The organism is Planosporangium mesophilum, assembly GCF_016863255.1.
GTDB lineage: Bacteria > Actinomycetota > Actinomycetes > Mycobacteriales > Micromonosporaceae > Planosporangium > Planosporangium mesophilum.
The window spans coordinates 1-57,671 of sequence record NZ_BOON01000057.1 but is presented as its reverse complement, the minus strand read 5'-3'; the positions used below and the strand labels follow the sequence as shown (position 1 = coordinate 57,671).

The following is a 57,671-nucleotide window of genomic DNA, read 5'->3' as shown; positions in this document are numbered from 1 at the left end:
CGGGGACACCGTGCCCGTCCGGGCCCGTGGCATCGAGTTGCTGGGTGAGCAGCCCGGTTCGGGATACCGGCAACCTGCGGCGCTCGTGCGGCGCGCCGACGGGCAGACCATCCAGCTGACCCGGCTGCTGTACCTGATCCTGGAGGAGGTCGACGGGCGGCGGGACTTCACGCAGCTCGCGGCGGCGGTCGGTCCCAGGGTCGGGCGCCTGGTGAGCGCGGACGACGCACGCCTGCTCGCCGAGTCCAAGCTGCGCCCGCTGGGCCTGCTCGCCGCGGCGGACGGTACGCAACCGGCGGTGAAGCCGCTGAATCCGCTGCTGGCGCTGCGGCTGCGGTACGTGGTGTCCGATCCGGCGGTGACGCGTCGTGTCACCGGTCCGTTCGCCACGCTGTTCCGCGCCCCGATCCTGGTACCGGTCGTCGCCTTGTTCCTCGCCGTCAGCGGCTGGGTCCTGTTCCACAAGGGGCTGGCGTCCGGTACCCGGCAGGCGTTCGACAATCCCGGCCTACTGCTGCTCGTGCTGGCCCTCACGGTCCTGTCCGCCGGCTTCCACGAGTTCGGGCACGCCGCCGCGTGCCGCTACGGCGGTGCCACGCCGGGCGCGATGGGCGCCGGCCTCTACCTCGTCTGGCCCGCCTTCTACACCGACGTCAGCGACAGCTACCGGCTGGGGCGCGCCGGACGGGTCCGCGTCGACCTGGGCGGCCTGTACTTCGACGCGATCCTCGCCGTCGGGATTTTCGCCGTCTGGGCCGTCACCGGTTGGGACGCGATCCTCCTGGTCGTCGCCGCCCAGGTACTGCAGATGCTGCGACAGCTGGCGCCCTTCGTGCGCTTCGACGGGTACCACATCCTCGCCGACCTCACCGGCGTGCCCGACCTGTACTCCCGCATCAAGCCCACCCTGCTCGGTCTGCTGCCCACCCGCTGGGGCAAGCCGGAGTCCACGGTGCTCAAGCCGTGGGCGCGGCTGGTCGTGACGCTGTGGGTGCTCGTCGTCGTGCCGCTGCTGCTGCTGAGCACCGTACTGATGGCGTTGTCGCTGCCGCGGGTCGCCGCCACCGCCTGGGAGAGCCTGGGTCGCCAGTGGCGGACCCTGGGGGTCGACGTCGACCAGGGTGATGTCGCCGCCATCGGGGTGCGTCTGTTGTCGGTACTCGCGATCGTGCTGCCGCTGCTCGGCATGTGCCTGATGGCCGCGCGGCTGGTCCGGCGGATGACCGGGAAGGTATGGCGGGCCACCGAGGGCCGGCCGGGGCGGCGGGCGCTCGCCACCGCCCTCGCCGTCGCCGTCGTGGCGCTGCTGGGCTGGGCCTGGTGGCCCCGCGAGGGCAGGTACACGCCGCTGCGCGGAGACGAGCGGGGAACGGTGTTCGACGCGCTCCCCGCCACCCACCACGCGCCGCTCGGCCTGCGCAACGGTCAGGTCCGCACGGCCGGTACCAGCGTCTGGGCCGCCACCTCCGCACCGCCCACAAAGGACCACCCGCGCCTGGCGCTGGTGATGGCCCCGCGCGAGCAGGGCGCCGGTCCGACGTGGGTCTTCCCCTTCAACCCGCCGAAGGCACCCGGGGCGGGTGACAACCAGGCCCTCGCGGTCAACACCACGGACGGATCGACCCTCTACGACGTCGCGTTCGCGATGGTCTGGGTCACCGACGGCAGTGCGCTCAACCGCAACGAGGCGTACGCGCTGGCGAGCTGCCGGGACTGCACGACGGTGGCCGTGGCCTTCCAGGTGGTCCTGGTCGTCGGCCAGGCGGATGTGGTCGTCCCGCAGAACATCTCGGCGGCGGTCAACTACTCCTGCATCTCGTGCGTGACGTTCGCGCTCGCCCAGCAGTTGGTGGTGACGATCCCGCACGCGCTCAGCCCCGACGCCATGGCCCGGCTGAACGCGCTGTGGGCGCAGATCCAGGCGTTCGCCGACACCATCGAGAACGTACCGCTCGCACAGATCCAGGCCGAGCTCCAGAAGTTCCAGTCGGCCATTCTCGCGATCGTCACGGCGGACCTCGGGTTGAGCCCCTCGGGCAGCGCCGGCCCGTCCGCCACTGCCTCCCCTGGGTCGCCGAACCCGTCGGGTACGGCCTCGCCCGACTCCTCCCCGGTGCCGGGACAGGCCACCGAACCAACGGCGGGACCAGCGGCGGGACCGCCAACGCAACCGACCGCGGGGCCGGCGGCAACTGCGGAGCCGACGGGAACTCCCGACCCACCGTCGGCGTCACCCAGCGCGAATCTTCCGTGATCACCCGGGGTTCGGGGCACTGTCACGCCCCGAACCCCCCGGGTGATCAGGGACAGGCGACCGTCAGGTCGGCCTCGAAGGCCTCGGTCACGGCTGGTCGTGGTCGGGGTGGGACAGCAGCCACTGCCAGACCTCGATCGGGTCGTCGGCGTCGCGCTCGGCGCCGCAGTGGCACACGCCCACGAGCGTGTCCGAGCCGGGCTGCCAGACCACCCGGTAGACGGTGGCGTCGGTGGTGGCGGGTGACGTCATGACGCCTCGGCGAGCCGCTTCAGGATCCGGCGCGCGGCCAGCCCGCCGGTGTCGATGTTGATGCTCAGCTCCTGGTAGCCGTCCGGCTCGGTGGCGATGACCTTCTCCAGGGCGTTGAGGGCCACCACGTCCTGGAGCACCACCGTACGGTTGCTCTCGGCCAGGAAGCGGGAGACCTCCTCGTCGTCGACGGCGAAGTCGCGGGCCACCATCCAGAAGTCGTGCGTGCTGGACTCGGTCTCCGGGGTGATCGCGTACACGATCTCGGCGTGCGCGGCGCGGCTGTCGTCGCCGTCCGGGCCCGGCTCCACGCCGGTCGGGGCGATCCGGCTGTGCAGCGTGTACAGGCACGGCGGGTAGTACTCGATGTCCTGCCAGCGGTCGATGCGGCCGGTGATGCCGGTCGACTTCGCGTAGAACGGCGGGCACTCGGCGTCCTTCATGCGCCGGCTGACCCGGACGATCCCGGCTTCCTCGTCGACCTCGGTGGTGATCGGGGTCTCGGCCACCTCGGGCGTGCCGATGTAGCCGCCGTGCAGGTAGGTCTCGTGGGACAGGTCGAGCAGGTTGTCGACCAGCAGGCTGTACCGGGCGGCGAGGGGCTCCATGCCGCGGACCGTGGTCCAGCCCTCGGCGGCCAGGTACGGTACGCGCGGGATGCGGGTCGCGTCGGCCTTGGCGGCGTCGCCGATCCAGATCCAGACCAGCGAGTCCTGCTCCACGATCGGGTAGCTGGGCACCCGGGCCGTGCGAGGTACGCGGGTCTGGCCGGGCACGTACACGCAGGCGCCGGTGGGCTCGTAGGTGAAGCCGTGGTAGCCGCAGACGATCCGGTCACCGTCGCGGTGGCTCAGTGAGAGCGGGTACCGGCGGTGAACGCACCGGTCGGCCAGCCCGACGGCCTGGCCGTCCCCGGTCCGGTAGAAGACGATCGGTTCACCGCAGATGGTGCGCGCCATCAGGTCCTCGCCGACCTCCTGCGAGTAAGCGGCGACGTACCACTGGTTGCGGGCGAAGGCCGTAGTCATGTGACGCTCCTTACGTGAAGCCGTGTCCACCGACGATCGGGGTCGGCGTCTCCCCGGCGCTACGGCCCTTCCGCTGAATGGAAGGATCCGAGGTCAGCCAGCGTGCCTGGTGACCCTGGTCGCGCCGTCAGCTCGCCTGTTTGATCGCCCTGGAGATGCCGCGCGCGGCGGTCAGCACGGCCGGTACGAGGGTCGGCGGCTCGATCGTGCCGGCCCGTACCACGATCGACAGCGCGGCCACCACCTGCCCCGCCGGGCCCCGCACCGGGGCGGCCACCGACACGGCGTCCAGCGTCACCTGCCCGTCGCTGACGGCGACACCGGTACGGCGGACCTCCGCCAGTACCCGCCGCAGCCGCGCCGGGTCGACGATGGTCTTGCGGGTGAACGCCGCCAGCGGCGAGGTCAGGAAGCTCTCCTGCACCTCGGTCGGGGCGTGGGCCAGCAGCACCAGGCCGACTCCGGTGGCGTGCGCCGGCCACCGGCCGCCGACGCGGCTGAGCACGCCGACCGCGTGGCGTCCGGAGATCCGTTCGACGTAGACGACCTCCGCGCCGTCCAGCACCGCGAGCTGGACGTTCTCGTGCGTGGCCTCGTACAGGTCCTCCAGGAACGGCAGGGCGAGCTCGCGCAGGCCCAGCCCGCGCGGGGCCAGCGCGGCGACCTCCCACAGCCGCAGGCCGACCCGGTAGCGCCCCTGGTCGTCGCGCTCCAGGGCGCCCCAGGCGGCCAGCTCGCCGACCAGGCGGTGGGCGGTGGCCAGCGGCAGGCCGGTGCGGCGGCTGATGTCGGACAGCGACAGGTGGGTACGGTCCGCGGAAAACGACTCGAGCACCGCGAGGACGCGACCGGTCACCGATCGGCCCTTCATCGGGTCGTGCCGCACGGTCACCCTCCCTACGTGGGGAAACGGTACGCAGCGGTGCCGCCTCGCGGTAGATAATCGCAGCTATGGGTGACAGCCCCGTCGAGGCCGTCGTCTTCGACGTCAACGAGACGATGTTCGCCCTCGACGGGCTGTGCCCGACGTTCGCCGACCTCGACCTGGACCCGGAGCTGATACCGCTGTGGTTCGCCACGGTGCTGCGTGACGGGTTCGCGTTGACCGCCCTCGGCCGCTTCCAGCCGTTTCCCGCCGTGGCCGCCGAGGCGCTGCGCGCGCTCGACGAGCGGGTCGACGATGCCGCCGTGGCCGCCGTGCTCGCGGCGTTCCGCACGCTGGACGCGTACGCCGACGTGGAGCCGGCCCTGCGCATCCTGCGGGAGGCAGGCATTCCGGCGGCGACGCTGAGCAACGGCACCGCCGACGTCGTGCAGGGCCTGCTGAGCCGTGCCGGCCTGGCCGGGTACGTGACCCGCAACCTCTCGGTCGACGCGGTGCGCCGCTGGAAGCCCGCTGCCGAGCCGTACCGGTACGCCGCCGCCGAACTCGGCGTCGACGTCCACCGGCTGGCGCTGGTCGCGGTGCACCCGTGGGACTGCGCCGGCGCCGCCGCGGCCGGGCTGCGGACGGGATGGGTACGGCGCACGCCGGCGCACTGGCCGGCGGTGTTCGACGTGCCGCACGTCAGCGGGGCGACCCTGGCCGCCGTCGTCGGCGCCCTGCTGACGGATCAGCGGCCGGCGCGCGGTGTTTAGCGTTCTCCGTACCGGCAAGTCCTGACCGGGCGGGCGTACCGGCGCCGCTGACCGGCGACGGTCGACCGTGCCGATGGTTCGTGCTGTGCGGATGTGAGTTGTCCCTGCTGGCTGTGCCCTGCCGACCGCCCGTGACCGGCTGGATCGTGTTGCCCCGGGGACGCCCGGGGAGACCCGCGCGTCTTCGAGGAGTGACCCGCCATGCCGGTTCCCGCAGACCGCCGACGCCCGACAGCCACCCGAACGATCCGCGGCCCGGCGGTACTGTCGGTCGGAGTCGCCGTGCTCGCCGCCGCCGCAGCGGCGACCATCACGCTGGCCCCGGCACCGCGGTCGAACCGTACCCTTACGGTCTCCCCGGTCGGCGGCACCGGCACCGGCCCCGCCATGATGGTCTCCGCCAGCCCCGCCGGAAACCCGAACCTGCTCGTACCCGGTGCCGCCGGCGCGAAGGCGCCCGCCCCGCCGCCGGTGACGCCGTCCCTGTCGCCGCTCTCGTCGCCGACCCCGACGCCGTCGGCCACTCCGTCCGGCGACGAGCCCGAAACCGCGGATGCGGCCACGGAACCATCCGAGTGATGTCCATTATGGAGCGCCGCTACCACTACGGCCGGGAGTTTCAGCGATCCCGGTACGGGCAGGTGCCGCGCTGATGCGACGCGTTGTCGGAGTTCGTCTCTACCGGATGTGACCGGCCGACCCGTATCCGATCGGCCGGACCGGAAGTGCCCCGGACGCCGGGGCCACCCCACACCAACGGTGAGGAGACCCACCGCGATGCCCAATCCCCTGACCACCCGCTCCCCCGAGCGGATGCTGATCAGATCTGTGCTGCTCGCCGCCATCGCGGCGGTGAGCGCCGTGATGGCCCAGTCGCCGTCGCAACGCACCACCACGGTGCCGGGTACCGGGCCGGACGTCATGCTGGCGTCGGGACCGCTGTCCGCTGAATCCGCGTCCCGAGCGGCTCCGCCGCAGGCGACCGTACAGCCCGCCGCCGGGCCGGTCGTGGGCCCGCGACTCGCGTCCGGCGACCCGTGGGCGGCCATCGCGTTCGCGAAGCAGCAGCTCGGCAAGCCGTACCAGTGGGGCGGCACCGGCAACCCCGGCTTCGACTGCTCCGGCCTGGTCATGAAGGCGTGGCAGGCCGGCGGCGTCTACCTGCCGCGCACCACCTACCAGATGGCCGGCGTCGGTACCCGGATCGGCCGTGACCAGCTCGAGCCCGGCGACCTGGTCTTCAGCAACGACTTCGGCCATGTCCAGCTCTACCTCGGGGGCGGGTACATCATCGAGGCCGCCCGTCCCGGCACGGTCGTACGCATCTCGGGGCTGCCCTCCGCCGGCAGTGTGAACGCGTACACCAGGGTCCGGTCCTGACCCGCAGTGGGATGTCCCACAGCCGGGCACGGTTTCCGGATCGAGTGGGCGCCGGGCTGGACGGACACCGAAGACGGCGAGCCGGTGAACTGACGCCGGCTCGCGGCACGGTCACACCGCGTCGGCCACGACCCGGTTGCGCCCGGCGCGCTTGGCCGCGTAGAGGTTGCGGTCGGCGTGAGCCAGCAGCGCCGACGGTGTGCTGCGACCGCCCGTGACGGTGGTGACGCCGATGCTGGTGGCCACCGGTATCCCGCCGGTGACCGGCCACCAGTCGTGGCCGCTGATGGCCTGGCGTAGCTGCTCGCAGCGGCGCGCCGCCTCGTCGGCACCGGTGTCGGGCAGGATGAGCACGAACTCCTCGCCGCCCAGCCGGGCGGCGACGCCCGCGCCGGTCGCGGCCTCGGCGATCAGCCCGGCGACCTGCTGGAGCACGACATCGCCGGTGGCGTGCGACAGGGTGTCGTTGATGCGCTTGAAGTGGTCGAGGTCGATCAGGGCCGCCGACAGCGGGGTTCCGTACTCGGCCGCCCGCTCGATCAGCGTGGCCAGTCGCTCGTCGACGAAGCGACGGTTGTGCAGGCCGGTGAGCGCGTCCCGCTGGGCCATCTCGCGGAACCGTACGCTCTCCCGGCGGGCCTCCTCGGCCTCGTAGAAGGCCTGCAGCGCCCGGGCGCGGGCCTCGCGCTGGGCCGACTGCAGCGCCTGCGTCTCGGCGTGGAAGCGCCGGTGCTCCTCGTACGCCTCCCGGTAACGGCCCGACACCGCGAACAGTTGCGCCTGCTCCTCACGTACCCGGGCCCGGTACGACGCCAGGCCGCGCTCCTCGCACACCTGTGCCGCGCGGTCCAGGGTGGCCTGGGCGCCGGTGAGGTCGCCGCGCAGGCGCTTGGCCTCCGCGACCGTACGCAGGCACTCGGCCAGCGCGTTCCCCTCCGTCAGGAGGTGCGCCGCCGATCCGTCCAGGACGGGGCGCAGGGTCTCCTCGGCGGCGGCGTACCGGCCCCGCATCATCTCGATGCGGGCGATCGTGTCCAGGTAGTGGGCGCGGAGCGGGACGCCGTACCGCGTCTCGAACGCCCGCATCTCGTCGATGAGCGTCTCGGCGTCCTCACCGTTGTCGGTCTGGTACGCCGTGTACGCCATGTTGTTGAGGACCTGGAGCGCCAACTCGAGGTCGCCGGCGGCGGTGGCGAGGTCGAGCGCCTCCTGGAAGCGCCGGCGGGCCTCGTCCGAGGAGTCGTTCTGGTGCAGCGCTATCGCCAGGGTCGACAGGTGCCTTGCCCGGATCCGGGCAGGCACCTCGTCCCCAATCTTCGCCACGCACTGCACGCCGTGCGCCAGCGCGTCCGCCACGTCGCCGACGTGGTGGAAGAAGACCGAGAGCAGGTGATGGCTTCGGGCCAGCAGGTAGGCGTTGCCGTGCTCGTCGGCCCAGGCGTTCACCTGCTGGGCCATGCGGCCGGACTCGGCGGTGTCGCCCTCCCGCAGGAGGACGTCGGCCCGGATCAGCCGCGCCCGCATCTGCAGGTCGGGGCGGCCCAGCTCGACGGCGAGCCGCTCGGCCCGGTCGGCCGGCAGGACGACGGTACGGAAATCGGCGGCCGGAACCATCTCCATCGCGTCGAGTACCGCGGCCAGCCGGGCGCCGGCCTCCGGGTTCGACGCGGACAGTGCCGCGAGGGCGTCCGCGAAACCGATCGGAGCAGCCGAGTCGTCGACACCCGGTACCGGTAGGCCGCCAGCCTCCGCCACCGTTCCCGACACCGTATCCATGGCTCCTCGTATCCGAGTCCGTCACGCCGTGCGAATGATCAGGTTATGCCGAGCGGGTTGCGGGCCAGCGTGCGGGCCGGTTGCGGCGCGGGTGCGCGCAGCCACGGACGGATGTGTCCTGCGTCACGGTCGCGACCGGGACCGGAGGCGGCGGCCGGCGTTGTCACAGGCCCGTCGTAAACTTCCGGCGCGCGATCGGAAAGGACCGGCGGCCGGTACAGCGGGCCGCCAGCGGCGCGCGTGGCACCACGGAGAGACAGTTGCGAAGACGACGGATCAGCCTGCTCGACATCGGGCTGGACGCCAACTTCGACGCCGCCATGTCCTTCATCCAGTCGACGCTGGTCAACATCAACATCCACTACGGGGAACCGGTCGTCGACATCGACTTCGTGCGGTCCCGCGACCCGGACACCGTACTGACCGCCTTCACCGCCTCCTGTGACGTACTGCACGTCATGGCCCATGGTGACTACGTTGCCGCCTCCCCGACGTTCAGCAGCAGCGACGAGAAGACCCACGTCTCGCTCGAACAGCTCGGCGAGGCCGCCGCCGACCGTGGCCGGGGCATCTCGACCGGCGCGATCCTGGCCGACGGCTGCAAGACCGGTACCGGAGCCTGGCAGAAGGCGGTACGCGACTGCCTCCACGGCGACGTGACCTACATCGGCACCTCCGCGCAGGTCGGCTGGTACGAGAGCACGGTCTTCTGCTCGGCCTTCTACAGCGCGCTGCTGCGCAACAAGGGCAAGGGCCTCACCCCCGCCGGGCAGGCCCAGGACGCGGCCAAGCGCGCGCAGGAGGCGTACACGCTGCTGACCGACCGCAACTGCCCGTACAAGGTCATGACCTTGAGCCCCAGCCGGTGGGCGAAGCAGGCTTTCCAGTAGTCCCCAGTGGACACCGGCCCGCGGTCAGGCCGGGTCGGCGACGACCCGGTTCCGGCCGGTGCGCTTGGCCGCGTACAGATTGCGGTCGGCCTGCGCCAGCAGCGCGGACGGCGTACTGCGACCGTCCACAATGGTGGTGACGCCGAGGCTGGCGGTCACCGGGATCCCACCCGTGACGGGCCGCCACGGGTGGCCGGCGATCGTCCGGCGTAGCTGCTCGCAGCGGCGCACCGCTTCGTCGGCGCCGGTGTCGGGCAGGATGAGCAGGAACTCCTCGCCGCCGAGCCGGGCGGCGACGGCCGCCCCGGTCGCGGCCTCCGTGAGCAGCCCGGCGATCTGCTGAAGCACGACGTCGCCGGTCGCGTGCGACAGTGTGTCGTTGACCCGCTTGAAGTGGTCGAGGTCGATCAGGGCCGCCGACAACGGGGTACGGCGCTCAGCCGCCTCCTGCAGCAGCAGGGCGAGCCGCTCGTCCACGTACCGGCGGTTGTGCAGGCCGGTGAGCGCGTCCCGCTGGGCCAGCTCGCGGAACCGGAGACTCTCCCGGCGCGCCTCCTCGGTCTCGAAGACCGCCTGCAGGGCCCGGGCCCGAGCCTCGCGCTGGGCCGACTGAAGCGCCTGCATATCGGCGTAGAAGCGCCGGTGCTCCTCGTACGCCTCCCGAAAGCGGCCGGTCATGGCATACAACTGGGCCTGCTCCTCGCGTACCCGGGCCCGGGCCGATGCCAGCGTCCGCTCCTCGCACACCCTGGCGGTCCGGTCGAGCGTGGCCTGGGCGGCGTCGACGGCGCCGCGCAGCCGCTGCGCCTCGGCCACGGTCAGCAGACACTCGGCGATCAGGTCTCCGTCGGTGAGCAGGTGTTCGGCCGTACCGTCCAGGACAGGGCGCAGGGCGGCCTCGGCCTCGGCGTAGCGACCCTGCATCATCTCGATCCGGGCCACCGTGTCGAGGACGCTGGAGTCCAGCCGAGCGCCGTTGCGGACGCTGATGGCCCGGATGTCCTCGATGAGCTGCCGCGCATGGTCGGGTTCGCCGAGCTTGTACGCCATGTACGCCAGGTTGTTGAGGATCTGCAGCGACATCTCGTCGTCGCCGGCGGGGGCGGCGATCTCCAGCGCCTGCTGGGCCCGGCGGCGGGCCTCGTCCGGCGAGCCGTTCTCGTAGAGCACCATCGACAGTACCGACAGGTGCCTGGCGCGGATGCGGGCCGGCAGCTCGTCGCTGGTGTTCGCCACGGCCGAAACGGCGTGGGTCAGCGCGTCGGCCAGGTCGCCGACGTGGCGGAAGAAGACCGCCAGGTGCAGATGGCTGCGCGCCAGCAGGTAGGCGTCGCGACGCTCGGTGGCCCAGGCGTTCACCTGCTGGGCGATCCGGCCCGACTCGATCGCCTCGCCCTGGCGGCGCAGCACGTCGGCGCGGACCAGCCTGGCCCGCATCTGCAGGTCGTCGCGGCCCAGTTCGGCCGCCAGCCGCTCCGCGGCCCGGGCCGGTTCGACGACGTTGCGGAAATCCGTGATGGCGACCGTCTCCATCGCCTGTAGCGCAGCCGCCAGCCTTGCTTCGGCGTGCGGTGTCAGGGTCGACAGGTTGGTGAGCTCGTAGATCGCGGGGGTGGTGGCATCGTCTGCCGGTACCGTTTGTAACGCCGCATCCATTGCTGTATCCATCTTCGTCGACCCCCGGTCAAGCAAACGCTACGCCGGGACGGTTGCGGCCCGCTGACCTGTCGAGTTGCCGTGCGGGTGCCGCCGCCCTGCCTTTAGTACATCTCTACGTCTCGAACGGCGCCTCCGGTTCGTTGGCGCCTTTTCGCCGCGCCGCCCCGGTGCCCTGACCGCGCCGCCGCGTGGCGTCCGGCCCTTTTGTCGGTTGTCTGCGGTAGCTTCTCTCCCTGCTTGGGACGGTTGAGGGGCGGTGCGGGGTGGATCTCGAGGAAGCACGGGTACTCGCGCTCGGGCTGATGACCCAGCACGGCCTTACCGGCTGGCGGCTGGTGTTCGACAACGCGAAGACCCGCGCCGGGGTGTGCCGGTCGGACCGCAAGGAGATCGGCCTGTCCCGCGTACTGACCCGCCTGTACTCGCAGGCCGAGGTGACCGACACCGTGCTGCACGAGATCGCACACGCCCTGGTCGGCACCCGGCACGGGCACGACAAGATATGGCGGGCGACCGCGCTGCGGATCGGCTGCTCGGGTACGCGGTGCGTCCCGGAGGAATCGCCGAAGGTCGAGGGGGCCTGGGTCGGGATGTGCCCGGCGGGGCACCGCAGCACCGTGCACCGCCGGCCGGTACGGGTCCGGTCGTGCCGCCAGTGCTCACCGGCGTTCGACACCTCGGCGCTGTTCGAATGGACGTACCGAGGGCAGCCGGCGCCGATGGACCCCCGGTACGTAGCGGAGCTGGCCCGGATTCAGGGCCGGGTGGTGGTTCCCGCTGTTGTGCCGCTGCGGGTCGGTGATCGGGTACGGGTCACGGGCGGGGGCAAGTACGGCGGCCTGGTCGGCACGATCGCGAAGCGCGGCCGGAGCCGGTACCAGGTGCAGACGAAGGCCGGGGTGCTGAGTACGCCGTTTGCGCTGGTGGAGCCGGTCGAAACCCGGTGAGCCGGACGGCGGATCGGGTGATCGATGGACCCCTCAGTGCCGGCACGCATTACCCAAAATCATTCGGTCACTTCTTCGGTGACGACAATGGCCTCGTCACCCAGCCATGGATCAGGCGCGATCAGCTCGACGTTGGGAACAACCGCACGGCGCTCGGCATCACTCGATCCGAATGTCAGCATCTCCACATCCGGATGAATCGCGACACGGCAGAGATGGATACCACGCAGGCAGAGGTCGCACCACGCAATGGCGTAGCCGACTCTGCGCTCCGGATCACCGGTATAGGTGATCCTTACCTTGCCCTTACCGCAGCTCGGACAGGCGACATCGATATCAGCGGGAGCAGCCTCGTGGACGAGCGAGAAGGCGTCCAGCCAGGCGTCCCATACCCGCTGCTGCTCGGTCACCCCTGTCATCAACCGACCCCCTACGGCTCCATCAGCGCCTGCGGACGTGGGCGACCCTGACCTGGCGTCAGCGGCACCATCGCGATCGTCCGGCCCTCATCATCGGCGAACTCGACCTTGCAGGCGAGATCTGGCTCGTGGAAAGCGTGCACCACGGTGCCCACCGAACCCGGCAGTCAGACTTTCAGCGGGAAGGTCCACGGCAAGTTCGACGAGGTCATGCGGTCGCAGGTGGCCATTATCGAGCAAGCGTCTCAGCTTATCTGGTGGGTTCGACCGTCGCGGCCGTCGAATACTCGACGACGTAACGGCGGGTCAGTTCAACGGCGAGTCGCCTGGCTAACAGCACACCCTCGGCGTAGAAGTCGTCTTCGGTCAGGGGCTCGGGGAATCTGGAGGTGGCCGCGTCGCTGCGGTTAAGGACACCTCTGCGCCGACCTGTGGCCCATAGTCGTCGAAGCCCAGCCAACCAAGGTTCTCGGGGACTATTTCACGCAGATCGGCGGCAACCTCAGGGTGAGTCACAGTGTCCGCCAAAAACTCGATTACCCAGTCGAACAGCCATCCGGCGGCCGACCAACGGACCTCACGCGAGATGGCGATCGTTCCCGACATCACGACTGCCACTGATGGACTATCACCCGTTGCCCGTCGGCAGTAGCGCCATGAGCGGCCCAGACTTTCCTTCGCTCCACGCGCCTGGGTCGTCGATCACCTGCGGAGACAGTGGACCCTCGACTACCTCGAAAGTAGGCCACTGGACCGCAAAGATCTCAACTTGGCCGCTGTCGATGACCGGCGCCAAGCCCTACCAAAAAGCGAACCGACGTTAAACGCGAAGCTGAGACGTCGTTCATCGAGAGCCGCCGTGTCGGGCTAACCGAAGTACGTGTGCGCGGTCTGCGGCGCTTGCCCACTCTTGAGAATCGACTTGAGGATGGCGGCCGCGATTTTGGTAAAGGCTGCCCGACTGACCCCGGCCGCATCGCCAGTCAAGCTCCCACTGTCCACATCCAGGACGAGGTCACCGAGAAGCGCGCCGTCTTCGGCACACGGTCGAACAGCCCGAGCAGCCGTCTCCAGGAGAACGAAGCCGGTGCCGCAATCGCCGCCGCCGGCTTCCCAGCGGTAAATCACACCGCGCGGTACCTGCGCGTATGCCCAGATGCCGATCGAGTAGTTCACCATGCTCCTTCCGTCAGGTTGCCAGCATCCGCGGTGAAGTCCCGGTTGACCAGGTCCGGCGCCGGCGTGGCCCGGGATCCTGGCGGGTGGAGCCGCCGCGCCAGCCCCGGCGCGGGAACGCTCCCTGCCAGCCCTGGGCGGCCATCAGACGCTCGACCAGTACGCCGCCGCCCAGGTCGCGTGCCACGAACGGGTCCTCGCGCTGCACGAACTCGACGGCACAGGTTGCTGCCGGTTCTGTAGGCGGACCTGGCCGTGCGACGAGGCGGAGCACAGCCGCCGGATGGTCGAACACTTCAACCAGTGGGCTCTGACCGACGAGTGGGCTGCGCCAGATCCGAGTCTCGTCCGCCCGTACCTGAGAAGGTCTTGCTCTTAGCTTAGTTCCTGAGGTTGTAGGTCAGGCCGACCAGTTCCTGAAGGTCGGATGGCACCCGCCTTGTGCCCGCTGTCCGGCGCTCCTGCTCAGCAGGCGGATAACAGTCCGCCCGCGCGTCTTACACCTGGGGGTGCGCGTCCTCAATTCGGTCGCAACGGAGGTAGTCGAGCAGATCCCGCTGCTCGGATTCGGCCAACGCAGCGAACGACCGATACGCCACTTGCCGGGCGTGTGGCGTCTTCGCCGCGAGCAGGGCGATAATCGCTGCCCAGGCCAAGGACACGAGGTGAAGGCGGTCGTTGCGGAGCACAGGCAGCATCGTCAGCTCGCCGAGGACGGTTGCCGCCCTGTCGTCGGTCGCGGCCCTGTCGGCGAGCTCGAAGACGGCCTTGCCGCGGTACGGGCCACCTGCACGGACAAGTTCCGCCAACTCGGTGTTGCTCATCTCCCGGACCGGCGGTTCAGAACGTTGCGGTGGTACGGGAATGGTCATGGCGTCTCTCCGAAAATCTTGCGGTACTCCTCGCGTATCAGGTCCGTGAGCTTCGCAGCTGATTCATGGTCTCCAATCGACTCGGCGTACCGGATCTCCTGCTCGTACGCTCGCACCTCGTTGGCGTACCGTACGTGCGGATCCTCGAACCAGCCTCGCATGCCCGCCCACCCAGCGGCTCGGTCGTCGCGCATGTGTTGCATCTCATGTAGCAACGCGCCATAGGACGCGTCCGGGTCGAGTATCAGCACGCCGGGGTGACCGGGGGAAGGGCTCGGGCCGTAGGCGAGGCCGCCCTGACGGAAGATCACTTCCACTCCCGCGTCCTCTGCCTCCCGGATGGCGTTGTCCCACTCCTGCAGATGGGTCTCACGGGCCGATCCCCACCGCGCCAGCGGATCAGCCTCTGAATGGTGAAAGTACAAGCGCCTGTCCGCCTCGCCGGCGAGCGACTCCGCTGACCTGCCACCGCCACGAAGCCGGTTGATGATCTTCTTCAGCTCTTCGATGAGTTCGCCCAGGCGGCGGGTAAGTGATCCCAGTTCCCGCAGGCTGGACAGCAGCCCCTTGAGCCAGCGGGCGATCTTCGCCGCCCAGGAGGCGACGAGGGTGGTGACCTGTTCGACGACCAGCGGGGTGGCGACGCCGAGCGAGCCGACCACCTCGGCGGCGTACACGACCAGCCGCGACACGCAGGTGGCGATCGCGTCGCGAACCAGGATCCGGACGGCAGCGATCAGCGCACCGGCACCTTCGGCAAGTACTGCCATGGTGTCGGCGGCCTTGGCCAGCCCACCGATCGCCTGGGACTGCTGGGCAGCCCAGGTGCGGTAGGCGTTACCGGCGGTCCCCGTCCAGTCGGTGACGTCCCAGCGCACCGCCCGGTCGAGGTCGGCGGCGTCATCACGCAGCGAGGCGGCGACGTTGCGCCAGGTCTGGGCGTGCCCGGCGATCTGGCCGGGGTCGCCGGCCAGCCAGTCCAGCGCTTCGCTGAGCGGCTTGACGTGTTCGATGATCCAGGCGACGCCGTACTGCAGCAGCGCACCGATGGGGTCGGACACGATCGCGAGCGCGTCCAGGCCGGCACCGACCACGCCGAGACTGGTGTCGATCCAGCTGCCGTTCTTGACGCCCTGGGCGATCAGCTCGATGTCTTCGGCGATCCACACCCCCGACCAGGCGTCGGGCGGGCTGTCCAGCCGGCCGGCGACGAGCGGGTTGACCGTCACTGCGGGCCCCGTACCCGCTGGTGGCGGGCCTGGGCGTGGTCATCGGCCGACTGGTAACCATCGGCCGCGGTGCGCAACCGCTGGCCGGAGTCGTGCAGCGAATGCGCGGCGGCGTCAATGCCGTCGACCACCATGTCCTGCAGGCCGGCGAGCAGCGTCGGCACGATCGTGCACAGCTTGCCGTACGCGGTCATGCTCGGCCGCACCGCGGCGCCGGCCTGCCTGGCGGTGGCGACCCGGTCGCCGATCGCCTCCACGTGCCCGGCGTGCGCGATCAGATCCGACGGCGTGACGCCGATGCCGTCACCGGACGACATGGGCACCCGATCCCGCGCCGTGACTCCGTACGCCGCGCAAATCTCCCCGTATCACCGCGCCCCTCCCCCGTAGCCGCGTGGAGCCTGCCAGTGGTCACGTACCGGTCGCTGAGCGTGTCGCGGCGCCACTCTATCGAGCAGCGTCCAGGTCCGAGAACCCTCGACAGGAAGCTCGCGCGCCCAGGACGAAGGTCAGGGGTCGGTCCTGTCGTTCGCTTCCTGCGCCGCACACGGCTGGGATTGCAGAACCGGGTACAGGCGGCGATTCTCGCGTACGAAGCCGGCCTCAGCAGGGAGTGACCGTTCCGCAGCCGGGGTACCCGCGAGAGCCCTCCCCGCCGCTGAGGATTCGGCCCCGGCCCACCCGCTAGCGACCGGTCCCGGCCACCGAGCTCTGGAACAGACTGAGCCGTGGGCCATTCAGCGGGAACGCGACAGTGCCGTGTTGGCCCGACCGCTCCAGCGTCCACTGCTCTCGCGCCCGGATGACCGTGATCGTGGTGTGGGTGTCTTTCGCCTGCCACACGGACGCGGACAGTGGCTTTCCGACGCGCCTGCGCTCGAGCATGCCGAGCTTGCGGAAGTCGACACAGGCGATGCAACGGCCGTCCGCCGCGGCGATGCAGCGCCCGCAGACGGTACGGACACACAGGCTGCATCGCTGTACCCGGTCGGGGCACACCGCACACGTCGGCTCATCGCACGACGCGCATCGGTCCGGCCGCTCGACCACGTGACGGGACCGGCAGAGCCGAGCGACCCGCAGCGGCTTTCCGGTCACCGCGTCCGTCAGATAGCCGTCGACCTGCCCGGGGAGCAGCCGGTAGGTGACCGTGACGATCTCATCCACGGGCAGCCACCACTGCTCTTCGACGTGCAGTCCGAGGTCGCGCGTCAGCCGCTCCAGCGGACGGGCCGCGACCCGCTCGCGCAGGCGGGCAGCCAGCGGAGCGGGCAGGCTCCCCTGGCCGTACGGCGCCCGCGGCTCGTCGCCTGGGGAATGGTCGGCGAGCGCTTGGTGCATCGCGGTCACCGTTTCCGCAGCCCGCGAATCGGTACCCTCGACGAGCTGCGGCGCGGTACGCCTGTTCCGCAGCTCCGCTCCAATGATCCTCGGTCCACGCACGTGACCGGGTCGGGTGCTCCGACCCATCGAGAGAAGTGCCGGCCGGCCTAGGAGCACCTGCCCCAGGGCGGCTCGGACCAGATCCAACCGTCCGTCGTCGGCGAGCATCGACCACCGGGGTGACTCGTCGGCCTTCCGCACCCCCAGCAGCCCGTACTCACCGACAGCGGCGATGACCGCGGTGTACTCGTCGAGTTCGGCCATGGCGACAAGCTCGGGCGCGGGGAACCAGCCGGCGACGGCCCATTCCGGTGCGATGTCGGCCGTCTCCCAGCTCGCGACCTCTTCGCTCAGGTCCGAGCCCGTGACGGTACGCCGGACAAGACCGCGTTCGTCGATGACGAACGACTTCTCCACCGGTTCCAGGCACGCGGTGACCGCGGCGGTTCCTTCAGCGATGGACAACTCCCGGGCGCGTCGCTGGATGTTCATGACCCGGGAACCGGAAGCGGGGACGGGAACACGATCGAGCGGACTGTCGCCGGTCAGGGTGCGGGCCAACTGCGCGACGAGGTCGGTCGACGGCTTCTGCGGATCCCGTACGCCGGCCGGCGAAGTGGCGCTTCCCGCACGCCGCTCTCCGTCGGACTCCACCGCCCACAACAGCTTCTCGTCGGTGTGCCGTTCCAGGACGAGCACGTCCGGGTCGGTTCGCACCGGCGGCACCGTCAGCGTGCGCAGGTCGACGTCGCCTGAGCCGGCCAGCCGCGCGGCCGCGAGCCGTACCTCGACGACCTCCGCGGGCTCTTCGCGTACGGTCTCCCAGCGGTGCAGCCCCGACGCGGAGAACACGGCGAGTTCGGTGCGGTGCGCGCCGACGAGCAGTGCGACGGAGCCGCCGTCGTCGTGCCCGATGGCCACCGTGAGCCCGTCAGCGAGCAGTTCCGCAGGAAGGGCGGCGGGGTCGCCAGCGGTGGCCGGGGCGAGAGCCCAGCAGGTACGGCACAGCCTGCCATCGACGCAGGCGGCGCAGACGCTGCGGGCGCACAGCTCACACGCCACGGTCGACAGGTACCGGCCGCAGTCGTGGCAGGAGGTGTCGCCGCACCGCTCGCAGTCCTCGGCAGTCCGCTGCGGTTCGCCCCCGAAGCAGGACCGGCACCGGCCGCAGGCCGGCCGCTCGCAGGTGCGACAGCCCGCGATCATGCCTTCCTCACCGCAGGCGGGACAGTAGGTCTCGGCGCATACCGGGCACTCGACCGCCCGCTCCGGCGCGTACAGGTGCCCGTGACCGTCCATGCCGACCAGGCTCTCGACCGGGCCGCCGTCGTTGAGCCGGCCGAGGACCGACTCCTCGGGGTGCACGAGAGAGCGGCCGGCGAGCAGAGCGGCATCAACCGGTGCGGCCGGAGCCACCAGGTATGCCCGGGTCGCTTCGCCATGGTCGGACCGCCACCGTTCGTCGACCGTGACACAGGGGGCCACCGACACGGGGACCACCGGTCCGGCGAGCTCGCAGAGGGCACCGGCCAGGCTGTCGTTGGTCCACAGCTCGGCGCCGGTGAACTCTCCGCTCGGGGCAGCGTCACTGACCGGATCGGTCATCGGGTCACCGGCGTCGGTCGTGAGCAGCGCCCACGCGGTCGCCACCGTACGACTGACCGTGGTTCCCGCAGCCGCCTTGACGTACCGGGGGCCGCTCGTACCCGTCCCCGGGTGACGGACCACGACCCGGTCCGCGGGCAGCTCGGCGTCGGCGAGCATTCTGGCCAACTGCTCCTCGACGTGGAGGGCGGCACCCGCCCCTCCGGGGACGAACCTCGTCGAGGTGTGCGAGCCGTCCGTGAGGAGTACCACGTAGGAACGGTGGAGCCGGTCGATCTCCACCGTGACCGGGCCGATTCTGGTCGCCGCCACCGGCTGGCAGAACGGCAGCACGTCGTGGGCGCTCACCGTGAGCGCCTGACTGTCCCGTGCCGCCTCCACCGGCTCCCGGTCGCCGTCGTGCCACAGCTCCCGGTAGACGAACTGACCCTCCTGCCAGTCCACCCGGCGGACCACGGTGAACGGTATCGCCGCCACGGCCGGCGGTGCCGGTACCTCACCGCTACGGCGCAGCATCGCCAGCAGGGAAGCCAGGCCCAGGCTGCTCTCCCCCACCGCGTCCGGGCCGGACAGCTCGGGCAGCAGGTCCGCCACCTCGGCGCTGACGGTGCCGTCGGCGTCGGGGGTCCAGGTCCACCAGACAGACTCCTCCGCGTCCGCCCAGGCCGAACCGGCGACCAGGTCGGCAACGGGCGGGCGGGCGGCGGAGGCTACCAGGCCGGTACCGGCCGGCAGGTTCAGCCGGCCGGCGAGGCCGCGGAGCCGGGCGCGTACCGGATCGGTCAGGTCGTCGTCGGGCACGATGTCGACCTTGGCGCCGTCCTCCCGGACCAGGACGGCGTGGCAGGCTCCGACGAGGAGCTGCGCACCGCTGCCCAGCCGCCAGCCGCGCTCCCAGGCGCTGTCGAGGTCGGGTGCCCGCTCCGGCTTCAGGCACTGCGTGCACAGGATGCCGTGCGGCCGGCACCCGCCACACGCGCGCCGCTGGCAGCCGGGGCAGGCGGCCACGCCCCTGGCCGGCCCACACGCGGCACACCGGTCCAGGTCACAGATCTCGCACCGGTCGAGCGCCGACGCATCGACGACGTGGGCGTCAGCGCACAGCGCGAAGGTGCCGACGGTGACGCCGGAGGCCTCGCACGTGAAAAAGTGGTCGGCAAGGTCTCCGGTCCACGGGTACCGGATCTCCCGGACCGCGCCGTTGACGTGCTCCCAGCGCTCGACCACCCGCAGCTCGTCCGAACCGTGGAACTCAACGGCGAGGAGCTCGGCTCGAATCTCGATGTTCCCGCCGATCGCGACCGGCCTGCGCGCCTGCTCGATCGCCCGCCGCAGCTGGTTGCGGCGTTCGGTCAGCTCCTGGGTGCCGTTGCCCCAGCTGAACGGCAGCGCCGCGTCGATCTCCGCGGCCTGGGCGCGGAGGTTCTCGACCATCCGCTCCCGGGCCTCGTCCTCGCGCTGCTGCTCGGCGCTTCGCGCCTGGTCGAGCTTGACGCCGAGGTCGACCAGTGCTCGGCGATCGACCTCGCGCAGCACGTCCGCAGCGGTCAGCTCGGCCGGCAGGCCTGCGCCGTCGACGAGCGGCTCGCGCTCGTGACCGCTGGTGACCGGTGGGCCGACCTGGACCGTGACGAGCTCCTGGGTACCGCTCGACGAGCTGTCCTGTACCCGGTACGTGACCCGGGCCGACCAGTCGCCGGTCGGCCCGACCCGCCGGTCCGCCAGCCGCACCGTGGGCGCGTGCGGCGTGACCGGGTCGGCGTGGACCGCCGGCAGGGTACGTACCGAGCCGGTGAGGTCGCCGCGCTCCCGCAGTACCCGTAGCAGCTCGTCAAAGACCTCCGAGCCAACCACGCACAGCTCCGCCTCGGGGTGGTGTTCGAGCGCCGCGTTCGTGAACGCCAGGTGCAGCTCTTCGCGGTCGTCCAGCGCGGTGGCGAGGTCCGCTGGGAGTTTGACGGTGACGAAGCCGTCTGCGGCGTAGGTCTCCTCACCGCCAGCGAGCTTCAGAAACCGGCGGACGAACCGCTCCACGTCCTGCTGCCGGCGGCGGGCCCGTTTGGCGGGGTCCGGCAGCAGCTCGCGGGCTTCGCCCTGCGCGGCCCGTTCCCTGCGCTCCTGGTTGCGCTGGGCGATCCAGTCGTTGAGGCCGTTGTCGGCCCGCATCATGTGCATGGCCCGGCTGCGCGCCTGTTCGAGCTGGCTGCCGAGCTCGTCGAGACGGCGCTGCATGGTGGCGTCGCTCTTGGCGTACAGCGCCTCCAGCACCCGGTTCTCCATGCTGGCGTCCTGCTTGCCCTCCAGCTCCCCCAGCACCGTGACCACCTGCCCGAAGAGCAGCTCGAACATGGCGAGCTTGTCGTGCAGCAGGCGGTAGACGGACTCGTCGACGGTGTCGCGGGCGAACAGGTTGGCGATGTAGACGTCGCGGGTCTGGGTGAGCCGGTGCACACGTCCGATGCGCTGCTCGATCCGCATCGGATTCCAAGGCAGGTCGTAGTTGAGCACGCAGTTGGCGACCTGCAGGTTCACGCCCTCCGCGCCGGCGTCGGTGGAGACCAGTACCTTCGCCGCTCCGGCCCGGAAGTCGGCCACCGATTTGCCCTTGGCGGCATGCGCCATCCCGCCGTGGAACGGCACGGCCGGGATGCCCTCGGCGGCCAGCAGCCGGAGCAGCCCGTCGAGGGTGTCGGTGTGCTGGGTGAACAGCAGCACCCGCCCGTGCTCGTCCAGCCACTGGTGCAGTACCTGCAGCGCGGCCTGCTCGCGGGCGGTGTGGTGGATGTCGCCGGCGAGGTGCCCGATCTCGGTCATGACCTGCCGGACCGCCGGATCCGGGTGCTTGCCGGCGATCCGCAGCGCGCTCTTGAGGACGGCGCGCGGGGACGCGGTCAACCGCAGCGCGAGCTGGCGGCGGCGCATCGCGTCGCCCGGCTGCGTCATCTTGTGCCGGAGCGCGTCGACGAGCAGGTCGTACAGCTGCCGCTCAGGGGCGCTCAGCTCGATGGCGAGGTCCAGCGGCGGCATCCGCCGTACCTTGTCCAGGCCCGCCTGCTGCCGGGTGGTACGCACGACGACGCTGCTGACCAGCTTGCGCAACTCGGGCGCGTTGACTGGGCGGCGCGGGTCGGACGCGTCCATGAAGCGCCGGGTGAAGTCCCGCTCGGACCGGAACGTGCCGGGACGCAGCAGCTCGACGAGGCGGTACAGCTCGAGCAGGTTGTTCTGCACCGGCGTGGCGGTGAGGAACAGCGCCCGGGACGCCTCGGCCACCAGTTTGCCGAGCTTTTCCCGGGTGACGTGGGCGCCCGCTCCGGACAGCCGGTGCGCCTCATCGATGATCACCAGGTCGAACGGCTTTTTGAACTGGTCCGCGTTGGTACGGGCCAGCTGGTGCGTCATGATCAGCCGGTCCCGCGTGAAGTCCGGGCTCTGGCCCGACATGATGACCAGGAAGTCCTCGCCGAACTTGTCGCGCAGTTCGTCACGCCACTGGTCGCGCAGCGGCGCTGGGCAGATGATGAGTACCCGCTCGGCGAGCCCCCGCAGCAGCAGTTCCTTGAGGACCAGGCCACCCTCGACGGTCTTGCCCAGACCGACCTCGTCGGCGAGGATGCCGCGCCCGTTCATCCGGGTCAGCACGGTACGGGCGGCGGCCTCCTGGTGCGGCATGTGCTCGATGTTCGCCACGTCGATGGCGAGCAGCTCGTCGAACTGGTCGAGGGTGGCCAGCCGCTCGCCTTCCAGGCGTGCCTCCACCGCCTCGGCCGGGTCCCAGCCGCCGGTCCTGAGCGCGTCGAGCAGGTGCGCCCGGGCCTCCTTGAGGAAACCGATGCCGCCTTCCCAGCCGTACTCGTCGCGCTGCCGCAGGCGGTACCGCTCGCTCCGATTGGTGCGCCGGGTGCGCCTGGCCGGCGCGGCCGCCCGCTGTGGCGCGACGGCCGGCGGGGCGGCCCAGTGGAATCCCGTCGACAGGGTGCTGCCGCGGTTGGCCAGTACCACCAGTTCGATCTGCCCGCCGTCGCGCCGTTCCAGCCGGACGAGGCCGCCGATCCGGCCGGTGTCCTGGAGGTACTCCAGCAGCGGCTCCCCGGTCAACCGGCGGCGGCCGCCCGCCCAGGAAACGGACAGCTCGTCCCCGTCCGCGACCAGGGTGAGCGCGGTCGAGCGGTCGGGAATGCCGAGTCTCTGCTGTTCGACCGGCCCGAGCTGGATCTCACCGCTGTCGAGCATCTCCTCGGTGATGGTGCGCTCGACGCTGGTCCGCTCAGCCATGTCGACCTCCGAGTATCTGCCTGCCGGCGGGGGTGAGGGTGAGGGTCGTGTACTGGCCGGTCTGCCGCTGGACGTCCTCGCGGGTGATCCGGCCGGCCTTGATGAGGCCACGGACCGCCTCGTCCCAGCGCCGGTCGTTGGCGCGCACGTAGCGCAGCGCACCGAACTGGGGGCAGCGCTGCAGGCCGGCGCCCAGGGGACGGCCGCCGGGCATGGTCTCGGCGCCGAGGACCGCCTGCTTCAGGCCGAACTCCCCGTACCGTCCCTTGGTCAGGGTTCCGGCCCACGCCACCGCCTGGAGGACGACCAGGTCGACGTTGACCAGCAGCTCCGGGTCGGGTACCGCCGACGCCGGCAGGTCGAGCCAGGGCGAGCGGCCGCCGCAGCCGTCGCACGCCTCGTCGTCCGGCTCGCAGTCCCGCGGCGGGAACCCGAAGTAGCTGACGATCGCCGCGCGCCGGCAGCCACCGTCGCGGGCGTAAGAGACCATTGCATCGAGTTGCCGGCGTTGCCAGGCGGTCCACCGGCTCACCTCGCGGTGCAGCGCCACCTCATCGACCCGTTGCGACAGCAGCCGGACCCGGCGGTACCGCTGCGACGAGGAGAAGGTGACCAGCCGGTCGAGCGACCAGGCGACCAGGTCGCGTTCGAGCGCGTCGGGGTCGAGCCCATGCTCCTCGCGCAGCCGCTCGAAGTCGATGCGGCTGCCGACCTGCGGCCGGAACTTCAGCAGTACCGACAGCTCGCGGAACCGGCGCCGCTCCTCGGCGTCCTCCGGTTCACGCAGTCCGACGTGGACAGTCCCCCGGGCCGAGCAGTCGGGCTGCTGCTCCAGCGCGCCGGTACGTTCCAGCCAGGCGAGGAGCACGTTCAACTCGTCAACGTCGACCCCGATGGCGTCGGCCAGTTCTTCCGGGTCGAAGACGACGTCGGCGCCGCGGCTGTGCTGGCCGGCGAGCTGGCCGAGCAGCGCGGTGACGTGGGCCAGCCGCTTGCCTCCGGCGTCGTCGGTCAGGTGCGACCGGCGGCGCCGCACGTCGGCGCCGCTGTAGAGCAGGACGCACTCCCCCTGCAAATCCGCGGCGCGCGCCGCCCGCCCGGCCTCCTGGACGTACGCGTCGAGCGACTCCGGCAGGTCGTAGTGCACCACCCAGCCGATGTCGGGCTTGTTCACGCCCATCCCGAACGCCTTGGTCGCCACGACGACCTGGGTGGTACCGGCGAAGAAGTCGTCCTGCACGGCTTCGCGCTGCTCGGGGACCATGCCGGCGTGGTAGTGCCGGGACTTGAGACCCGCCCGCCGCAGCAGCGCCGCGACCTCTTCGGTGACCGCGCGTCGGGACGCGTACACGATCCCGGGCGTCTCCCCCATCGCGGTGGCGATGCGCAGGAGCTCCCGGGCGCGCTCCCGTTCGCCGGACACCTGGACGACGCGGAACCGGAGGTTGGGGCGGTCGGACGGCTGGACGACCCGGACCGGCGCGTCGAGTTCGAGGGTCCTGCTGATGTCGTCAGCCACCGGCCGGGTGGCGGTGGCGGTCAAAGCCATCCGCGGCGCCCGTCCCAGATCCGCGACCGCCGCAGCCACCTGCCGGAACTCCGGCCGGAAGTCGTGGCCCCAGTCGCTGATGCAGTGCGCCTCGTCGACCACCAGCGCCGCCAGCTCCTGCCGTTCCAGGGCACGGCGCAGGACCGGGTCGCGGACGAGCCGCTCCGGGGACACGTACAGCAAACGCACCTTTCCCGCCGCCACGTCCCGCAGGATCTCTGTACGCAGGGCGGTGGACGTATTCGCGGTGATGCCCTGGACGCGGGAGATGCCGTGGCGACCGCGCAGGTCGTCGAGCTGGTCCTTGATAAGCGCGACGAGCGGGCTGACCACGACCGTCGCCCGGTCGTCGGGCCGAATCAGTGCCGGCAGTTGGAAGCACAGCGACTTCCCGCTGCCGGTGGGCAGCAGACCCAGGGTGTCCTCGCCGCGCAGGTGGGCGATCATGAGTTCGAGCTGGGCGTCGCGCAGGTGCTCTATGCCGAACAGCAGGCGGGCCGCCTCGCGCAGTTTGGCTTCGGGATCCTCACCGTCGACCAGGCGCAACCGGTCGAGAATCGCGTCGACCTCGCTACCGGCCAGCGCCAGGGCGTCCGACAGGTCGGGATCCTCGCCGGTGACGAAGCGCAGCGCGTACCGCCAGGCGTCGTCCCGGTCGAGCGCGTAGTGCACCTCCGGGCCGGGCAGGGTCGACAGCAGCAGCCGGTTGGCGGTGCTGGGCGACTGCATCCGCCGGTCGCAGACCAGGGCGACGCCGCGGTCGTTCTCGGTTCGGATGAGCCGGCCGAAGCCCTGGGTGAACAGAATCGCCGTCTTGGGTACCACATACTCGAGGAACGGGTCTCCCCCACGGTCGGCGATGGCGCGTACCCGCGCGGCGACCACCGGGTCGTCCGGATGCGGGTAGGGCGGCTTCTCGATGACCAGGTAGCTCAGCGTCTCCCCGGGAGCGTCGAAGCCCTGCCAGTACGAGCGCAGCCCGTAGACCACGGTCCCCGGCTCGGTCCGGAACCGCTCGGAGATCTCCGTGCGGCCCGCCTCGCCCTGCAGTAGCACCTGCACGCCACGCTGCTCCAGGTCGGCGGCCCGTTGGCGGACGAGGTCGGCGACAGCCTCCATGCGTTTGCGGGCGGCGAAGAGCGTGAGCGCCTTCCCGCCGGTCAGCGACAGGAACCCGACCTGGTCGCGGGCGAACTCCTCGACGAACTCCTGTTCCTGGCTCGGCACCGGTACCGGGAGGTGGCTGGTGAGGACGACGGCGGACTGCCGGTCGTGGTGGAACGGGCTCTCCAGGAGCTTGCCCTGGAAGACCCCGGGTTCGCTGCTGCCGGCCTCGACCCGTACACCCAGTCGGGACTGGAGGAAGTCGAACGTCCCGCCGGTGGTGAGCGTGGCGCTGGTCAGGCTGACGCTGCGGGCGGGAGCGACGATACCGTTGGCGAACGCGGTGCTGACGTCGATCGGAATGCACTCGAAGGCCCAGTCGACCGGCCCCTCCGGATTTTCGGGGTCTTTCCGACTCTCCCGCTTCTCCCGGCTCTCCGGGTCCTCCGACAGCCGGTACACCCACAGGTGCTCGTCGCCTAGGTTCCTGAGATGGCCGAGTATCTCGCGGGTCTTCTCAACCACCCGCGAGGCGCCGGTGGCGCGTACGACGACGCTGCGCAGTAGGCGGCGGACCCGGTGTGGCGCCGTCGCCAACACGTCGCGGCCCGCCTCGGCGACGGCGGTCAGCGCCAGGAGCGCCTGCTGAAGGGTCCGGTCGAGATCGATCGTGGCGTCCCAGACCTGCCGGTACTCCGGTCGGCCCCGGACGATCCCGGCACGCAGGACCGCCGAGCGGGCGCTCCCGCCGTACTCGTGCAGGTACTCGTCGACCGTGTCGGTGAGCTTCTTCGTACCCGCGAGCAGGTGCCGGCCGAGGAGGGGAAGCCTGTGCTCGCCGCGCAGGTCGACGCCGCGCTTGGCCAGCCTGCGCAACTGCCGGTCGAGCCCGGTCCGCCCATCGAGGCGGGCGGCGAGCGCGACCATCTCGACGCGGCCCACCGACTCGGTCCAGGCGCTGGTCAGTGAGTCCTCGAGTTCGTGCGCCTCGTCGAAGATCAGGTCGGTGACCCCGGCCGCCAGGACGTCACCAGGGCTCGGCACGCCCTCCCGTGCCAGCTTGGCCCAGGCCGCGACCAGCGCATGGTTGACGGCGACGACCCCGGGACGCTCGGCCATCCCGGCGAGACGGGTGAACAGCGGGCACTTCGCGGCCCATTCGCACTCGGCGCGCTCGCAGGAGTCGGAGTCGGTGCGCAGGATCGACCGGGTGGCCGCATAGCCCGGCCGGTCGCGGGCCACGTCGGCGTCGGCCACCTCGTCCCACACCCCGGTGGCCCCGGTGGCCAGCGCGCGGACGGCCACCGCGAGGGCCAGCCAGTGCTCCGGCCCGGCGTCGGGCTGCGACGAGTGCAGGCCGTTGGCCAGCTCCCGCGGGCAGATGTAGTTGGCGACGCCGAACAGCTGCCGGAACGGTACCCGGAACAGCTGCTGTTGCTGCAGCCTGGCGACGTCGCGCCGGAGCTGCTGCTGCAGCACCTTGGTCGCGGTCGCGACGACCACAGGTCGGCGGGGGCGCGCCGCCCGGCCGGACGCGGGCACGAGGTAGGCGAGGGACTTCCCGGTGCCGGTGGGTGCCTCGACCGCGAGCAGGCCACCGGAGTCGAGAACACCGGCGACCGTGTCGGCCATCTCCCGCTGCGAGCGGCGCGGCGCGTACCCGAAGTCCCCCAGCCTGGCGAACGCGTCGCGTACCGCCTCGTACGCCGTGCCCGGCGCGTGCGTGGCCGTCTCGGGCAGGGCGAGCAGCGGGTCCACGGCGCACTCGATGCCGTCCGTCGCCTCCCGCGGCAACGGCACGGCCGGCAGCACCCGGACCAGGTCCGAGCCGCCGGCGACGAGACAGGCCGCGGCCAGCCGCCACGAGACGTCCGACAGGTCGGACTTTTCGACCAGGATCCGAAGGCACTCGGCGGTGGCCCGCGCCGCCTCGACGAGACCGTCGCGCAGCTCGACGCCAAGGGCGGCGCACAGCTCCGACAGCCGCCGGCACGGCCGGTCGGGCTTGTCGAGCAGCGCGAGCAGCCGCAGGTCGATCAGCGCGCCGGGCAGGTCCGCCAGCACGGTGGACCCGTCGGGTACCGCCCCGTAACAGACGACGCCGTCAGCCCCGTCCGCGAACTCCCGAACCTTGGCGGCCTGGGCGGGGCCGCCGGGGATCAGCACCGCACGCCCGTCGCGCAGTCGCAGCGCGGCGACGTCAGCCGCGGGCTGGCGGGTGGCGATGAAGACCAGGTCCTCGATGGAGATCGCCGGCGGTCGCTCGACCCTCAGCCAGGCAGGTCCCTCGGAGTCCTCGGCACCGGCTGACTCGTCCGCGTGATCGTTCTCGGCGTCCCGGTGGGAGTCGGGAAGCACCAGGTGTCCGCGCTCGTCGAGGGCGAAGGCGTCCGGGTACCGGTCCGGCAGCTTGGCCAGTCGCGCCGCGCTCAATACGACACCGCTGTCGCGGAGCGCGGCGGCGAGCTCGTCAGGCGACAGCGACCCGCGCGCGGACAGCAGCTCGCGGGCAAGCTCGAGATTGGGTGGCAGCAGCCGACCCATTGGTCGTCCCCTCACCCTCTCTTCACCTGGCGATGAGTCGAACGGCGGCCACCGTCCGAAACTCACTTCACGTGCACCCCAGCCGACGCCATGACAAGGCGCTGACCAGCGGAAACTGTTGTCGCGGGAAGCCGCGTCACAGGGCGCCGCCGGTCACGCCGGCAACGGACCGCCCCGCCGGGCGTTCGTGCACCTGCACCGGGCGTTTGCCGTGCGTGCTGTAGCTCAGCAGAGTCACGCAGTCACCCACAAGAGCCGACAGGAAGGTGCGGACTATTAAGCCAACGGAGTCTGACCGACCGGGTTAACCCACAAGGACGAAGGTCGAGGCGGCTGGACTGCGGACGACTATCTACGACCGGCGCGGTCAGCACCCGATCCTGCTGGCCGATGACGACCCACAGCCGATCTCGTGGTCCCCGACAGTACGGAGGTCTACGGCGCGACGCGACCTATGCCGGGGGCTTGGCCGTGTTGCCGAAGATGAGGATCGCGACGAGGCCCAACTCGATGACGATGCCCAGGATGCCCAGGACACGGCCCACGAACGCCTTGGTCCAACTGTCGGTCCCCTTGGCACCCGGGACGCTGAAGATGATGGCGACGATGCCGAGTAGCCAACCGACAAAGCAGATCGACAGAGGTACGGACGCGATTCCGAACACCAGCGCGGTGATCGCGAAGGTCCGGGCCTTCGCCTCGGCGAGGGGCTGAACAGCCGGCCGCACAGCGGGCTGCTGGGCGTTCGGGCCCGGATCCCACCTGAACTGCGGTGGCAGATCTGCAACCTGGCCGTACAGGACGGACATCGTCGGCGCCGCGCTCACCGCGGCCATCCGCTGCTCGTACTCCTCGAGCGTGATGTAGCCCTGTTCCAAGGCTGCGCCGAGCAGTTCCAGAACCTGGGTCCGCTGCTGGTTCCCTACCCGCTCGTCTTCCATCATGCCTGTCGACGCCTTCCATGCGTTTCGCGAGTGGACACCCAGGGTCGCGGTCGTAAATCGCCGCCTAGTCTCCACGTCGCGCCGTCGACGCAGCATACTGGCATGATCACCGTAAACAAGCGGTCGCTCATACCGTCTCACCTGCCGGTCCGGCAGGAGTCATATCTGTCCGCCGCGGGGACCTTCGCCCTCAGCGGCGGGCAGCGCGGGCGGCGGTCCGTCGCTCGAATACGGCAGTCTGGTCCCGCAGATTGACCCTCGTGGCAACCCAGCCGGCGTCCTGGATGGCCCGCGCGATGGTGCTGCCGTCGTACGAAGACCAGTGGGCGGGGTGCTTACGACAGGACGGTGGCAGCGGCATGCCGATTACTTCTTCGATTTCGCTGAACGTCACCGCCACGCGGTCGCTCGCCTGGTCGCGTAGCCAGTCCCACAACGCCTGGAACTTTCCGACGTGCCTTCCGGCGGGCGGCTCGGGGCGCGGTTCTGTGACCGACAGTGTCGGCGTTCGGTCGGCTATCTGGCCGCCACGGACTAGGGTCTCCACGTCCTGCTCCGACCAGACCAGCACACGAGGCCCGGGGCGATCCACCAGAGTCTCTGCGAATCGGCGGGTGGCCTCGACGTCCGCGCCGTCACCGAGGAGGACCAGTGCCCCGAGCGCCGCGCCCAGGTCATGAAGATTGAGGTAGTCACCCTTGAGGTGCTTACGGGTCCGCCAGGACGACTCGATCTCGAAGCCGACGATCGGCACCTCCCCCGGCGCACCCGGCAGTGCACTCAACGTCGGCATCAGCCATACGAGATCGAGCCGACCACCCTGCACCGGGTACTCGTGCGCGACCGTAAAGCCGAGTTGGACGCCCTTCGCGGCCAGCGCCGCGATGACACGTCGGCCGCGCGCGTTGGCGCTCTCCTCGGCCTCCGCCTTCTGCCACGGTCCCACCGTCGTAGCAACAGGCTCAGCGGCGTCCAGCACCGTAATCCGAACTGAGTATGACGGCTCGGCGGCCGGTTCCTCGCGATAACTGATCTGCCGGATCTGCCGGTCGTCGCGGTAGAGCGCGACCGTACTCAGGTCCCCCAGGTGCGTCAGGTCTAGGTTCCGGCCGGCTGTCTTGTCCTGCAGGACGTCACCGATACCGCCGAGGAAGTTCGTCGCATCACCCGGCGGCCGTCCCGGACCGCGTACGACCAGGTCCAAGGCGATATCGGCGGTGACCGGCACCCAGCCCACCCGCTGCGCGGCCGTACCGGTCGCGTCGAGCAGCGCATGCACCCTGGCACTCTGCCGGTGGCCGGCAGCCAGCAGCGAGGTCGCCTCGTTCTTGATCGGCGGCCAGCCCGCCACGTCGACGGTGATCTTGGCTCGCTGTTCGCTCATGCCGGGACTCCTCGCGCTGCCCTCTCCCCCGTCAATCCAGCTCGCTCGGGTCGATCCGAGCCGTGATACCGGCGTGCTCGGCGAGCAGGTACAGCAGGTTCGACCCGTCGATCAGCTCCAGGGGCTTGCCGGAGGCAAACGCGAACGAAGCCGGGCCGTACCCGCTGGTCGTGACCAGGATGCCCTTGGACGCGCCCTCGTTCTGCACGGTGCCGAACAGGTCCCGCACCGACGACACGTCGACCGTGTTGCGGTACCGCTTGGCCTGGATGACCACCTTGCCGCCGAAGATCGGACGCTGGTCGAACGCCACGCAGTCGACGCCACCGTCGCGCGACGCCCTGGTCTGCTTGGTGTCCAGCCCCATCTTGGTGAAGAGGTTCTGGATCAGGCTCTCGAACTCGGTCGGAGTCAGTTTGAGCAGGTTGGGACGGTGATCGAGGTCGGCTAGCACGTCCACCTCGTCGACGAAGCGCTTGTCGACCATGTCGAACTCGAGCACCGGACGTACCGGGGCGAGGGCTTCAGGGCGTTTGGACACCGACGCGTTGAGGTGCTGAAGGCACGTGGCGGGGTCGACCTTGCCGAGGTTAAGGCTCGTGAACTCGTCCCGCGTGGTCCGCAGCGTGACCAGGCACGGCCGGATCGACTGACCGGTTGCGGGGTCGACGGTGTCGACGACTCCGTTAAACACGATCGTGTCGACCAGGGGTGCCCGGTCCGATTCGAACAGCTCGTGCATCGTCCGCAGCGTCACCTGCGTGACGACGCCGGCGTACCGCTCCTTGGTCTCCTTGGCTGGCCGCGCCGTCGATGTGATCTCGTCGCGCGCCTTGACGTAGCGGTACTCCTTGACCGAAGGCACGACGTCCAGACCGGGCAGCTCGTACTCCACGACGAGCTGACGTGACTCGGGGACGTAGGCGAGCCGGTAGTTCTGCGGGAAGTCATCGGGGTAGACCGAATTGGCGAGCACCATGCCGAAGTAGTCCACGACGGCAGCAGGCTCGGCAGCGGCGAACGCGGCGGCGAACGTGTCGACCTCGGCGTTGTGCGCGGCGATCTCGGCTTCAGCCCGCCGGCACCGCTCCTGGTACTCCGCCTGAGCCGCTGCGAGCCGGCCTTGGCGGTCCTGTTCGGCTGCCCCGTGCTGTGCTTGAGCATCGGAAAACTGCCAGCGAGCGAGAGCCAGTTGCCGGTCGTAGGTGGACTTGCCGAACAGCTTGCTCAGGCCGGTCGGGGCCGGCGGCTCGAATCGACTCCAGTCCGGCGGAGGGATGGGCATACCGAGCTGTCCTGGACTGAACGGTGCATGACGCGCCCGCCTCTTCAACTTCGTGAAGTCGATGTGGTCGTCGACGTCGAGGGTCGCCGCCAGCAGGCTGTCGAGTTCCTGAAGGTGCGCCTGCAGGTCGGCGTTGTTGGCTGCGACCTCCGCGGCTCGCGCTTCCAGATACAGCCGTTTGCGCTCACGCTCGTCTACGGCGGCCGCGCGTTGGGCCGCTCTGGCTGCCTGTTCGGCAGCCCGGCGCATCGCCTGCTGCTGGCGGTAGTAGGCCGCCTGCGCCTGCTGGGAGGCCCGCACCTGTCGTGCGTGCTCCCGCTGGATCTGCGCGATTAGACCGCGACGCCGCGCCACATGCCCCTCCGAACGTCGGTCGAGGCACCGTCGCACGACAGCGGCCCCGACGCCGTAACCATCGGCAATCGTGATATCACGATCCGACGCAACGCCGTGATCGTACGGTCGGCCGAAGGCCGTGGAGCTTTGCGGTCGTTACCCTTCTCTGTCGCCCTGTGACAGGTTGACCGGTTTCCGACCGTCAAGGTGCTCCGCTCGCACGTCCGCCGTCCCACCGACACGGCCCCGCGAATACAGGGCGGTTGTACAGTGCGCCATACCGTAATCGCGTAAGGGGAAGCATGACGCCGGACCTCGACCCGATCCAGCGCGACCGGGCCGCCGGCGTGCTGCTCGGCGCGGCGTGCGGCGACGCGCTCGGCGTCCCGTACGAGTTCAAGGAACCGCTGACCGCCGACGAGCAGCCCGAGATGATCGGCGGCGGGCTGGGACCGTACGCACCCGGCGAGTACAGCGACGACACGCAGATGGCGGTCTGCATCGCCGAGGTGTCCGCCACCGGAGCGGACCTGCGCTCGGCGCCGGCCCTCGACCAGATCGCGGCCAACTTCCTGCGGTGGCGGCGCGACGGCGCGAGCGACATCGGGAATCAGACCCGCGCGGTCCTCGACGCCGTACGCCACCGGGAAGGCGCTGGGCTCGGCGCGGAGATGCGCGACGCCGCGGCCGACCTGCACCGGCGTACCGGACGCTCGGCCGGCAACGGGTCGCTGATGCGTACCGCGCCCGTCGCCCTCGCCTACCTGCACGACCCCGACGCGCTCGCCGAGGCCGCCCGCGCGGTCAGCGAACTGACCCACTACGACCCGCTCGCCGGCGAGGCCTGCGTGCTCTGGTGCGCCGGCATCCGCCGCGCCGTCCTCAGCGGCACCTTCGAGGGGGTACGCGAAGGTCTTGACCTGCTACCGTCCGACCGCCGCGACCAGTGGGCGCGCTGGCTCAGCGAGGCCGAGACGAACGACCCCAATCGCTTCTCCCCCAACGGTTTCGTCGTACCCGCGCTCCAGGCCGCGTGGTCGGCCGTCACCGGTACGCCGGATCACGATCTGCGGAACGCGCTGAGCGCCGCCGTACGGGCGGGTGACGACACCGACACCGTCGCCGCCATCGCCGGCGCGCTGCTCGGCGCCCGGTGGGGCGAGTCCGCGGTACCTCAGGACTGGCGGCAGGTCGTGCACGGCTGGCCGGGATTGCGCGCCGCCGACCTGGCCCGACTAGGGATCCTTACCGCGCAGGGCGGCCAGGCTATCCAGAAGCAGGCCGGCTAGAACCGTCCTTCACCCAGTCGCCGGACTCGATCAGCGGCAGGCGCGTACGGATCGCGTCGTACATGCTCGGGTCGGCGACATAGGTGTACGCCTCGACGGTTTCTGCGTCCATAGTGGTCACCGGTACGACGATCCGGTTGTAGTGGTTGCGCGCGCTGTCCGGGTCGTAGCCTTCCAGACGGTCGAGGGTGGCCAGGACCTCGTCGAAGTCGGCCTCACCGACCTCCATCAGGTTCCCGACGATCTGCCCGTCGGTCTGGCCGTCGGTGCGGATGAGGTACGGGAAGCCGCCGCTGTCGTACATGGTGCCGCCGGCCAGGGTCGCCGGGTGTTCGCTGACGGTACGCCCGGCGAGCAGCCGAGCGTAGTTGCGCTGGCCGCTGCGCAGGGTTCCGTAGACGAAGAACGGCAGACACTGGGTCATCGTGCCTGTACCTCTCCCCACGAACCGGCCGGCCGAACCAGCCTGTCCACCTCGCTGGTCGCGCCCTCCCTTCGGCACGGCCTCGCCGCGTTGAGGACACGAATCCTCATTCCGCCTCCTTCCCGGCCGATTTCGGTTACGGTCCACACCTCGATCGCTTGCCGGGAGACGTCAGATGTCCGAACTCGCCATGGCCGTGGTGCTCGGCCCCGCCCACCGCAACAACGGGTCCCCCAGGTACGCCCACGTCGTCGGCCACCTGTACGTCGGCGGGTCGGGGCTGTGGCAGTTCGACAACCTCGACCGGGACCCGTCGCGGCGGGTGCCGCCGGTACGGATCAGGTCGAACGGGGACCTCGCCGACGAGGTCGCCGCCGGCTTCGCACTGGCCGGGGACCTGGACACGGCCCGGGATCTGGCCGCCGAACTGCTCGGTGAGGACTGGGCCGACCGCGACGTCGAGGCTGCGCCACCCGTGCTGCGCGAACTGGGCGAGGCGACCCACGGGATGCCGGCGTCCTGTGTCGTCACCGACCTGGGTGCCGGGTGCGAACTCGAGTCCTTCACCGTCTTCGGCTGGTCGGTGATCATGGCCGCGCCCTTCCCGAGGGTGGAGTCGGTGTAGGTCCTGCGTCAGAAGGCGCGGCCGGACCGTACCAGTTCCTCCACCTGCGCCGAGGCGTCCCGCAGCCCGCCCACCACGCGCTCGTGGGCGCCGTACGGGGTCAGGAAGAGCAGCACGCACCGGCTGACGGGTTCGCCGGTGGCGGCCTCGACCGCCGTCGCGTACGCGGCCATCTGGGGGCGGTAGTAGTCCACCCGGGTACCGAGGGCGGCGGCCGGGGCGGCGTCGGTCTTGTAGTCGACGATCACCAGGCCGTCGTCGTCGCGGTACAGCAGGTCGACGATGCCCTCCAGGACCCGGTCACCGACGACGGTGCCGACGTACGTCTCGCGCCAGTGTTGACGCGCCGCGGCGCGCCGGACGACCGGCGAGCCCAGCGCCGCCCGGGTCAGCGCCGCGACGAGGTCGGCGTGCTCGCCGACCCCCTCGGCGAGGATCTGCGCCGCGACCGCGGCGTCCAGGCCGTCGCCGGTGGCAAGGTCGACGCTCTGCAGTACGCCGTGGACGGCACGGCCGATGGCGGTGCCGTAGCGGCCCTTGTTCCACGGCGGCAGTTCCAGGTCGCGGGGCTCCTTGGCCAGGCCGGGGTCGTCAGGCTCGCCGAGCGCGTTCGTGGCGGCCATCCTGGGCGCGTCGAGCGTGCCCTCCAGGTACGAGGCGCTCACCGCCGCCGAGCGGGCGGCCTTCGCCCGTACCGTGGAAGTTTGTTCCTGCCAGGTCCGGAAGGCCGGCGGCGGGGCAATCGGACCGACTTTCGCCCGGGCCCCGGCCTTGCCCGCCGCAGGCGTGAGGGGCACTACGGCAGCGCCCTCGGACGCCTCGGCCAGCAGTTCGGCGTTGGTGCTCCTGCTCTCGTCCGCCGGCGTCCGGGCCTTACGGTGCAGCGACACGACCAGGTGGTCGCGGGCCCGGGTACAGGCGACGTAGAGCAGCCGGAGCCGCTCATAGTGATCCATCTGCTCGTCGATGGGCTTGGCCGCGTCGAACCCGCGGGTCTGCACGCCGGCGCCGAGTTTGACGTGGAAGCCGCCGTCGCGGGGCCAGATGACGTCGACGCCGCGGTTGCCGCCACCGGGCCGGCCGCTCATCCCGGAGACGATCACGACCGGGTACTCGAGCCCCTTGGCCGCGTGGATAGTGGTGATCCGCAGCGAGTCGGTGTCGGTCTCGGGGAGGACCGCCTCTGCCACGCGGGAGCCCTCACCGCCCTGCCGGGCCGCCCACGCCAGGTACTCGCGCAGGCTGGCGTGCTCCGCGTCGGACCAGGCGCGGGCCTGGTCGATGACGAAGCGCAGCCGCCGCCACACGTCGCGGGTACGGGGGCTGGTCGCGGCGACCTCGAACACCCGGCGGTCGGCGGCGATCTGAGCCAACACCTCACTCGGGGCCAGCCAGGTGCGACGGTTGTGCAACCGTTTCAGGTACCCGACCGCGAGCGCGACCGCGTGGTCGTCCGGAAGGCCCTCAGGCTGCGGTGCGAGGATGTTCCACCGCCCGCCGGCCTGGTACCACGTCCACAGGTCGTCGTCGCCGCAGCCGAACAACGGTGACCGCAGCGCGCTGACCAGGGCGAGCGGGTCACTGGGGTCGTCCGCGGCGCGGGCGGCCATCAGCAGGTCGCGTACCTCGCGGGTGTGGTAGACGAGCGAACTGGCCTCGGCGTGGTACGCGATCCCGGCGGCGTCCAGGGCCTCTTCCAGGTTCGGCAGGCTCGTGCGGGACGGCACCAGCACCGCGATGTCGCGCAGCTCGACGTCCCGCCAGCGCTCGTTCTCGTGGACCTGCCACCGCTCGGCGAGGGCGGTACGGACGGCGGCGACCACGTCGGCGGCTTCGCGGTCGCGGAGCGCGCCGGCGTTCGGGTCGTCCTGGTGGGCCTCGTCGCCGAGAACGACCACCCCCGGGCCACCGGGCGCGGCGCCGCGGTCGGCGCGCAGCGGGCGGTAGGCCGGCTGGGAGTCCTGAACGGGCGTGATGAGCCGGTCGAAGACGTGGTTGATCCAGTCGAGGATCGGCGCGCAGGTACGGAAGTTGGTGTCGAGCACCACGTCCCCGCCGAGCTGCTGCTGGGCTCGAAGGTAGGTGGCGATGTCGGCGCGGCGGAACCGGTAGATGGACTGCTTGGGGTCACCGACGACGAAGAGGGCTCCGTCCGGTACCGGGATGTCTGTCCACTCCGGACCGGAGGCGCCGACCCCACCGGCGATCCGGACCGCCAACTCGATCTGGATCGGGTCGGTGTCCTGGAACTCGTCCAGGAGCAGGCGACGGTACTGCTGGCGCAGGCTCTCCCGTACCGTGGCGCCGTGGTCGGGGTGGCGCAGCAGGTCCCGGGCCAGGACGAGCAGGTCGTGGAACTCCAGCCTGCCCTCGACCCGGCGGGCCTCGGCGGCCTGGAGCGTGGCCGTCGCGATCCGGCGGGCCAGCCGGCGCAGCGCGACGTCCAGGATCCCGTCGCGGATCGCGAGCGCGTCCGCGGCGAGCTGGCGGCACTCGTCGCGGAGGCCGTCGAGGTCCAGCGCACGCCAGTTGGTCTTGCGTCCGGCCCGCCACCCCTTGGTCACCGCGCTCCCGAGGACCGTGAGCCGGGCCGGGTCGTCCGGCGCGGCGGCCAGCCGCCCGGCCCACGCCCCCAGATCGTCCAATCTGGACAGCATGGGGTCGTCGTCGCCGGTACAGTGCTCGGCCTGGGCGACCAGCCGCCGCGCCTCGTCGATCAGCGGGGTGACGTCCAGCGGCGGCAACGGGTCGATCGGCGCGGCGACGACCCGCTCCGCGAGCAGGTCCCAGTTGTCGGTGAACGCCAACGCTATCGAGCGCAGGTGGTCGAGCGTCGTACCGCCGGCCAGGGCCAGCAGCAGCGTGCCGGACAGGTCCGCGTCGTCGAGAATCTCGATACGCAGCGCCGCCCACCGGTTGTCGAACGCCACCCCGGAGGCCACCTCGTCGAAGACCTCGACCAGCGGGGGCAGGCCGGCCCTGATCGGATGCTCGGTCAGGATGCGCTGGGCGAACGAGTGCAGCGTGCCGATCGCGGCGGTGTCGAGGTCGTCGAGCGCCTCGGCGGCGGAGTGGCTTTCGAAGGCCGCACGCAGCCGGTCGCGCAGCTCCGCGGCGGCCTTCTCGGTGAAGGTCATGGCCGCGATGTTCGCCAGCGGTACCGGCGACTCAGGATGCAGCACGGTGGCGACGACCCGGTCGACCAACGACTTCGTCTTGCCCGAACCCGCGCCGGCCTCCACGAACAGCGTCTGGTCGAGCCGCTCGCGGATCACCTGTCGTGCTGGCTCGTCACCCGGTACGGTCACGGCGCGTCCCCGCCTTCGACAAGATTGAGGTACGCGGCAAGCCGCGGGTCGTTCTTCTTACGCGCCCACCGGTCGCGGTGCTCGCCGGCACCCAGTCCGTCCGGATCGCAGAAGGGGCACGGGATGCCGTGGCCGTCCTGCTCCGGTGGGCGGCCCGGGTACAGCCCGGAGGCGATGCCGTCCACGATGACAGCGAGCACCTCCGCGTACGCCCGCTCCACCTGCGGGGTGAGCTCCAGGGTCCTGCGCCTGCCGGCATCCTTGCGGAGGAACCAGTACTCGGCCGACACCGTCGCGTCCGGTACGCCCAGGGCGGCACGGGCGGCATACGCGTACACCGGAAGCTGGAGCTTGCTCCCCTTCAGGGTGGGATCGGCCTCGCAGATGCCCTGGAAACCGCGCGCGCTCCCGGTCTTGTAGTCGACGATCACGATGCTGTCCCCGACCAGGTCCACCCGGTCGGCGCTCCCCTTGAAGTGGACCACCCGGCCGTCCGGCAGGGCGACCGGGACGGCGTCCACGCCGCGCATCCCGAAGGCGAGCTCCGACCGTACCTGCCGCCTGCCGGTACCGGCGCGCAGCGCCTCGTCGTCGTCGAGGAACCCGTCGAGGTGGACGAGGATGCGAGCCAGCTCCTGGCGCCACAGCAGCGGGTGGCCGGTGGCGCCGCGGGCGGTCAGCTCGTCGCCGACCTCGGTGGCGATCCGGGCCAGCTCGGCGCGCTGACCGGCGCTCCACCGTGTACCTACGGACGCTTCCTGAGCTTCCCGGGCTTCCTGAGACGTGAAGAACCGGTCGAGGGCGGCGTGCATGAGGTTGCCGACCTCCAGCGGCGTGATCTCGACGAGCTCCTCGGGTGACTCCACCGGCTCGACGCGCAGGATCCGCCCGAGGAAGTACGCGTGCGGGCACCGCACCCACGCTTCTAGCGCGGTCGGCGACACGGTACGGTCGCCGGTCGGGTCGGGCAGGTCGTGCCCGGACAGGTCGCCGTCGAAGCGGGTCAGCGCGTCGCCTCGCCGCGCCTCCAGCATCTGGTTGGCCGCCTTGACGATCGGGTCAGTTGTCAGCGCCTCGGGATCGGCGGCCGCGGCGCGCACCCGCCACTCGTGTTCGCTGGCAAGCTGATCGGTGTGGGTCAGGCTGGCCGCGTACGACGGCGACCCGTCCAGGCCCGGCAGTTCCTGCCAGCGAGTGGCGTCGACCTGTGCCCTTCCGGACAGCGCGCGCAGCGATGGCAGCAGCCACCGCGACGGCAGCCGGGTACTGCTCTTGCGCAGGTTGCCCCGGGGAAACGACACGACACACTCGGGCGCGGCGGCGAGCGCGGCCAGCAGGTGGCGGCGCTGGCGGTCGAGCCGCTCCCGCGGCGGCGCCAGTTGGCCGCCGGTCAGCGCGCGGACCCGCTCGGGCAGCAGCGCGTCGGGGCGCATCCGTCCGGGTACCAGATCCTCCGCGACCCCGACGACGAAGACGAGGTCGGCGTCGAGCCCGATCGCACCGGACAATCCGGTGACCAGGATGCCGTTGCCGAATCTGCCGTGCCGGGGCAGGTCGCCGGCGAGTTCCAGTTCGAGCGTGAGGCGCAGCGCGGCGAGGCTCGCGGTGTTCTCCACCGTGTCGAGGCCGGCCAGGCCGGTCAGGGTCCGGGTGACCTTCTCCGCCGCGCGGTGCTCGTCCTCCGGCAGCCCGCCCTCGCCGTCGAGGTTGCCGACCAGGGCCTCGTACAGCCCGAGCGCCCAGGCCGACAGGTCGGCCCACGAGCGCAGGCTCTCGCCGTCCCGCAGCCGTTCCTGCAACCCTCTGACGAACCGGCCGAGGGCCTCGGCGGACTCGGCGTTACGCTCCCGGCGCTCGCTACCGGCCTCCTGCCGATCCACGGCGGCGCGCTCCAGCGCCGCGTACGCCTTGAGCCGGGTGTCCCAGTCGGTGCCGGCGACGACCCCGGCGGTCCGCGAGATCCGCTCCCAGCGCGCCGCCGGTACCCGTTGCCCGTGGCCGTCTTTCCCGTCGCCGTCTTTCCCGTCGCCGTCTTTCCCGTGTCCGTCGCGCACCGGTGCCGCGGACAGCACGGCGAGAACCGCGTCGCGGCGCCAGTTGAGTTTCGGCAGGTCGAGAACATCGAGCAGTACGCGGGCAAGGGTGCGCTCGATCGTCGGGCGTACGCCGCTGCCGTTCCACGGTAGTTTCGCGGCAGCCAGGTGTTCGGCCAGCAGCCGGGCATAGGGCTGGGACGATCCGTACAGCACCGCGATGCGGTGGGCCGGTCTGGTCTGGAGTGCCTTTGTGACTTCCCGGATAACGCAGCGCACCTCGTCGTCGGCGTCCGAGGCGTGCAGAATCCGGCTGGCCGTTGGCGCCTTCAATGTCGTCGTGTGCTTTTGACGCAGGCAGCGCTCGATTCCGGCATCGGCGCGCTCGTCGCCGGCCAGCGCCGCAACCGTCCGCACGTCGCCAGCGTCTGCTAGCGCGGTGACGAGAGCCGACGCTCCGAGGGACAGTTCCTGCGGCTGGAACAGCACTACCGTACCGATCTCGCGCGCCAGTGCAGGGCAGTGCTGTAACGCCTGCACCGCGGCCCGGCGCAGGTCCGCGACGTCGTACCAGCCTTCGACCAGCCGCGCGACGACTCTCCGGTGGTGGCGTACCACGTCGGCGGCGATCTCCTCGCCGCTCCTTTCGACCGCGGTGAGGGAGTTCTCGTCCACCTCACGGAGTTCACGATGGGCGGCAACAAGCGCCCGCACCGTCGCAGGATGGTCCTTGACCGGGGCGAAGACGCCGGCATCCTCTGCCAGCACGTCCCGCCAAGCGGCGGCGAGGACCGCGTCCGTCACCGGGCGCCGCCGGCCACCGGCGACGAGGATCGGGACGGCCAGGCGCTCGGCCAGCCGGTCGAGGGTCAGTACCGACAGCGCCGCGATGCCCGTTCGTCCGTTCAGCCCTTCGGCCAGCGTGCGCCGGGTGACGACACCGGACAGGTGGGTCGGTACCAGTACGGTCACCGGGGTGAGGGGGTTGTCCGCCTTGAGGTCGGCGAGCTCGGCGCGGAGGGCCGCGTAGGACGGGGCGCCGTAGCGGGTCCACACCACCGACACGACTCGACCGCCTCCCCAGGGGTGCAGGCGCGGGTGCGCCCGGCACGCAGGGAGATCGGCAGAGAGTTATGTCGGTTGAGGCTTATCCGAGATCCCAGGTGGCTTCGTCGTCACCTGCGAGGAGCCTTATGTCGACACTGCGGCAGATCTCGTACCAGAAAGGGTCTTTCACCCGGGTGACGAGCAGAATGGCGTCGGCCGTCACGCCCGCGCCGGCCAGCCGTTGCCGGTACTCCAGGAGCTGCCCCAACCCGAGCCGCAGTTGGTCGGTGTCGTTGCCGTCGAAGCAGCTCTTGATCTCCGCGATGACCTGTCGGTTGTTCGCGCCGCGCCAGGCCACGTCGACCGGCGGGCTCGTCAGCTCTCCCGCCTCGATGCCCCGCTTTGACAGGTGAGCAATCAGTTGACGGCAGAGCGCGTCGTGCTCGGCGTTGGCCCGCTCGCGGGCGGCCGGGCTGGTCGGCTGGACCTCGGGGTAGTCGCCCTCGGCAGGCTTGCCGCGGTAGGGCCGGTCGAAGCCGGTCGGCTCGGCGTCGAGCAGGTCCTCGTCGGGGAGGGTCGGAAGCTCGACATCAGAATCGAAATACAGCACCTCGGCGGCCGCCCAGGCCCGGGCGGCAAGCTCCGGGTCGTGCCTGGAGGTACGCGGTAAGCGCGCAGCAGCCGCCGCCAGCCGAGCGTTCATCAGCCGCGCCGCCTGGACGACCGCCGGCTGATCGACAAACCACTTGGCGTTCTCGACGTCATCGATGTAATACCGAACGGCATCGCGGGCGAAGGACCGCAGCAAATCAGTGCCTTTGAAGATCACCAAGTCATCCTCGCTGAGGCTGCCCGATTTCAGCGCCGCCTTCATTGGGGAGGAGGCCAGGCGCAGCTGGAGGAAGAACCGGCCGGGCCCCCAGGCGACGATGAGGGCTTCCGTATCTCCCACCGTCAGCCGGAGCCACTTGTCGACCGTTCCGTCGTTGCCCGTCAGCGCCCAGCGCTCACCGCCGGTCCGGGCGGCCACCGGCACAGTCAAGCGGATCGCCGTTCCAGCAAACGCCAGCGCGGTCGCCTCGAACCGGTCGTCATCCGACTCGCTCCTGAACGCGGCCCGCATCTGGTCCAGGGCCGCGGCCGCGGCCGGGAGCGCTTCGAAGTCCTCGAAATCATCGGGGCTGCTGAAGACCCACTCCGCGACGCTGCGAGGGTCCGTCACGTCCCAGAGGCGCGCGTATTCGTACGCCGCCAGTTCCGTTGTCAGCTTGTCGACGTCCACGCCATCCCCCGCCATCGGCCTTGATGTGCAGCGGCCGGTGCCGCTTTGCGGGAATCACTGTGACAGTCAGGATGGGTTTGCCGGGGCAGGGTTAACCGGTTGCACCGTCGCATGACCAATCCCGCCACTAGCCAGCAACCGAATTCTCCGGCGCCGAGTAGTAGCACGTCGGGTGATCGACGCGATCATCGAAACTGGCGTACGTTGCCCCGGTGACGGATCTTGCACGCGGCGCATACGAGCACCTCATCACCCGTCGACTCGACGAGCAAATGCTGCCGGTCGCCCGAGACCTGGTAGATCGGCAACGGCTTGACCCGTCCGACGCCGACGTCGTGCTGTCCCGCCACATCGCAGGGCTGACCCATCGGGCGCTGAAGGCCGTCTCCGGCGACGACCGGGAGCGGCTGGCCCGCCAGGTGGAGATCGCCAACCGGATCGCCGAGGCGATAGCCGACCTCTCCCCTGCGGCCGTCGAACCGGCCGACCTCGTCGCCACGCCGCCTGACCTGTTGCTGCGAGCCATCGTGGACCGGCCGGCGGCGCCCGCCTCGGTCGTGTTTCCGCCCCGCCCCGAGACTCCGCTGTCGGCCGGGGCGCTGCTGGTCAATGGGCGTCGACAGCCGCGCATTGGGCACGAGGTGGCCACCGAGATGGCCTCGGCCGATGAGGTGGACCTGCTGTGCGCCTTCATCAAGTGGCACGGCGTTCGGCTGCTGGAGGAGCCCATCCGCCAACTGATCGAGCGGGGCGGCAGGCTCAGGATCATCACGACGACGTACATGGGGGCGACGGATCAGCGGGCGCTGGACCGGCTCGTCCAACTGGGCGCCGAGATCCGCGTGTCGTACGAGACGAAGACGACCCGGCTGCACGCCAAGGCCTGGCTGTTCCGGCGCCACACTGGCGCGAGTACCGCGTACGTCGGCTCGTCCAACCTCTCGAAGTCTGCGCTGGTCGACGGCCTCGAATGGAACGTGCGGATCGCCGCGCTCGAACAGCCGCACATCCTCGACACGTTCGAGGCAACCTTCGACGAGTACTGGGACGACCCGGCGTTCGAGGAGTACCTCCCGCAGCGCGACGGCGGCCGGCTCCGCCAGGCGCTGCAGCTCGAGTCCGGCACCGGCTCCCCAGGGCTGGCCATCGACATCACCAGCCTCGACGTGCGGCCGTACGGCTACCAGCGGGAAATCCTCGACGAGCTGGCCGCCGAGCGGGAGGTGCACGACCACTGGCGCAACCTGGTCGTGATGGCGACCGGTACCGGAAAGACCGTCGTCGCCGCGCTGGACTACAAGCGGCTGCGCGACGCCGGTACGGTCAACTCGCTTTTGTTTGTCGCGCATCAAGAGCGCATCCTGCAGCAGAGCCGGTCGGTGTTCCGGCACGTGCTGCGCGACGGGAGCTTCGGCGAGACATTCGTCGGCGGCGAACGGCCGAACGAGTGGCGGCACGTGTTCGCGTCCGTGCAGTCGCTGCACCGGCGCGACCTCGACGAGCTTGATCCGGCCCGGTTCGACATGGTCATCGTCGACGAGTTCCACCACGCTCAGGCCCCGACGTACGCCCGGCTGCTCAACCATTTGAAACCGCGCGTCCTGCTGGGGCTGACCGCGACGCCCGAGCGCTCGGACGGCCAGGACATCCGAGGCTGGTTCAATGGGCGCACCTCGGTCGAGCTACGGCTATGGGAGGCGCTGGAACGACAACTGCTGGCGCCGTTCCAGTACTTCGGCATCCACGACGACGTCGACCTGTCCACGATCCGGTGGAAGCGTGGGCAAGGGTACGACCAGGGCCAGCTGAGTCACCTGTACACCGGCCACCACGCCCGGGCCCGGCTCATCCTGCAGGCGGTGCGTGACAAGGTCGACGTCAACCGGATGCGCGCCCTCGGGTTCTGCGTCAGCATCCAGCACGCCGAGTTCATGGCCGACTGGTTCCAGCGAGCCGGTGTACCGGCGCTCGCCGTCACCTCCCGGCCCGGGGAGGTCAGCCACGACGAGGCCGTGAAGCGGCTGACCCGGGGCGAGGTGAAGGCACTCTTCACCGTCGACCTGTTCAACGAAGGCATCGACCTGCCGGCGGTGGACACGATCCTGATGCTGCGTCCGACCGAGAGCGCGACCATCTTCCTGCAGCAGCTCGGGCGCGGTCTGCGGCTCGCCGACGGAAAGCCGTGCCTGTCCGTCCTGGACTTCATCGGCGGCCAGCACGCCGACTTTCGCTTCGACCTCCGGTACCGCGCGATCACCGGCATCAGCCGGCGTGAACTGGCCCGCGACGTCGAACACGACTTCCCCACCCTGCCGGCCGGCTGCCACATCCAGCTGGACCCGGTCGCGAAGCAGGTCGTGCTGCGCAATGTGCAGGCGGCGCTGCGGCTGCGGTGGCAGGACGTCACCGCGGAACTGCGCCGGCTCGGGGACGTCAGCCTCGAGACCTTCCTCGCCGAGACCGGGCTTGAGCTGGAGGATCTGTACCGCTCCAAGGCTCGCGGCGGATGGGCCGGGTTGCGGCGCCTCGCCGGGCTCGATGTGTCCCCGCCCGGACCGCATGATGCCGGGCTGAGTTCGGCGATCGGGCGGATGCTGCACCTCGACGACGTCCGGCGACTGGACCTTCTGTCAGAGGTGGTTAGCGGCTCGCGGCCGCCCGCTGGGCGCTTGGCTGCCATGCTGCACGCGTTGCTGTGGGGCTCGTCAGGCGAGGCCGAGGAAGGGTTGGAGCGGCTGTGGGCCGTTCCTTCGCGCTGCGATGAACTGCGGCAGGTGGCTTCGGTGCTGCGGTCGCGGATCCACCGGGTCGGCCGGCCCATCGACCTCTCCGGCCGGATTCCGTTGACGCTGCACGCGCGCTACAGCCGCGACGAGGTGCGCGCCGCCTTCGGGGTCACCGCACCGGTGCGCGAAGGCGTGAAGTGGGTCGAGGCCGAACAGGCCGACCTGTTCTTCGTCACGCTGAACAAGACCCTGGAGCACTACTCCCCCACCACCATGTACGAGGACCGGGCCATCACACCTGAGCTGTTCCAGTGGGAGTCGCAGAGCACCACGTCCACGGCATCGCCGACCGGCCAGCGGTATGTGAACCACGCTTCCCGGGGTTCGTCGGTGCACCTGTTCCTGCGGGAGAGCAAGGAGAGCGACGGCGACCTTGGGGTGCCGCCGTTCCTGTACGCCGGACGGATGCGGTACGTGCAGCACAGCGGGGACCGGCCGATGCGGATCCTGTGGAAGTTGGACAAGCCGTTGCCTGCCGATGTGTTCCATGCTGCGCGGGTCGCGGCGGGATGAACCGGTCACGGCCGTCGGCTATCGGTTAACCCTTGACAACGATCAAAGATCGTCGACACCAAGCCGGACGATTAGGGCGCTGTACCTAGGTTCCTGACATTGACCGTAGGGCTGAAGAAATTGACGCCCCGACCCCCTAAGGTACATGCACCGACTGTAGTGACGTCGTTCGGTGAACGTGGCGGAGGTCCAAGGAATGCCCAAGGCGGATGAGCTGGCCCGGGAACAGGCCTACCTCAACCATGCGCGGCAGATTCGCGAGCAGAAGCGGGAACTGCGCCTGGACGGTACCGGAGCTAAGGCCAACGGGCACCGTCGCGGCAAGATCTCCAACGAGGGCACGCGACTCAGCGACTCCCTCGGCTCTCCCGACGCCCCGGTCGCCATCGGGCGGGTGGTCGACAGCGATATGTCCCTGTACATCGGACATGCGTCGGTCAGAGCCGACGACGGTCGTATGCTCGTGATCAACTGGAAGCTGCCCGCAGCCGAGCCGTACTTCAAGGCCAACCATCAGAATCCGCTGGGGCTACGGAGCAAGCGGACCTTCAAGATGGAAGGCCACAAGCTTGTCGACTTCGAGGAAGTCGTCTTCAAGGCGCTAGCGCGCCAGGTCGCGGCCTTGGAATCGACGGTCAAGGAACCCTTTCAAGGGCCAGACGGGTCGCTGCTCCAGGAGCTCGACTACAAGCGCTCAGGCGAGATGCGTGACATCGTCCGCACCATCCAAGCCGCCCAGTATGAGCTCATCACCGCACCGATGGATCAGGTACTGGTGATCCAGGGCGGCCCGGGCACCGGCAAAACCGCGATCGCGATGCACCGGGTGTCCTGGCTCCTGTACAACCTCCGCCAGAATCTGGCACCGCACAACGTGCTGGTCGTGGGACCCAACAGGACCTTCACCCGGTACATCAAGGGTGTACTGCCGAGTCTCGGTGACCACGACGTCAGGCACGTCACGGTCGCTGACCTGGCCCCGTCGATCACCGTCGGGCGAGCAGAGAAGCTTGAGACCATCCGCCTCAAGGGCGAAGCGCGGATGAGCAGACTTATCCGGAGAGCGCTGTCGTTGAAGGTGTCACCACCGACTGAGGCGACGGTCGACGGGCTTCGGGTCGGGGCTCGCCCCCTGCGCTTGACCGTGGACGCCGTGAACCTGGCGTTCCGGACCGCACTGGATCAACGTGGCCCCTACGCCATCCGGCGCCGCTCCCTGGCTGACACGCTCTCAACGCTGATCCATCATGAGGCCCGCGATCTGCCGGCCGCAGTCCGGGAAACGACGGCCCAGGAGCTGACCGAGCGGATGTGGCCGCGCGTCACCGCCGCAGGTCTGCTGCGGGAGCTCTTCGCGACCCGGGAACGCCTTTCCTCGGCAGGCGAGGGCGACTTCAGCGACGAGGAGCTCAGTCTGCTGCACCGGCGGCCGCGGACAAGTGTCACCGAGGAGGTATGGAGCCAGGCTGACCTCGCCCTACTGGACGAGGCCGACCACCTCATCCAGGGCGAGCCGAACAAGTACGGTCTGATCGTCGTCGACGAGGCGCAGGACTTGTCCGCCATGCAGCTCCGATCTATTGCGCGGCGGTCAAGCAGCGGAGCCATCACGCTCGTCGGAGACATCGCCCAGTCAACGGGCGCCTCAGCGCGCGACAGCTGGAAGGATGTCCTCGCGAACCTACCCCGCAAGCAACTGCACAAGGTGGAGGAGCTCAAGTACGGCTACCGCGTTCCGCGGCAGGTATATGAGTTCGCGGCGCCACTCCTCACGACGGCCGCCCCTGAGGTCGCAAAACCGGCCGTCGTGCGTATCGGGCCTGCCGATCCCGGCCTGCACCACGTGACGCGGGAAGACCGCGCTAGGACCGCCGTACGGATGGCACAGTCCCACGCCGGGAAGGGCAGGTTTGTCGGCATCGTCTGTGCTGACTCCTGCCGGGCGGAGGTGGAGCGAGAACTGAACGAGCAGGAGGTGGACTGGCGGGACGCAGACCAGGGCGAACTCGGCAGTTCCATCAATGTAGTCAGTCCGCACGGCGCCAAGGGACTCGAGTTCGACAGCGTCATCGTCGTGGAGCCGGCCGAGATCGTCCAGGCCGATCCGCGTGGCGAGCGGCTGCTCTACATCGCGCTCACCCGTACCACGAAGTATCTCGAGGTCATATATGCCGACCCGGCGGTACGACACCTCAACCTGCCCGCAGAGCCGGTGGAGAGCCCACGGGAGAAAGTCCTCCAGGAGGTGTCGAAAGATCAGGCGCTTGCCTCTGCCGCTACTTCCACTCCTGCCCCTGTGCCTGTCGCTACCCGGCCTATCAGGTCACGACCGACGCCGCTCGTTGAATCCATCGCTCAGGCGCTCGCCGATGAGTTACGGCAGAAGGCCGCGGAGACGGTAAAGGAAACCATCTATGCGGAGGTCGTACGCCGGGCAGCTGAACTACTCGCCGAACCAGAAGCGGAACAGTCGTCTGACGGCAGCTGAATCCGCGGGAGAAACAGGGTCTTGTCGGCGTGAAGGATCGAAGCCCACGATCAGTCGGAGTCAGACGAACGGTGGCAGCCATATGTGCATGCCGAGGGCTCGAAACCGCTGTGGTTCATCGCGAATCGTCCACCAGTTGCGGCGGGTGAACTGCACGGTTTCCTCCTGTCTCGGATGCCGCTTTCCCAGTGCCTGGCAGATCGGGGCGAGGCCCTCGGTCGGGAACGCGAGTATTCCGACGACGGAAAACGCCTCCAGCAGCACGAGGGTGTACCACTCAACGCCCGGGATCCGATGGACGAGGTGCTCGTTGATCCAGGTGCCGGCAGGGTTGGCCAGGTAACGCACCTGCACCTTCATCCCGTCTACCAGTACGAGATCATGCCCGGCCTGGACCCGACTGGCAGCCAAGATTCCGCCAGTGAGGGCAGCGACAAGCTGTTCGCTGAACTCAGCGAAGGGATCGCGATTGGACGCCGGCAGGCCGAGCGTGGCCAGGAACGCCTGCCGCGCAGGCCGGTAGGCATCCAGCGCCGCCATGAGCTCCGCGACTCGGGCGGAGTTCGCCGATGCGGTACTCATCCGAGGTTGACAATCTCGGCGTCGTCAGTGGCGTGTGCATGGACAAGCGCCGCGTTTTCCGCTAACAGCCGGCCGGCCTTGCGGGTCAGGTCGAGCGGCCGAGGCTCGCCGTCGAGGTAAATCATCGCATCAGTGGCGATTGCCAGCTCAATTGCAGCGCCACGAGCTAGGTCCTCATGGAGCAGCGCATTTATGCGCAGGCTGGTCTGCTGGGTGGGCCCGGGATTGCGATAGTTTCCCGCCAACCGACGGCGCAGGTTTTCAGTCTCACCGATGTAGATGCGGCGGCGGGCACCGGGAATGGCGGAGGCCAGGGTCAGCCGGTACAGACCAGGCACGTTGTCGAGGCTGGGGAACAACAGCTTGCCGCCGGCGTCGAGGGTGACAGCGCCGGCTGGCTGCCAGGCCAAGGCGACCCGGACGTCAACCAGCTGGCGGGCCGGCCCTCCGTTGGAGAGCCCACTCGACGGCGGGACCTCGGCTGAGCAGTGGGCCGGCCTGGTCGCCTGAGTGGCAGTCGGCGCATCCTGGCCCGGTCGGATGAAGCGCACCCGGCGACGATCGAGGTAGACCTGCTCGACGTGGTATCCGGCCGTCAACCAGGACGATGCCTGGACGTGGCCGCTATTGGCCCACCATTGACGCTGCGCCACGGACGGCGGTAACCCGCCGACCAGTTCGGCGATCTCGTCGAAGCTCATCTCGATGTTGCACTGGCCTCGGGCCGCAGCAGCGGACAGGTGGCGGGTCAGCGGGTGGTACTTGCCGGCCATGGGCACCTCCCCCTTAGTTCCATGCAGCCGACCAATCCCGTCGTCCGCTCACGCCACAACATCAGGTACGCCCTCCCGGCCGGCCCCGCGATCCGTTCTCGCACGCGGTAGGGCCCGCCCGTAGATCCACCGCAAGGACTGTTCACGATCAGCCATCCGCACCGTAGCCGTTCGTCAATCAAATCGTTACTGTCCAGACAGTCAAGGGCGCGCTGATGGCTTCGGGCCGTCTGGACCTCACCGAATCGGACCGACGAATCCGGAGACCATGACTTCCATCATCGCGTGGCTAGATACGTCCGCGGATGAACAACGACGCGTGCGTGAACTCATCGCACTGTTCGCCCAGACGGAGAGCCGGGACGAGCTGGGTATCGGCCAGATCCGGGACGTCTTCAGCGACGCGCTCTTCCCCGGTACGTCCGTGATCCAGACCCGCGCACGCTATTTCCTCTTCGTTCCCTGGGTTTTCCGGGACGGCGCCCAGCGGCGACTGTCGGGACCGAAGCTGAAGGCATGGACCGACCAGCGGGAACGACGCCTCATCGAGGCACTGCGACAGGCTGGTGAGAGCGAAGGATTGATCGGCCGCCGAGCCGGCCCGGCCGTCAAGATCTTGCCCTCGGCTATCTACTGGTCAGGGCTGACCCGGTACGGCATCCTCACCCGTGACGCAGCGCCGGACCAGTTGCAACGGGTTGTCGCCGCTGGCCCGGCAGATGGCGCGGACGAGTTGGCGACGCGCGTGCAGGGTGACTGGGCACCGACTCTGCCTGCCCCGCCGGCAGAGTTTCCGGAGTCGGTAGAGGGCGGGTTCGCCATGCCGCGTCATGAAGCGGCCTGGTTACGGGAACAGATGATGAGTGCGGCGCCGGGCACCCTCCTTGCCCACCTTCTCGGTCATACCGATCCCCCGGATCCGGACAGCGGGGCGCCATGGGAGGACACCGCCTGCCTGGCCGCTCCCACAGACGTCCGTTCGCTATTGCGCCACGCTGAGCTGTTCTCGCTGGCCGTCCACGGAGCCGCTCTGCTTTACAACTTGCTCCTCGGCGAGCGCTACGAGAGCGCCGGCCACACCCGCGTCGCGGAGCCGGCTGACAGTTACCGCGACCGTATCGACGAGTGGGCGAAAGAGTGTGCTGACCTCGCCGCCGCCCTGTCCGCGTGGGATCGCGACGAGTTCTGGTCGCTGGTGCTGCGAAGCAACCCCCGCATCAGCCTGGCCACCCGCCTGTTCGTCAACGCGTGGCTGGACGCGATCTGCTCTGGCCGAGCGTCCGCGGTCGCTGACGATCAGGTACTGCGTGACCTCGTTGCCCGGCGGGAACGGCAGCAGAAGAAGGGGCAGTCGCGGTTATCCAACGAGCGGCTGTTGCGAACGTGGTCGGGCGCTTCGGGAAGTGCCCAGCTGACCTACCGCTGGTCGCAGGTACGCCGCATCCTCACCGACATCCACGCCGGATTGGGGCACGATGCTGGCGCCTGACTCCCGCGCGGTCCTGCTCGAGCAGTTGCGCCCGCCACTGGGGTACCGGCTCGACCGGGCGGTCGCCACGACGTTCACCCTGGACCTCACCGCCGCGCTCATACCGCCGCTGGCCTTTGCCGCGTTCGAGGTACGCAGCACCCCGGACCCGGTCGCGGTCATGGAGGCGGTCCGGTCCTGCACCGACCGAGTCGACGTGTTCTGCCAGGCCGGCCAGATCACGGTCCCGCAACGCGCCTCGGACCTGATGGCGTTTCTCGAGCCGATGGTCCACGAGGTACGCCGTCCCCGGCCGGGATACCTCTTCCACCCCAAGCTGTGGCTGCTGCGCTACGTCAGCGACACCGACACGGCGTACCGGCTGCTGTGCCTCAGCCGCAACCTGACCAATGACCATAGTTGGGACGCGGTACTGCGCCTCGACGGCGAGCGCACCAACCGTCCGGCCGCGCTGAACCGGCCGCTGGCGGACCTGGTCCGGGCGCTGCCCACCATGGCACGGTCGCCGCTGCCGGCTGAGCGCCGGCAGCGGCTGGCAGACTTCGCCGAGGACATCCGCCGGATCGAGTGGGAACGCCCGAACGACGTCCGGGAAATCGCCTTCCATGTGCTCGGATTGGCTGGTAACCGCAGCAATCCCGACTTCAGCGGCTACCGGCACCTGGTCGTCGCGCCCTTCTGCAACGATCAGGGCCTGGATCGGGTCGCCCCCTCGAATGACGTCACCGTGGTTTCCAGAGTGGAGGATCTCGACCGACTCGCCCCGTCCACCGCGTCACGCATCGACGCCCACGTCGTTAGCGCACTGGCCGGGCTGGAAGAGAGCACCGACCCTGCTGACGGGAGCGAACTGTCGGTGCTGTCCGGCTTGCACGCGAAGCTCTACGTTGTGGAGCGCAGCCGGCGGGCCCATGTCTTCCTCGGCTCCGCCAACGCCACCGACGCGGCGTTCGGCGGCAACGTCGAGGTACTCGTCGAACTGGTGGGCGGCGCGACCAAGCTCGGCGTGGAGACGTTCCTCGGTGAGGACGCACCGTTCGCCCAGCTGCTCGAAGAGTATGCCGTTGCCGGGGGCGAGCCGCCCGATCCGCAGGACGAGGCGCTGTGGGCGCTGGAGAACCTCGTCCGCGACCTCGCCGAAATCGGATACGCCGCAACGGTGGAACCAGCCGATGGCGGCCACCGGCTCAGCGTCACGAGCGACCGACCGCTGGCGTTCCCCGATGGTTACCAGGTCAGTCTCGAGTTGCTGACCCGACCGGGGCAGGCGTGCCGCCAGGAGCCGATGAACCATTCCCAAGCTGTTTTCGAGCCGATCACCACCGCGGACATCACGCCGTTCGTCGCGCTACACGTCGAGTCACCGCAGGGCCTGCGCCGCGGCACTGTGATCCGGGCCGTCCTGGTCGGTGACCCCGCCGGCCGCCTCGATGAGGTGCTGGCCCGGCAGGTCGACAGCACCGAGAAGTTCCTCCGCTTCCTGGCCCTGCTGCTCGGACTGTCCCAGGCGGCCGTTCCGCTCGAGTTGGCCGGAGTCGAAGGCGCCGGCGGTGACGGCCGCTTCAGTACCGGTTCCGGCATCTTCGAGATGGTCGTCCGCGCGTTGGCCGACCAGCCGCAGGCCCTGGCAGACCTGGATCGGCTGGTCGCGCGGCTGCGCTCGAGCGAGGCGGGCCGAGATGTGCTGCCCGAGGGCTTCGAGCAGCTGTGGGATGTCATTGTCGCCGCACACCGCAGACTTCCGAAGACGAAGGTGGACCGATGAGCAGGGCGAGGGAACGGTTCACCGCAGCACCCGTCCTGGCGGGCCTGACCGCGTTCCAGCAAGCCACTGTCGCGCACGTCGCCGATCGTTTCTACGGCCCGGAGCCGTCCACGCGGTTCCTGGTCGCCGACGAGACCGGCCTCGGCAAGAGCCTGGTAGCCCGGGGCGTCATCGCCCGCGCGATCGAGCACCTGCAGGACGACTCGAGCGTCGACCGCATCGACATCGTGTACGTGTGCTCCAACGCCGACATAGCCGACCAGAACATCCGGCGCCTGGACGTCACCGGCGACCCGCATCTGCCGTTCGCGAGCCGACTGACGCTACTCCCCAAGCACTCCGCGCGGCTTGCGGATGCCGACCGGCACCGGTTCACCAAACCGGTCAACCTGGTGTCGTTCACTCCCGCTACCTCTTTTGAGATGGGTTGGCAGACCGGCAAGTCCGAAGAGCGCGCAATGCTGTTCCTGTTGCTGGCCGACATGCTCGACCTGGATGGGTACCGACGAACCGCCGCACTGCGACTGCTGCAGGGCGGGGTCACCAGCCTCGATCGGTTCGCCGGTACCGTGGCGCGACTGGAAGCAGAGCTGGTCCGCGGTGTCGATCCCGTTGTCATGAAGGCGTTCCGGAAGGCGGTGCGACGCGGACTCGGCCGCGAGTTCGAAGCGCTCGTCGAGGAGATGGGGCGACGCCGCAGCGTGCCCGACGAGCTGCGGCACGACGTCCGTACCTTGATCGGGAGGCTGCGCGGAGAGCTGGCCAGGGTCAGCGTCCATACGCTCGAACCGGATCTGGTGATCCTCGACGAGTTTCAGCGCTTCCGGCACCTACTCGATCCCGAGAGTGGAGGCGAAGCGGCCGAGCTGGCCCACCACCTATTCGAGTACGGCGACGCTCGGGTGTTGCTGTTGTCTGCGACACCGTACAAGCCATTCACCTACGTCGAGGAGTCGCTCGCCGGCGACGACCACCACCGCGACTTCCTCCAGACTCTCCGCTTCCTCGCCAACGGCCGCTCGGGGTTGTCAGCCGACGATGTCGCAGAGAACCTCGCCGCCTACCGGCATGCCGCCGTTACCGGCGCTCCGTTGGAGCACCTGACCGCCCGCCTACGCGCACAGCTTCTCCGGGTGATGTCCCGCACGGAGCGGCCGCAGTTGGGCAACGACGGGATGCTGGTCGAACACCTCACCACCGCGGCCTCGGTCGAGGAGAAGGACCTGCTCGGCTATGTCGCCCTCCGCGAGGTCGCCCGCGCCGTGGACGGCCAGCTTGCCCTCGACTACTGGAAGTCCGCGCCCTACTTCATCAACTTCATGGACGGGTACCAACTCGCGGACAAGGTACGCAAGGCACTGGACGACCCGGACCGCGCGCTGACTCTCGGGCCCCTGCTTCGTCGTACCCAGCGCATCGACCCTTCCGCGGTGCGCCGCTTCGACCCGGTGGACATGGGCAACGCCCGGCTGCGGCAACTCGCCGACGAGACGGTCGCGCCGGGCTGGTGGCGGCTGCTGTGGGTACCGCCGTCCCTGCCGTACACGGCGTTTGAGGGGCCGTACGCGGAGCCGTTCGCCGAGCAAGTCACCAAGCGCCTGGTCTTCTCCTCGTGGGCGGCAACGCCGACGGCCGTCGCCGCGCTGCTCAGTTACGACGTCGAGCGGCGCCTGGCGGAGGGCAGCCGGCTGGCCGAGAACACTCCGGCCGCTCGGCGCAGAATCGCCACGCGGCTCTCGTACCGGCTTGACAGCGGGCGTCCCGCAGCCATGACCAGCCTGGCGCTGTTCTGGCCCACCCCCGGCCTGGCCCGCGCCGCAGATCCCCTCGCTTGGGCCCGCCGCGAACCGGACCGGACGCTGACCGCGAGCGAGTTGGAGCAGGCGATCGCCGGGCAACTCGCGGCACATCTCCCGGCTGGCGACGACGCCCAGAGCGGTGGCGGCGAGGCCTGGTACTGGGCCTCCCAGCTCAGCTGGCCAGACTCGCTACCCGCGGGCCTTGACCGGGACACCATCATCGCGGCACTCGGTGGAACGGCGACCGACGAGGACAGTGGCGACGATCCGACCGGTCTGGCGGCACATGTCGACGTCGCCTTGCGCGCTCGCGCCAACGCTCTCGACCTACCGGCCCGTCCGAACGATCTGGCCGTCACCCTCGCGGCCATCGGGGCCCACTCCCCCGGCAACATCGCCTGGCGGGCGCTCGGCCGACTCCTGAACAGTCAAACCGCCGTCACCCCCGAAGGCCACTGGCGCGCAGCGGCGGTGTTAGCGTCCGGGCTGCGCAGCCTGTTCAGCCGTCTGGAGGCAACGCTGCTGCTCGACCAGCTGCTGCCCGAAGAGGTGTACTGGCGGGCCGTGCTGCGCTACTGCGCCTGGGGCAACCTGCAGGCCGCCCTCGACGAGTACCTGCATCACCTGGCACTCGACGGCACAGCCGGCAGCCTCGATGACGGAAAGCTCATCGACCTCGCCGACCGCGCCCGGAACGCGATCTCCCTGCGCCCGTCACGCTACGAGGCCTTCGACCCGCTCAACCCCGACCGGCCGATCCCGTTCACCAGCCGATTCGCGCTCCGGTTCGGCAACAAGCGCCAGACCGACGAAGGTGGGCGGCACTCCGAGGTTCGGCAGTCCTTCAACTCACCGTTCTGGCCGTTCGTACTCGCTACGACCAGCGTCGGCCAGGAAGGCATCGACTTCCACTGGTGGAGCCATGCCGTGACGCACTGGAACACCCCTGCTAACCCCGTCGACTTCGAGCAGCGCGAGGGTCGAGTTCACCGGTACGCGGGACATGCCGTGCGCCGCAACATCACCCACCGGCATCGCAAGAGCATCCTCACCTCGGAGGACCCGAACCCCTGGGCCGCCGCGTACGCCGCGGCCACGGACGAGACCGCCAACCTCGGCGATTTCGCTCCGCATTGGATCTACCCGGGGCCGGCCCGGATCGAGCGGCACATCGCCCCGTATCCGCTGAGTGGCGATATCGCGCGGTTGGAGCGGCTCAAACGGGATGTCGCGCTGTACCGGCTGACGTTCGGCCAGCCGCGACAGGAAGACATGATCGAGTTGCTGCGACGGCGGGCCGACGGAGAGGCCGGCGACCACCTACAGGACATGCGCATCGACCTGACGCCGCCGAGCGTGTGACACCGGTCCCCATCGCTTCGCATCATGAGAGGAACAGGATCGTATGGCATCACGGACGCCGCCAATTCGGGTCGCGTGCCACGTAATCGACGATCCCTTCCAGGTATTCCGCGACTACTGCATCGACTACCCGAACACACTTCGCCGGTACGACTGGGCGCAGGTTGACAGGTTGAGGCTGTCGCCGGAAGTCGTTTCGGCGAGCAGGAGCTTGTTCAGCAGGATTAGTCGGGAACAGGAACTCCGCCTGCTCAGCCTGAATGTCAATGCGCCATGGGACATCGTCCCGCCTGACGCTCGCCTCCATGACGCCGATCCACTCGTCCGAGACGGTCTCTACGGCAGAGCCTTAACGCTCTACAACCACTTCCTCCACCAGTCCGGAGATGGAATCGCGGACGCCAAGGTGAGCAAGTCCCTGCACCTCACCCGGCCGGCGTTCTTCCCGATCCTTGACACTCAAGTTCTGAAGCTGTATCGCACTTCAGCGCAGATAGCAGCACGGGACCTCTCCGAGGCGGGAAGTCCGTACGCACCACCGCGACGTGCTTTCTGGGAAGCGTTTCGGCAGGATGTCATCCGAGCGGGCGACGGGCTCGCTGCGTTACGTGACGCTGCCCGCAATGATGACCACCCGGTCGTAGCAGAGGCGGCGGACCAACTCAGCGACGTACGCATCATCGACATCCTCGCGTGGTCCATCAGTAGACAGATCGCCAGCACCAGTTGGCGATGACAGGCGATATCCGGTCAGGGAATCAAGAGGTACGGAAGGTGGTAAGCCAATTCAGCGGATTCCCAGCAAGCGCGGCGTCGGCCAGACGTAGGGCCGCAGCAGTCTTCAGCGCACTACGCGAACTGTCAATCCAGCGCTGAACGGTGTCCGTGCCCTGGTGGCGGTACTCAACCGCCTGTACCAGGCACTCGAGCTTGTCGGCGTCGCGAGCCACGACGGCTTCGAGCGTCTCCGCCGCCTCGTACTCCGCGACAGCCGCCCTGATGGGATCGGCGACCTCCGGCGGGCACGCCGAAACCTGGTCTGCGGTCACCGTCTCGTTGTCGGCCGCCGTCAGGTAGCGGCGGCCAATGTGCGGGATGTCGCTGACTCGCGTCTCCTGGGTGTCGTGCAGCAGGCACAGGAGCGCCACGCGGGCCGGATCGGCACCTTCCATGCCCGCGAGCACGATGCCGATGATCGCGGTACGGAACGAGTGCTCCGCGATCGACTCGGGGTCGCTGATGCCCGCTATCCACCAGCCGGTACGTTTGGCCCTCTTCAGCATCCCGGCTTCGAAGATGAAGCTCATCGCGCCGGCTGCTTCGGTGTCAGTCATCGCCTCGCCCTGTCGCCGGTGAGTCCGCCTATTCGCAGGCCGTAGAGGACCGACGTTAGCTCTCGCCGGGACTGATCGGATATCCCACCCTCGTCCAGCAGCCGCTCGCCCCGGAGCAACAGGTCGCGCCCGACCGCTGGAGCGTCGTGGACGAGATCTCGGCGCGCGGCGAGCAGCGCCCAGATGGTATGGACGTTCAGATCGACGAAGGTATGGCCCGCATGGAGTCGCTCGGTGAGGTGGCGGAGCAGACCTGCGCCCCGCCAAGCCGAATCGTCATCGACCATGAAGGTGTCATCGTGTTGACGTTGGCGTAGCTCGCCGACTCAGTAGGCCCAGTAGTTCAACCCTGCACGCTCACAGGCGTCGTCAGGGTGCCCGCGGGCGATGAAGTCCCGAAGTAGCCGAGGGTCGCCCTGCTTGGCCAACGAGGTCGCCACCGACCGAGCATCCGGCCAAAACAACGACCAGGTGTGGAAACCTGCGGGCACAACGGACGCACGAGTCCGACCCCGCAACCAGCCTGCCGTGTCGCCATTCGGATCCATCCCCGCAAGGAAGCACGCTTGGCGATGAAGGAGAACCTGGGCTGGATCCCGCCGGTCAGCGCGATCAGCAATGACTTCGAGGTTGGCGAAAAACGTTCTTCGCTCCCCGCATTCGAGAAGGGGACGTGGTGCGACCGGACCCCGACGCGCTGCCCGAACGCATCGTCCAACACTGCGAGCAACTTCGGGTGAGCGCCAAGTCGAGCGAGCCGCGCGCGAATCGCCACGATCTGGCCGTACGCAACAGAGGTGAACGGTCGGCGCCCCGATTCCCAGCCTTGAACCTGTCAACGAC

General features: G+C 69.8%; 42 protein-coding genes and 1 pseudogene (1 of these 43 running past the window's edge). 17 read left to right on the top strand and 26 right to left on the bottom strand.

The genetic code is table 11. From position 1 onward, the window contains the following. Positions 1-2,254, top strand: partial view of a hypothetical protein gene (locus tag Pme01_RS26490; RefSeq protein ID WP_168117641.1) — the 3' portion only. Its footprint begins 110 nt before the window's first position; 2,254 of the gene's 2,364 nt are visible here — the last part of the coding sequence; the start codon falls outside the window, past its left edge; its stop codon occupies positions 2,252-2,254. A gap of 87 nt (positions 2,255-2,341) precedes the next feature. On the opposite strand, the gene Pme01_RS26485 is transcribed toward Pme01_RS26490, so the two are convergent. The 3 genes from Pme01_RS26485 to Pme01_RS26475 form a co-directional block, all read right to left on the bottom strand. Then, positions 2,342-2,506, bottom strand: a complete 165-nt coding sequence (locus Pme01_RS26485; RefSeq protein WP_168117642.1) for a hypothetical protein — start codon at positions 2,504-2,506, stop codon at positions 2,342-2,344. Next, entirely contained in the window at positions 2,503-3,534 is a 1,032-nt protein-coding gene (locus Pme01_RS26480) for an aromatic ring-hydroxylating dioxygenase subunit alpha (RefSeq protein WP_168117643.1), read from the bottom strand. Before Pme01_RS26480 ends, Pme01_RS26485 begins: the two co-directional genes overlap by 4 nt. 127 nt (positions 3,535-3,661) lie before the next feature. After that, positions 3,662-4,420: an IclR family transcriptional regulator gene (locus tag Pme01_RS26475; RefSeq protein WP_239088480.1), complete on the bottom strand. Its 759-nt coding sequence runs from the start codon at positions 4,418-4,420 to the stop codon at positions 3,662-3,664. 65 nt (positions 4,421-4,485) lie between these two features. On the opposite strand from Pme01_RS26475, the gene Pme01_RS26470 reads away from it, so the two are divergent. The 3 genes from Pme01_RS26470 (at position 4,486) to Pme01_RS26460 (ending at position 6,552) form a co-directional block, all read left to right on the top strand. Next, entirely contained in the window at positions 4,486-5,172 is a 687-nt protein-coding gene (locus Pme01_RS26470; protein WP_168117644.1) for a haloacid dehalogenase type II, read from the top strand. Between the two features lie 201 nt (positions 5,173-5,373). Next, positions 5,374-5,751, top strand: a complete 378-nt coding sequence (locus tag Pme01_RS26465; RefSeq protein ID WP_168117645.1) for a hypothetical protein — start codon at positions 5,374-5,376, stop codon at positions 5,749-5,751. A 198-nt stretch (positions 5,752-5,949) separates the two neighbouring features. Next, positions 5,950-6,552, top strand: a complete 603-nt coding sequence (locus Pme01_RS26460) for a C40 family peptidase (RefSeq protein ID WP_168117646.1) — start codon at positions 5,950-5,952, stop codon at positions 6,550-6,552. A 111-nt stretch (positions 6,553-6,663) separates the two neighbouring features. On the opposite strand, the gene Pme01_RS26455 is transcribed toward Pme01_RS26460, so the two are convergent. Beyond that, entirely contained in the window at positions 6,664-8,328 is a 1,665-nt protein-coding gene (locus Pme01_RS26455; RefSeq protein ID WP_168117647.1) for a GGDEF domain-containing protein, read from the bottom strand. 260 nt (positions 8,329-8,588) lie between these two features. Between Pme01_RS26455 and Pme01_RS26450 the strand changes: the two genes are divergently transcribed. Beyond that, the gene (locus Pme01_RS26450; RefSeq protein WP_239088479.1) at positions 8,589-9,218 is read left to right on the top strand and encodes a hypothetical protein; all 630 of its coding nucleotides are present in this window, start codon (positions 8,589-8,591) and stop codon (positions 9,216-9,218) included. Positions 9,219-9,242: 24 nt separating this feature from the next. Here Pme01_RS26450 and Pme01_RS26445 read toward each other — a convergent pair whose 3' ends face one another. Beyond that, positions 9,243-10,874 (bottom strand): tetratricopeptide repeat-containing diguanylate cyclase, encoded by a 1,632-nt coding sequence (locus Pme01_RS26445; protein WP_168117648.1) that lies wholly within the window; start codon positions 10,872-10,874, stop codon positions 9,243-9,245. 266 nt (positions 10,875-11,140) lie between these two features. Here Pme01_RS26445 and Pme01_RS26440 point away from each other — a divergent pair, with 266 nt between their 5' ends. Further along, the gene (locus Pme01_RS26440; protein WP_168117649.1) at positions 11,141-11,824 is read left to right on the top strand and encodes a SprT-like domain-containing protein; all 684 of its coding nucleotides are present in this window, start codon (positions 11,141-11,143) and stop codon (positions 11,822-11,824) included. A gap of 59 nt (positions 11,825-11,883) precedes the next feature. On the opposite strand, the gene Pme01_RS26435 is transcribed toward Pme01_RS26440, so the two are convergent. The 14 genes and pseudogenes from Pme01_RS26435 to Pme01_RS26380 all read right to left on the bottom strand — a co-directional run bounded on the left by Pme01_RS26435 (position 11,884) and on the right by Pme01_RS26380 (position 31,593). Continuing rightward, positions 11,884-12,234, bottom strand: a complete 351-nt coding sequence (locus Pme01_RS26435; RefSeq protein WP_168117650.1) for a hypothetical protein — start codon at positions 12,232-12,234, stop codon at positions 11,884-11,886. Positions 12,235-12,254: 20 nt separating this feature from the next. Next, positions 12,255-12,398, bottom strand: a complete 144-nt coding sequence (locus Pme01_RS31870; RefSeq protein WP_203935886.1) for a DUF4926 domain-containing protein — start codon at positions 12,396-12,398, stop codon at positions 12,255-12,257. A 95-nt stretch (positions 12,399-12,493) separates the two neighbouring features. Then, complete coding sequence (locus Pme01_RS31985; RefSeq protein WP_505869470.1) at positions 12,494-12,703, bottom strand: immunity protein CdiI family protein; 210 nt, start codon at positions 12,701-12,703, stop codon at positions 12,494-12,496. 407 nt (positions 12,704-13,110) lie between these two features. Beyond that, positions 13,111-13,419 (bottom strand): hypothetical protein, encoded by a 309-nt coding sequence (locus Pme01_RS26425; RefSeq protein WP_203935885.1) that lies wholly within the window; start codon positions 13,417-13,419, stop codon positions 13,111-13,113. A gap of 13 nt (positions 13,420-13,432) precedes the next feature. After that, positions 13,433-13,606: a hypothetical protein gene (locus Pme01_RS26420; RefSeq protein WP_168117652.1), complete on the bottom strand. Its 174-nt coding sequence runs from the start codon at positions 13,604-13,606 to the stop codon at positions 13,433-13,435. A gap of 310 nt (positions 13,607-13,916) precedes the next feature. Further along, positions 13,917-14,291: a hypothetical protein gene (locus Pme01_RS26415; RefSeq protein WP_239088478.1), complete on the bottom strand. Its 375-nt coding sequence runs from the start codon at positions 14,289-14,291 to the stop codon at positions 13,917-13,919. Then, positions 14,288-15,520, bottom strand: coding sequence for a WXG100 family type VII secretion target (locus Pme01_RS26410; protein ID WP_203935884.1), 1,233 nt, complete (start codon positions 15,518-15,520; stop codon positions 14,288-14,290). Before Pme01_RS26410 ends, Pme01_RS26415 begins: the two co-directional genes overlap by 4 nt. Further along, positions 15,517-15,837, bottom strand: coding sequence for a type VII secretion target (locus tag Pme01_RS26405; RefSeq protein ID WP_168117653.1), 321 nt, complete (start codon positions 15,835-15,837; stop codon positions 15,517-15,519). Before Pme01_RS26405 ends, Pme01_RS26410 begins: the two co-directional genes overlap by 4 nt. Positions 15,838-16,204: 367 nt before the next feature. After that, positions 16,205-22,783 carry a helicase-related protein gene (locus Pme01_RS26400; RefSeq protein WP_168117654.1) on the bottom strand — a complete coding sequence of 2,193 codons (6,579 nt, stop codon included), beginning with the start codon at positions 22,781-22,783 and terminating at the stop codon, positions 16,205-16,207. Next, positions 22,776-27,995, bottom strand: coding sequence for a RecQ family ATP-dependent DNA helicase (locus Pme01_RS26395; protein ID WP_203935883.1), 5,220 nt, complete (start codon positions 27,993-27,995; stop codon positions 22,776-22,778). The genes Pme01_RS26400 and Pme01_RS26395 overlap by 8 nt, the downstream gene beginning before the upstream one ends. 437 nt (positions 27,996-28,432) lie before the next feature. Beyond that, entirely contained in the window at positions 28,433-28,924 is a 492-nt protein-coding gene (locus Pme01_RS26390) for a DUF1707 SHOCT-like domain-containing protein (protein WP_203935882.1), read from the bottom strand. A gap of 190 nt (positions 28,925-29,114) precedes the next feature. Then, the gene (locus tag Pme01_RS31955) at positions 29,115-29,717 is read right to left on the bottom strand and encodes a DUF7662 domain-containing protein (RefSeq protein ID WP_420850544.1); all 603 of its coding nucleotides are present in this window, start codon (positions 29,715-29,717) and stop codon (positions 29,115-29,117) included. Positions 29,718-29,888: 171 nt separating this feature from the next. Continuing rightward, positions 29,889-30,308 (bottom strand): annotated as a pseudogene (locus Pme01_RS26385) (hypothetical protein); the annotation flags it as partial. A 31-nt stretch (positions 30,309-30,339) separates the two neighbouring features. Then, entirely contained in the window at positions 30,340-31,593 is a 1,254-nt protein-coding gene (locus Pme01_RS26380; RefSeq protein WP_203935881.1) for a restriction endonuclease, read from the bottom strand. Between the two features lie 63 nt (positions 31,594-31,656). On the opposite strand from Pme01_RS26380, the gene Pme01_RS26375 reads away from it, so the two are divergent. Next, complete coding sequence (locus Pme01_RS26375; protein WP_203935880.1) at positions 31,657-31,929, top strand: hypothetical protein; 273 nt, start codon at positions 31,657-31,659, stop codon at positions 31,927-31,929. Positions 31,930-32,231: 302 nt separating this feature from the next. After that, positions 32,232-33,218, top strand: a complete 987-nt coding sequence (locus Pme01_RS26370) for an ADP-ribosylglycohydrolase family protein (protein WP_168117657.1) — start codon at positions 32,232-32,234, stop codon at positions 33,216-33,218. Here the strand turns inward: Pme01_RS26370 and Pme01_RS26365 are convergent. Further along, positions 33,196-33,642, bottom strand: a complete 447-nt coding sequence (locus Pme01_RS26365; RefSeq protein ID WP_168117658.1) for a gamma-glutamylcyclotransferase family protein — start codon at positions 33,640-33,642, stop codon at positions 33,196-33,198. The genes Pme01_RS26370 and Pme01_RS26365 overlap by 23 nt on opposite strands. Positions 33,643-33,817: 175 nt before the next feature. Between Pme01_RS26365 and Pme01_RS26360 the strand changes: the two genes are divergently transcribed. Further along, positions 33,818-34,267 (top strand): hypothetical protein, encoded by a 450-nt coding sequence (locus Pme01_RS26360; protein ID WP_168117659.1) that lies wholly within the window; start codon positions 33,818-33,820, stop codon positions 34,265-34,267. Between the two features lie 8 nt (positions 34,268-34,275). Here Pme01_RS26360 and Pme01_RS26355 read toward each other — a convergent pair whose 3' ends face one another. The 3 genes from Pme01_RS26355 to Pme01_RS26345 form a co-directional block, all read right to left on the bottom strand. After that, positions 34,276-37,575 carry a UvrD-helicase domain-containing protein gene (locus Pme01_RS26355; protein WP_168117660.1) on the bottom strand — a complete coding sequence of 1,100 codons (3,300 nt, stop codon included), beginning with the start codon at positions 37,573-37,575 and terminating at the stop codon, positions 34,276-34,278. Further along, a complete protein-coding gene (locus Pme01_RS26350) occupies positions 37,572-40,673 on the bottom strand; it encodes a PD-(D/E)XK nuclease family protein (protein WP_168117661.1) in 3,102 nt (1,033 codons plus the stop codon). Before Pme01_RS26350 ends, Pme01_RS26355 begins: the two co-directional genes overlap by 4 nt. Before the next feature lie 82 nt (positions 40,674-40,755). Beyond that, a complete protein-coding gene (locus Pme01_RS26345) occupies positions 40,756-41,937 on the bottom strand; it encodes a hypothetical protein (RefSeq protein ID WP_168117662.1) in 1,182 nt (393 codons plus the stop codon). 212 nt (positions 41,938-42,149) lie between these two features. On the opposite strand from Pme01_RS26345, the gene Pme01_RS26340 reads away from it, so the two are divergent. Both Pme01_RS26340 and Pme01_RS26335 read left to right on the top strand, forming a co-directional pair. Beyond that, positions 42,150-45,236: a DEAD/DEAH box helicase gene (locus Pme01_RS26340; RefSeq protein ID WP_168117663.1), complete on the top strand. Its 3,087-nt coding sequence runs from the start codon at positions 42,150-42,152 to the stop codon at positions 45,234-45,236. Between the two features lie 196 nt (positions 45,237-45,432). Beyond that, positions 45,433-47,724: a UvrD-helicase domain-containing protein gene (locus tag Pme01_RS26335; protein WP_168117664.1), complete on the top strand. Its 2,292-nt coding sequence runs from the start codon at positions 45,433-45,435 to the stop codon at positions 47,722-47,724. Positions 47,725-47,784: 60 nt separating this feature from the next. Here the strand turns inward: Pme01_RS26335 and Pme01_RS26330 are convergent, their stop codons facing one another. Beyond that, on the bottom strand, positions 47,785-48,264 hold the full coding sequence (locus tag Pme01_RS26330) for a hypothetical protein (RefSeq protein ID WP_168117665.1): 480 nt from the start codon (positions 48,262-48,264) through the stop codon (positions 47,785-47,787). Positions 48,265-48,302: 38 nt separating this feature from the next. Continuing rightward, entirely contained in the window at positions 48,303-49,079 is a 777-nt protein-coding gene (locus tag Pme01_RS26325) for a DUF7662 domain-containing protein (RefSeq protein WP_168117666.1), read from the bottom strand. 268 nt (positions 49,080-49,347) lie between these two features. On the opposite strand from Pme01_RS26325, the gene Pme01_RS26320 reads away from it, so the two are divergent. From Pme01_RS26320 to Pme01_RS26305, 4 genes are read left to right on the top strand one after another with little or no spacing between them, the layout of a single operon-like run. Beyond that, entirely contained in the window at positions 49,348-50,568 is a 1,221-nt protein-coding gene (locus Pme01_RS26320; RefSeq protein WP_168117667.1) for a DUF6361 family protein, read from the top strand. Next, the gene (locus Pme01_RS26315) at positions 50,555-52,333 is read left to right on the top strand and encodes a phospholipase D family protein (RefSeq protein WP_168117668.1); all 1,779 of its coding nucleotides are present in this window, start codon (positions 50,555-50,557) and stop codon (positions 52,331-52,333) included. The genes Pme01_RS26320 and Pme01_RS26315 overlap by 14 nt, the downstream gene beginning before the upstream one ends. Continuing rightward, positions 52,330-55,494 (top strand): helicase, encoded by a 3,165-nt coding sequence (locus Pme01_RS26310; protein WP_168117669.1) that lies wholly within the window; start codon positions 52,330-52,332, stop codon positions 55,492-55,494. The genes Pme01_RS26315 and Pme01_RS26310 overlap by 4 nt, the downstream gene beginning before the upstream one ends. A gap of 43 nt (positions 55,495-55,537) precedes the next feature. Further along, positions 55,538-56,230, top strand: coding sequence for a DUF6308 family protein (locus tag Pme01_RS26305; RefSeq protein WP_168117670.1), 693 nt, complete (start codon positions 55,538-55,540; stop codon positions 56,228-56,230). Positions 56,231-56,252: 22 nt separating this feature from the next. Here the strand turns inward: Pme01_RS26305 and Pme01_RS26300 are convergent, their stop codons facing one another. Continuing rightward, entirely contained in the window at positions 56,253-56,828 is a 576-nt protein-coding gene (locus tag Pme01_RS26300) for an HD domain-containing protein (protein WP_168117671.1), read from the bottom strand. 146 nt (positions 56,829-56,974) lie between these two features. Between Pme01_RS26300 and Pme01_RS26295 the strand changes: the two genes are divergently transcribed. Together Pme01_RS26295 and Pme01_RS26290 are read left to right on the top strand one after the other, a co-directional pair. Beyond that, on the top strand, positions 56,975-57,145 hold the full coding sequence (locus Pme01_RS26295; protein ID WP_168117672.1) for a hypothetical protein: 171 nt from the start codon (positions 56,975-56,977) through the stop codon (positions 57,143-57,145). A gap of 249 nt (positions 57,146-57,394) precedes the next feature. After that, positions 57,395-57,568 carry a hypothetical protein gene (locus Pme01_RS26290; RefSeq protein ID WP_168117673.1) on the top strand — a complete coding sequence of 58 codons (174 nt, stop codon included), beginning with the start codon at positions 57,395-57,397 and terminating at the stop codon, positions 57,566-57,568. The last annotated feature ends 103 nt before the right edge of the window (positions 57,569-57,671 follow it).

Excerpts from the sequence above, each read along its gene's own strand:
- Pme01_RS26400 (WP_168117654.1), bottom strand. The coding sequence starts at position 22,783 with ATGGCTGAGCGGACCAGCGTCGAGCGCACCATCACCGAGGAGATGCTC.
- Pme01_RS26335 (WP_168117664.1), top strand. The coding sequence starts at position 45,433 with ATGCCCAAGGCGGATGAGCTGGCCCGGGAACAGGCCTACCTCAACCAT.
- Pme01_RS26325 (WP_168117666.1), bottom strand. The coding sequence starts at position 49,079 with ATGGCCGGCAAGTACCACCCGCTGACCCGCCACCTGTCCGCTGCTGCG.
- Pme01_RS26365 (WP_168117658.1), bottom strand. The coding sequence starts at position 33,642 with ATGACCCAGTGTCTGCCGTTCTTCGTCTACGGAACCCTGCGCAGCGGC.
- Pme01_RS26305 (WP_168117670.1), top strand. The coding sequence starts at position 55,538 with ATGGCATCACGGACGCCGCCAATTCGGGTCGCGTGCCACGTAATCGAC.
- Pme01_RS26310 (WP_168117669.1), top strand. The coding sequence starts at position 52,330 with ATGAGCAGGGCGAGGGAACGGTTCACCGCAGCACCCGTCCTGGCGGGC.
- Pme01_RS26460 (WP_168117646.1), top strand. The coding sequence starts at position 5,950 with ATGCCCAATCCCCTGACCACCCGCTCCCCCGAGCGGATGCTGATCAGA.
- Pme01_RS31955 (WP_420850544.1), bottom strand. The coding sequence starts at position 29,717 with ATGCCGACGTTGAGTGCACTGCCGGGTGCGCCGGGGGAGGTGCCGATC.
- Pme01_RS26360 (WP_168117659.1), top strand. The coding sequence starts at position 33,818 with ATGTCCGAACTCGCCATGGCCGTGGTGCTCGGCCCCGCCCACCGCAAC.
- Pme01_RS26455 (WP_168117647.1), bottom strand. The coding sequence starts at position 8,328 with ATGGATACGGTGTCGGGAACGGTGGCGGAGGCTGGCGGCCTACCGGTA.
- Pme01_RS26380 (WP_203935881.1), bottom strand. The coding sequence starts at position 31,593 with ATGCCCATCCCTCCGCCGGACTGGAGTCGATTCGAGCCGCCGGCCCCG.
- Pme01_RS26485 (WP_168117642.1), bottom strand. The coding sequence starts at position 2,506 with ATGACGTCACCCGCCACCACCGACGCCACCGTCTACCGGGTGGTCTGG.
- Pme01_RS26330 (WP_168117665.1), bottom strand. The coding sequence starts at position 48,264 with ATGGCGGCGCTGGATGCCTACCGGCCTGCGCGGCAGGCGTTCCTGGCC.
- Pme01_RS26445 (WP_168117648.1), bottom strand. The coding sequence starts at position 10,874 with ATGGATGCGGCGTTACAAACGGTACCGGCAGACGATGCCACCACCCCC.
- Pme01_RS26415 (WP_239088478.1), bottom strand. The coding sequence starts at position 14,291 with ATGACCATTCCCGTACCACCGCAACGTTCTGAACCGCCGGTCCGGGAG.
- Pme01_RS26480 (WP_168117643.1), bottom strand. The coding sequence starts at position 3,534 with ATGACTACGGCCTTCGCCCGCAACCAGTGGTACGTCGCCGCTTACTCG.
- Pme01_RS26315 (WP_168117668.1), top strand. The coding sequence starts at position 50,555 with ATGCTGGCGCCTGACTCCCGCGCGGTCCTGCTCGAGCAGTTGCGCCCG.
- Pme01_RS26390 (WP_203935882.1), bottom strand. The coding sequence starts at position 28,924 with ATGATGGAAGACGAGCGGGTAGGGAACCAGCAGCGGACCCAGGTTCTG.
- Pme01_RS26320 (WP_168117667.1), top strand. The coding sequence starts at position 49,348 with ATGACTTCCATCATCGCGTGGCTAGATACGTCCGCGGATGAACAACGA.
- Pme01_RS26470 (WP_168117644.1), top strand. The coding sequence starts at position 4,486 with ATGGGTGACAGCCCCGTCGAGGCCGTCGTCTTCGACGTCAACGAGACG.
- Pme01_RS26370 (WP_168117657.1), top strand. The coding sequence starts at position 32,232 with ATGACGCCGGACCTCGACCCGATCCAGCGCGACCGGGCCGCCGGCGTG.
- Pme01_RS26465 (WP_168117645.1), top strand. The coding sequence starts at position 5,374 with ATGCCGGTTCCCGCAGACCGCCGACGCCCGACAGCCACCCGAACGATC.
- Pme01_RS26405 (WP_168117653.1), bottom strand. The coding sequence starts at position 15,837 with ATGTCGTCCGGTGACGGCATCGGCGTCACGCCGTCGGATCTGATCGCG.
- Pme01_RS26300 (WP_168117671.1), bottom strand. The coding sequence starts at position 56,828 with ATGACTGACACCGAAGCAGCCGGCGCGATGAGCTTCATCTTCGAAGCC.